Origin of the sequence: Microbacterium yannicii, assembly GCF_024055635.1 — a bacterium.
GTDB classification, from domain to species: domain Bacteria; phylum Actinomycetota; class Actinomycetes; order Actinomycetales; family Microbacteriaceae; genus Microbacterium; species Microbacterium yannicii.
Genome location: NZ_JAMXMB010000015.1, coordinates 1 through 41,691 on the forward strand (window position 1 = coordinate 1; position 41,691 = coordinate 41,691).

Genomic DNA, 41,691 nt, shown 5'->3' on the forward strand with positions numbered 1-41,691 from the left:
GGCTCAGCGACCGGTTCCTGGGTCCGCCGGACGACAGGCGAGCCGTGCAGGGCCTCGCGGACGGCGGTGACGCGGTCGAAGAACGTCGGCGACTCACGCAGCGCCTCGTCGCGCTGATCGCCGAGCCCCGTCTCGATCACGTCGGTGATGCGGCCGGGGCGCGGGCTCATCACCACGACGCGGTCGGACAGGAAGACCGCCTCCGGGATCGAGTGTGTGACGAACACCACGGCCGCCGAGGTCTCGGCGGCGATGCGGGTGAGCTCGGACTGCAGCCGTTCGCGCGTCATCTCGTCGAGTGCGCCGAACGGCTCGTCCATGAGCAGGAGCTTCGGCCGGGCAGCGAGCGCACGCGCGATGGCGACCCGTTGCTGCATGCCGCCGGACAGCTGGTCGGGATACCTGTCGACGAAGTCCGAGAGACCCACCAGTTCGGCGAGCTCGGCGACGCGCGCCGCGCGGGCGGCCTTGCCGGAGCCGTGCAGCTCGAGCGGCAGTGCGATGTTGGCCGCCACGGTGCGCCACGGCAGGAGCCCTGCCTGCTGGAAGGCGATGCCGTAGTCCTGGTCGATGCGGGCGCGCTTGGCGGGCTTGCCGAAGATCTCGAGCGTGCCGGAGGTCGCCTGGTCGAGGTCGGCGATCAGGCGCAGCAGCGTGGACTTGCCGCAGCCCGAGGGGCCGATGAGCGACACGAACTCGCCGGCGGCGACCTCGAGCTCGACCTCGGTGAGCGCGACGACCTCCCCGGTCTTGGTCGGGAACACCTTCCCCACTCCGGTGGCGTGCACGGCAAGGTCCGTCATGCGGTGGCCTCTCCTCTGCGGTAGTTGGCGAGTCCGAGGCCGATCAGCGCGACCGAGCCGGCGGCGATCAGGCCGAGGGCGATCGAGCCGAAGGTCGGCCCCCACGGTGCGGCGGGGTCGCTCGAGGCCTGGCCGGCGAGCTGGATGAGCATGCGGCCGATGCCCCCGCGCATGCCGATCGACACCTCGGCGACGACCGCGCCGAGCACGGCGTTCGCGGCGGCGAGCCGGAGCGCGGGCAGCAGGTGCGGCACGGCGGCGGGCAGACGCAGGCGCAGGAGCGTGGGCCAGTAGCCGGCGGCGTAACTGTTCATCAGATCGAGGTGGATCCGGTCGGGTGAGCCGAGGCCGCGGAGCACGCCGACGGCGACCGGGAAGAACGCGAGGTACGACGCGATGACGGCGACCGACAGCCACTGCGGCCACGAGCCGCCGCCGCGGTCGATCTGATTGCCGATCGCATTGACCACCGGGGCGAAGGCGATGAGCGGCACGATCTGGCTGACCACGATCCAGGGGAGCAGGCCCCACTCCAGCAGACGCCAGCGCTGCATGACGAGACCGAGGACGGCACCGACCGCGACGCCGATCAGCCAGCCGACGGCCGCGATGCCGAGTGTGACGAGAGCGGCGCCGGCGACCGAGACCCACAGCGGCGGGGTGTCGCCGCCGCTGGTGGGGGCGAAGAGCCGGCCGACCATGTCCCAGACGTGCGGCATGGCGCGGTCGTGCGTGCGGGGCAGGATCATGACGCCCGAGCCCGACTCGCCCGCCACCGCCCCGACCACGAACCCGTCGCTCGGGCCGAGGAACTTGTACCCCTCCCACAGCACGAGCACGGCGAGCACGCCGAGGGCTCCCCAGCCCGCCGCGATCCAGCCGCGGAGCTCGCCCTGCCTCCGGGCCGACCAGCCGATGGGTCTCATGCCGCTGTCCTCACTGCTTCGCGGCGACGTGGGTCTGGAGGGCGGGGATCACGGTCTCGCCGTACACGCGGAGGGTCTCCTCCTTGTTGTCGTGCTGCAGATAGCCGGCGAACTGCGTGACGCCGATCGCACGCAGCTGCTCGAGCTTGGCGATGTGCTCGTCGGCGGTACCGAGGATGCAGAAGCGCTCCACGATCTCGTCGGGCACGAAGTCGACGTGGTCGTTGTCGGCCTTGCCGTGGGTGTTGTAGTCGTAGCCCTGACGGCCCGCGATGTAGTCGGTCAGCGCCTTCGGCACCGCACCGATCCCTGAGCCTGTCGAAGGCTCGCCGTACTTGGCGACGATGTCGGCGACGTGGTTGCCCACCATCCCGCCGAACCACCGGCACTGGTCGCGCATGTGCTCGCGGTCGTCGCCGACGTACATGGGCGCCGCGACGCAGAAGGACAGCGACTCGGGGTCGCGGCCGGCGGCGGCCGCGGCATCCTTCACCGTCTTGATCATCCAGGCGGCGATGTCGACGTCCGCGAGCTGCAGGATGAAGCCGTCACCGACCTCGCCCGTCAGCTTCAGCGCGAGCGGTCCGTACGCGGCCACCCAGACGTCGAGCTGCGATCCGCGGCTCCACGGGAACTGCAGGGTCGCGCCCTTGTACTCGACCGGCCGCGAGTTCGCGAGCTCGCGGATCACGTGGATCGACTCGCGCAGCTCCGCCATCGTCACCGGCTTGCCGTTGGTGACGCGGACGGCCGAGTCGCCGCGGCCGATGCCGCAGATCGTGCGGTTGCCGTACATCTCGTTGAGGGTGGCGAAGACGGATGCCGTGACCGTCCAGTCCCGCGTCGCGGGGTTCGTGACGAACGGGCCGACGGTGACGCGCTTGGTCTCGGCGAGGATCGCGGAGTGGATGACGTAGGGCTCCTGCCACAGCAGGTGCGAGTCGAACGTCCACACGTGGCTGAATCCGTGCGCCTCGGCGAGACGCGCGAGCTGCACCGTGCGCGCGGCGGGCGGGTTGGTCTGCAGAACGACTCCGAAGTCCATGTGTGTTCCGTTCTCCGGTCACGGAGCCTGTGCTCGGTCCCTGAGCCTGTCGAAGGGTGCTCCGACGAGCTCAGCAACCGGCGCAGGCTCAGCGCCGGGTGCTGTCAGATGAGGTACTGCGAGAGGCCGCGCTTGAGGAAGCGGCCGTCGCCCTTGGAGCCGTGGTACGCGCCGCCGTCGACCACGACCTTGCCGCGCGAGATCACGGTGTCGACGTGCCCGTCGATCTCGAATCCCTCCCACGCCGAGTGGTCCATGTTCATGTGGTGGGATGCCGCGGAGATGGTGGTGTGACCGTTCGGGTCGTAGACCACGACGTCGCCGTCGGCGCCCGGCTGGATGACGCCCTTGCGGCCGTAGAGGCCGAACATGCGCGCGGGCGTGGTCGAGGTGAGCTCGACCCAGCGCTCGAGCGTGATCTCGCCGGTGACGACCCCCTGGTACATCAGGTCCATGCGGTGCTCGACCGAGCCGATGCCGTTGGGGATGGCGCGGAAGTCGTCCTTGCCCAGCTCCTTCTGGCCCTTCATGCAGAACGGGCAGTGGTCGGTCGAGACCATCTGGATGTCGTTGGTGCGCAGCGCCTGCCACATGTGGTGCTGGTGGCCGTCCTTGCTGCTGCGCAGCGGCGTCGAGCACACCCATTTGGCGCCCTCGAACTGCCCCCACTCCTCGCTGAACGCGCCGAGCTGCTCCTCGAGCGACAGGTAGAGGTACTGCGGGCACGTCTCGCCGAAGACGTTCCAGCCCTGGTCGCGCGCCCAGGCGATCTGGTCGACCGCCTGCTTGGCGCTCACGTGCACGGTGTAGAGGGGTGCCCCGGTGAGGTTCGCGAGCATGATCGCGCGGTGCGTGGCCTCCTCCTCCATCTGCCAGGCACGGGCGATGCCGTGGTAGTACGGCGCCTTCTTGCCGGCATCCGCCAGCTGCGCCGCCAGCACATCGATCGCCGGGCCGTTCTCGGCGTGCATCATCGTGAGCAGGCCGGTCTCGGCCGACACCTGCATCGCCTTCAGCACCTGGGCGTCGTCGGAGTAGAACACGCCCGGGTAGGCCATGAAGAGCTTGAAGCTCGAGATGCCCTCGTCGAGGAGCCCCCGCATCGCGGCGAGCGAGTCGTCGTCGACGCCGCCGACGATCTGGTGGAAGCCGTAGTCGATGGCGCAGTTGCCGGCGGCCTTCTCGTGCCAGGCGGCGAGGCCGTCCTGCACGCGCTCGCCGTAGCGCTGCACCGCGAAGTCGATGATCGAGGTGGTGCCGCCCCAGGCGGCAGCCCGGGTGCCGGTCTCGAACGTGTCGGACGCGTTCGTGCCGCCGAACGGCAGCTCCATGTGCGTGTGCGCGTCGATGCCGCCCGGGATCACGTACTTGCCGGCGGCGTCGATGACGGTGTCGACGGATGCCGCGACATCCGTCCCGAGAAGGTGCGAGCCCGGCGCCAGCACGGCGGCGATGGTCTCGCCGTCGATGAGCACGTCAGCTTCGCCGCGACCGGTCGCTGAGACGAGGGTTCCGCCCGTGATGAGTGTGGTGGTCATGATTCTCCGGTGATCGAGCCTGTCGGGGTCACGGCTGCGCGATCCGCGTGTACGAGTCGGGTCGCCGATCGCGGTAGAACTGCCAGTCGTCGCGCATCTCACGCACCATGTCGAGATCGAGATCGCGCACGAGCAGCTCCTCGTGCTCCCCCGAGCCGCGCTCGCCGACGAAGTTTCCCCGCGGGTCGATCACCTGGCTCGTGCCGTAGAAGTCGACCGCGAGGTCGCCGTACTCGTTGTCCTCGCGGCCGACCCGGTTGGGCTGCAGCACGAAGTAGCCGTTGGCGACGGCCGCGGCGGGTCCTTCGACCTCCCACAGCCGGTTCGAGAGCCCGGGCTTCGTGGCGTTGGGGTTGAAGACCATGTGCGCGTCGGCGAGGCCGAGCTCGCGCCATCCTTCGGGGAAGTGGCGGTCGTAGCAGATGTACATGCCGACGCGGCCGACCGCGGTCTCGAACACCGGGTAGCCGAGGTTGCCGGGACGGAAGTAGAACTTCTCCCAGAACCGGTCGAGGTGCGGCAGGTGGTGCTTGCGGTAGGTGCCGAGCGTCGTGCCGTCGGCGTCGACCAGCACCGCGGTGTTGTAGTACACCCCGGTCTCGGCCTCCTCGTAGATCGGCAGCACCATGACGATGCCGAGCTCCTTGGCGACCGCGGCGAAGCGCTGCACGATCGGGCCGTCGACCGGCTCGGCGAAACGGTAGTACTTCTTGTCCTGCGTGATCCCGAAGTAGGGGCCGTAGAACAGCTCCTGGAAGCACACCACCTGCGCGCCCTGGCTCGCGGCGTCCCGCGCGAACCCTTCGTGCTTGTCGAGCATCGACTGCTTGTCGCCCGTCCAGGTGGTCTGCGAAATCGCCGCGCGTACCGTCGTCATCGTCTCTCCGTTCGTGAACCGGCGGATGCCGTGTTCCTCGTCCCTCGGGTGGGACCGGCGGGGTCCGCTCCCGCGGTGGCCCGGCACCCCTGATCCTGTCGACCCGACGTTTCCCGTCGGTTTCGGCCTGTGACGCGACAGTAAAGCCTGGCTCGGTGCGGCGCAATGGTTGGTTCGGCAGACCTTTCGATGGATCGCGAGGCGGATGCCGCGGCATCCGCCGTACATCTCCGGACGGATGCCGCGCCACGACCCTTCCCGTAGCGTGAAACGGTGTTCCGCCGCCTGAAGACCTACCAGCTCGTCGCCGACCTGTCGGCCGCGCTGGTCTTCCTGCTGGTCGCGTGGCCCATCGAGGCCGTCCTGGCGCCCAGCGCGTTGGGCCCGGAGTTCCGGCCGGGAGACGGCGGGCCGACAGGGTTCGCCCTGCTCGTCGCCGGCATCTTCAGCGCGGCTCTCGCGGTTCGGCGGCTCTCCCCGGCGCTCGCGCTCGGGCTCGCGTGGCTGGGCGCTGTGGTCCAGATCGGGCTCGGCCGCCCGCCGAGCTTCTCGGATCTCGCGATCTTCGCCGTGCTGTACGCCACGGCGGCGTATGGCGTGCGGCTGGTGTACTGGGCCGGCTTCGCGTCGGCGATCGTCGGCGCCCTGGTGATCACGGTGTACCTGTTCGTCGGGCCGGTGTTCGCGGGCGGCGGGCTGTCGTGGGAGACACTGCCGCTGGCTCTCGTGGTGCTCGTCGCCGCCGCGTTCGCCCTGGGGCTCGCGTGGACGATCGGCGCGCTCGTGCGCACGGCGGTGCGCGCGCGGGAGAACAGCGAGGCGCAGCGGCGCGCCGAGGCCGAGACCGTCGCCGAGCAGGAGCGGGTGCGCATCGCCCGCGACATGCACGATGTCGTCGCGCATTCGCTCGCGGTCGTGATCGCGCAGGCCGACGGCGCGCGCTATGCCGCCGCCGCCGATCCGGCGGTGGCGACCGACGCGCTGGCGACCATCTCGAGCACGGCGCGTTCCGCGCTCGCCGACGTGCGCCTGCTGCTCGGACAGCTCAGGCACCAGCAGGGCGACGGGCCGCAGCCGACCATCGCCGACCTGGAGGAACTGTACGCGCAGGTGCGCGCCGCCGGCGTGGAGCTGCGCGTCGACGTCGACCCCGTTCCGCAGCGCACATCGGCCTCGGGCGAGCCGCCCGCGGCCGTCCAGCTCGCCGTCTATCGCATCCTGCAGGAGGCGCTGACCAACGCGCTGCGTCACGGTGCGCCCGGCGGGCCCGTCGACGTGCGTCTCGCCTGGCTGCCCGATCGGGTCGAGCTCGACGTGAGCAACCCCATGCTGCCGGGGACTCCGCCGGGCAGATTCGGCCACGGCCTCATCGGCATGCGCGAGCGCGCGCAGCTCGCCGGAGGCCGCCTCGACGCCGCCCACGAGTTCGGCGCGTTCACCGTGCGCGCGCACATCCCGATCGGAGACCACCCATGATCCGCGTCGCGCTCGTGGACGACCAGGCGCTGTTCCGCGCCGGCATCCGCATGCTCATCGACTCGCAGCCCGACCTCGAGGTCGTGGCCGAGGCCGCCGACGGGCAGGAGGCGCTCCGTGCGGTGCGCCAGTCCCGCCCCGACGTCGTGCTCATGGACATCCGCATGCCCGTCATGGACGGCCTCGCCGCGACGGCCGAGCTGCTCGCCGACACCGACCCGCCGCGCATCGTGATGCTCACGACGTTCGACCTCGACGAGGCGGCGGCCCGTGCCATCCGCCAGGGCGCGAGCGGCTTCCTGCTCAAGGACGCCGATCCCGAGTTCCTCCTCGCGGCGATCCGCACGGTGCATGCCGGGTCCGCCGTGATCGCGGCATCCGCCACCCGCGAGCTCTTCGAGCGCTTCACGGATGCCGCGCCCCGGCCCGTCCCGCCGGCATACGGCGACCTGACCGAACGTGAGCGGGAGATCTTCGCCCTCGCCGCGCGCGGGCTCTCCAACGCCGAGATCGCGGCGCGCGAGTTCCTCTCGGAGGCCACCGTGAAGACGCACATCAGCCGTATCCTCACGAAGCTCGGGCTCCGCGACCGCGTGCAGCTCGTCGTGTTCGCCTTCGAGCACGGCCTGGCGTAGTTCCTGCCCGAACGCGTGCGGCGTTGGGCAGAATCAGGCGCATGGAACTGCAGCTGAGCATGGTCGTCCTCGAGGTGGCGGATCTCGACGCATCGGTGCGCTTCTACCGCCGGCTCGGTCTCGACATCCCGGATCCCGACCCCGACCGGCCCGTCGTCGCACACCGCATGGGCAGCGGCGTGACGCTGCTGATCACGAGGGGCTTCGCCTCGCGCTACGACCCGACGTGGGCTCCGCCCGCCGGCGGCGGCTACTCGCAGCTGCTGGAGTTCTACGTGGGCGACGACGCGGTCGTCGACAGCACGTGGGCCGATCTGGTCGGGGCCGGATACCGCGGCCGCATGCCTCCGACCAAGACCGCCGGCCCCTACGCGGCCATCGTGGACGACCCCGACGGCAACGCGATCCTCCTCACCTCCGACGAGGCCGCCTCCCCCGACGCCTCCTGACCCCGCCCCTCGCTCCTCGTCGCCCCGGGCAAGTCATCCTTGCGGTGTGCGGGGTCAGCGGCCCTCGAGCGCGACGCGGTGCGCGGCGTACTTGCGTCGGCCGACCCAGCGCCAGGCGAGCCGGCCGGGCGCGGGCATGTGCTTGTGCAGCCACTCGTCGCCGCCGTCGGGCTGCGCGGCGAGGATCTCGCCCAGCTGCTGCCACATCTGGCCCTTGGGGATCGACTTGCGGCCGTGCTCGGAGAACCACTCGACCTCGGCCTCGGTGATGGTGTGCTCCATGACGGGCACGATGTTGGTCTCCTCGTCGGGGAGGTGCACCGCGATCGCCGCATTGACGCCGTCGAGGGCGGCCAGCACGGGCTCGGCATCCGCTGCGCTCGCCGAAGCGCGCCACGCCGGCAGTGCCCGGTCCATCGCGCTCAGGTGAACCAGCAGCTCGGCGTGCTGTGCCTTCATGCGCTCGACGTGCGCGGCGCAGGACGGCGCCCGTTCGTCGAGCGCCGGCCAGAGCCGTTCGTCCTCGCCCTCGTGGTGCGCGTGCAGTCCGAGCGACAGCGTCTCGAGCTGCGTCGCGACGACCGCTGCATGCAGGGTGTCGCCCGCGCGCACCCGTCTGACGAGATCGGGCGCCTCACCGAACCCGCGGCGGAAGAGGCGATGGATCTCCACCATCCCACTCGCGTCGCACGTCTTCGGGGCTTCGGGCAGCGCGCCGCTGGGCGGCAGGGGCGTAGCGGGCATGGCGGCTCCTCGAGACGCGGGGTCGGGCTGGACGTGACGATAGTCCTGCGAGGCGGCGCAGGGAAGATCATCCGAGAGATGTACGCGGATGCCTCGTCCGGGCGACGCGGGCGACCCCTGGCCGTCCATACCGTCGGAGGCATGGAACTTTCATCGACCGACCTGGGTCTCGCCGCCCGGGTGCAGCAGCTCAGCAAGACCTACGGCACCGGCGAGAGCACGGTGCACGCACTGGACGGGGTGAGCGTCGGCATCCGCCGCGGCGAGTTCACCGCCATCATGGGCCCGTCCGGCTCGGGCAAGTCCACGCTCATGCACATCATGGCGGGCCTGGACGCGCCCAGCTCGGGCCGTGCGTGGATCGGCGACACCGACATCACGGGCCTCTCGGACCTCGAGCTCACGATCCTGCGCCGCCGTCGTGTCGGGTTCGTGTTCCAGGCGTTCAACCTGGTGCCCACGCTCGATGCCCTGAGCAACATCCTGTTGCCGTTCGATCTCGACGGGCGCCGGCCCACGGCGCTCGAGCGGTCGCGCATCGATGGGCTCGTCGACCGGCTGGGGCTCACGAGCCGCCTCGGCCACCGTCCGCATCAGCTGTCGGGCGGCCAGCAGCAGCGCGTCGCGATCGCCCGCGCCCTCGCGACGGCACCGGATCTGGTGTTCGCCGACGAGCCGACGGGCAACCTCGACTCGCGCTCGGGGCGCGAGGTGCTCGCCCTGCTCGCTGCCGCCACGCGGGAGCACGGCCAGTCGATCGCGATGGTCACCCACGATCCGGTCGCCGCGTCGCACGCCGACCGCGTGCTGTTCCTCGGTGACGGCCGCATCGTCGCCGACAAGCCGCGCCAGAGCGCGGAGGAGATCTCGGCCTACATGCTCGCGTCCGAGCTGACGGCGGGGGCGCCGGTCGGCGCCTCGTCGGGCATCGGTCACCCGGTCGCGGAGGTGCGCTCATGAGCACCGTGACAGAAGCCCCACGGATGCCGCGGCCCGCGGCACCCGTCACCAGCTCGTCGAGCTCGAGTACGCCGCTCGCGTGGCTGCGCGAGCGCGGCATGGGCGCGAGCATCCTGGTGGCCGCCATCTCGAGCGCCTTCGGCGCGATCCTGCTGAGCGCGACCGGCTTCATCGCCGCGGTGCTCCGCGCCGACCCGTACCTCGGGCTGAGCAGCATGCTGGCCATCGTGCTCGGGATCATGAGCTTCCTGCTCATCGGCGTCGCCGTCTATGTCGCCGCGATCGTCACGGCGAACACGTTCGCCACGGTCATCGCCGGGCGCACGCGGCGCATCGCGCTGCTGCGCCTCATCGGCGCCTCGGCGCGCTCGCAGCGATCGGAGGTCGCGCGGCAGGGTCTGGTCGTCGGCGTCATCGGCGCCGTGCTGGGACTCGTCGGCGGGACGCTGCTGTCGTGGGCGGGCGTCGTGCTGGCCACGTGGGCGCTGGGCATCGAGGGCGTCGACTACACGGTCGCGCAGGCGGTGCACGTCATCCCCGCGGTGGTCGTGGCGCTGACCACCTGGGTCGCCGCGTGGGCGGGCTCGCGTCGCGTGCTGACGGTGACGCCGCTGCAGGCGCTCGGCGGCTCGGTCGAGGCATCCCACGACGCGCAGGTGCGCAAGGGCGGACGCAACGGCGTGGCGATCGCGCTGTTCGCGATCGGCGGCGCACTGCTCGCGGGCGGCATCGCGATCGGGCTGGTGTCGCCGCTCGGCGTGATCGTGGCGTTCTTCGGCGGCATCTTCTCGTTCACAGGACTGGCACTCGGCGCGACGCTCGTCATGCCGCCGATCCTGCGCCTGGTCGGCCGCCTGTTCGGCCGGTCGGCCACGGCGCGCCTGGCCGCCGAGAACGCGCTGCGGTACCCGGAGCGCTCGAGCCGCATGGCCATCGGCGTGGTCATGGGCGTCACGCTGGTCACCATGTTCGCCGTCGCCCTCGAGACGCAGAAGGCGGTGTTCGCGGCCTCCGCGGACGGACCGCTGCCCGCCGAGATGACGACGGCCATGGACACCTTCGCGGGCATCATGATGGGCCTGGTGGCGGTCTCGGCGGTCATCGCCGCGGTGGGCCTCGTGAACCTGCTGACCATCGGCGTCGTGCAGCGGCGGCGCGAGCTCGGACTGCTGCGCGCACTGGGTGTGTCGACGGGGCAGGTGCGCCGCCTGGTGCTTCTGGAGGCGGCCCACATCACCATCACGGCCACGGTGACGGGCCTCGTGCTCGGCACCGTCTACGGGTGGGCCGGGGCGCAGTCGCTCCTCGGCGCGGTGCCGATGCCGCCCTCGTTCTCGGCGCCGACGCTCGTCGCCCCTGCTGTGCCGTGGCTTCCTGTCGCGATCATCGTGGTCGCGACGGCGGTGCTCACCCTCGTCGCCGCGGTGGTGCCGACACGGCTGGCGACCCGGGTGGCTCCGGTCGAGGCGCTGGCGGACTGAGACCGCCGGATGCCCGAGTCTCTGCAGGGAACCGTCAGACCGACGGAGGGACGAGCCGGAACGGGCCCTTGCGCGCGTCCGCCACGACCTCGACGAAGTCTCCGCCCGTGGCGGTCTCGTCGGTCGAGTACACCTGGGCGACCCCGCGCAGCGCCGTGAGCAGCTGCTCCTGCGGAACGGCCGTTTCGCGCTCGCCGTGGACGTCCTGCCGGGTGGAGAGCAGCGCCGTCATCCGCGGTCGGGCGGCGGAGCGGGCCTTCCACAGGGCGTGCAGCGACCGCGGGGTGGCGTTGCGACTGCCGTGATGCCCCACCTTGTACAGGTCGACCCCCGCCAGCCGCGCGCGCAGCTTCGCGTCGCGGGGCAGCTGGTCGAGCGTGTGCTGCCAGTTCTCGATCTGCGCGTCGCCCGGGAAGAGCAGCGACAGACCGCCCACCTCGAGGAGCAGGATGACGCTCGTGTTGTTGAGCGCGTCGTCGAGGTCCCGCACCAGCCGGGCCGCGGAATGCGACCGCTGGTCGGCGAGCCGGTCGACCAGCCAGCGCACCGGGCCGGGCGGCAGGGTGACGGGCGCCGGCGCGTCGGCTCCGAGCCCCGAGCCCGCGACGCGGAGCGAGGCGTCCAGTGCGGTGAGCCAGTACTCGGCGTCGTTCTCGCGCTGCTGCGCGACGCGCGAGTCCTGGTCGACGGTGGGCGGGCCGAGCACCGTCGCCTCGAGCCCCGGGATCACGTCGGCGATCCCCGCATCCATCCCGGCGTAGAGGTAGCGCCCGCGACCGTCGCGCGAGAGCTCGTCCAGCAGTGCGACGGCATCCGCGTTCTTGAGCTGGTCCTCGACCGCGGCGCGGATGTCGTCGTCGAGGCCGACGAGCTCACTCAGGCGGGCGACATGCTCCTGTGCCTGCGCGATGAGAGCGGCGTACCTGACGGATGCCGCGCTGATCGGCCCGGTCCTGCCGTCCCGCGCCGGCCCATCGACCCCCTCGGCGCCACCGGCTCCGGTCAGTCCCGGCCGGTCATCCGGCCCGTCGGCGGTCGCCGACAGCTCCGGGTCCTCCGTCCATGACCGCAGCACGAGCTTCGGCGCGAGCCTCTTCATGATGGCGCCGGCGGCGGCGACTTCGAAGCCGCGCAGATGGTCGCGGTGCCGATGCGTCACCACGAGCACGTCCAGCTGCCCGCCGGTGTGCGTCTCGATGAGCGCGGCCACATCGGCCATCCGCCCGCGCGCCATCCCCTCGCGTGGCGAGTGGCTGGTCCCGAAGTCGATGAGCAGGTGCCGCTCGGCGCGGCCGTCGGCGAGGGGAGCGTCGTACTCGACCGAGACCAGGAAGCAGTCGCCGAAGCCCACCTGGTACATGCGGACGCGGACACGGATCGGAGTGCTCACCATGCCTCCCCCGAGCTCAGGTCGCTGCTGTGCAGCCGGGCGAACGCCTGTCCGCGAGCCGTCCCCTCGGAGAACCCCAGACGCTGCTGCGCATCACGGCGGCCCGTCTTCGCGAGGTAGTCGAGACGGCGCAGCTGGCGGTCCCAGTCGGTGAGCGGCTTGAAGATGTGCAGCTTCAGCCGTCCGAACTGGTCGAAGACGAGGGTGCCGCCACCGAACAGCTGCACCGACGTCCCGGGATCGACACCGGACGGCAGCTCCAGTCCCGACTCGTCGGTGAACTCGCGGGCGGTCATGTTCACCATCTGCAGGTACGTCGCCACCGACTCGGGAACCACGAGGCCGTCCGGTCCGATCCGCTGCGTCGGCAGTACCGACTCGATGACGGTGTAGTAGTTCGTGGGGATGTCGAGCCCCCGGGCGTTCAGCCACAGAAAACGGAACACCTCGTCACGGTCGCTGCGGAGCCCCGCGAAGTTGATTCCCAGGTAGTGCGGCGGGGGCTGGGCGGTGAGCACATCGGTGACCCGGTTCTGGGGGAGCCGAATCCCGGCGGCCTCGAACCGCTCGATGAGCAGGTCGCGATAGCCGAGGTCGTCATCGGGCACCACCTCGGCGTCGGCGAGGAGCACGGCGTTGAGCAGGTCACCGTAGTCGAACTCGACGGGCGGCAGGTAGTCGAGTCCGCGAATGAGCATGGTGAGCAGCTGGGATGCCGCCCTCGCCCCCTCCTCGGCGGCCCGGGCGCGGTCGACCGTGACGCCGCGGCCGTCACCGTCCGACGCGTTCGGTCGGGAGAGGAGCGGCTGCAGCCGCTTCCACCAGATCTCGACCAGCAGTTCGAACGTCACTGCCACAAGCACTTCGCCGCGCCGATGCGGCTCGTCGAACTCGGGCTTCTTGGCCCAGTCCGCGGGCGGCGGCTTCCTCGCCGACTCGCGCAACGCCCCGCGTCCCTGTGTGAGCACGCCGCCGATCTGCTCGGCGACCTTTGCGAGGACGTTCTGACGCAGCGCCGCGGGCTCGACGCGCGCGCGTTTGATGCGCCCGTTCTTGTCCGCCTGCCCGAGCGCCCGCTCGATGACCGGACGCATCGAGAACACCGACAGCAGTGCGACGATGTCGGCGAAGCCCTCGTGGAAGGCGGCCTGATCGGGAAGGGCCGGCTCGAGGTAGCGCCGCCGGAGTCCGTCCAGCACCGCGTGCGTCGTCTCGTGCACGACGACGTCGTGGCTCAGGCACGTGTAGACGGCCTCGCGGTCGGCATCGGCCGGCACGTAGCCGAACAGCAGGGCTCCGTCTTCGCGCGAGTAGTAGGCGTTCGCCTCGGCGAACGCATGGGGAACGAGGGCGAGCTGGTGGTTGGCGAAGCCCCAGGGCAGCCGGCGCCCGAGAGCCGTCTCGAACGCCGCGAGCGTTCGCGCGGCCGTGCCGTAGACCTGCTGCGCGTGGAACGCCCGTTCTCTCTTCAGCTGCGCGTCCGAGGCATCCGCGAACGGGTCCTCGCTGGGGATCGCGGGGTGCTTGTAGTAGCTGCCGGTCGCGGTGTCGTAGTCCACCACGTGCAGTCGGGCGCCTCGGGGACCCACCTCGGTGCGTGACCACGGCACCCTCACGTGTGCGGTCAGGATCTGCTGGTCCTCGCCGAGCACGCTGGGATCCTGTGCGATCAGCCGCAGCGTCATGTGGGTGCGCGGCTGACCGACGTCGTTGGCGAAATCGATGCCGTCGGACATGTCGGACCCCCAGCGTGGCTCGGGCGGGCGCCCGAGGCATCCGTCCCGTTGTTGATGAGGATGCTCCTGCCCAGGTGATACCGATAGGGGTCGGGCTCGCCACCTGCACCTGCTGCCGGCATCCGTCCGTCAATGGGGGTGCGTGCACCTCTGCGCCGGGTGCAGGCTGGCGTCATGCAGATCGACATCGTGGAGCACGAACCGCCTTACCGCGTCGGCGTCATCGTCGGCAGCCTGTCGCGCGAGTCCATCAACCGGCGCCTGGCCACGGCGCTGCAGCGGCTCGCCCCGCCCGAGCTCGAGTTCTTCGAGATCCGCTACGGCGACCTGCCGCTGTACAACCGCGACCTCGACGCGGACTATCCGCAGGTCGCGCTCGACTTCAAGGCGGCGGTGCGCTCGGCCGACGCGCTGCTGTTCGTGACGCCCGAGTACAACCGCTCCCTGCCGGGTCCCCTGAAGAACGCGATCGACTGGGGGAGCCGCCCGTGGGGCCAGAACGCGTGGTCCGACAAGCCGACCGCGGTCATCGGCGCCTCGGCGGGCCAGATCGGCACTGCGGTCGGCCAGCAGTCGCTGCGCAGCACGCTGAGCTTCCTCAACGCGCGGCAGATGACCACGCCCGAGGCGTACATCCACTTCACGCCCGGCCTCATCGAAGCGGACGGCGAGGTCACCGTCGCGGCGACCGAGGAGTTCCTGCGCACGTTCATGGTGAGGTTCCTCGAATACACCGCGCGGGTGCTCACCGTGATTCCGCAGGCCTGATCGCGAGCGATCGCGCGGACACCGCCGTTCAGGCGTCGGCGGGCTCGGGGTCGTGCGCCCAGCCGGGGGCGAGGGCCTTCACGCGGGCCGCACGCCACTGCCACACGCCCCACAGCACCGGCCACAGCAGCGGCGCGGTCGGACCGCCGATGACCAGACGGTCCCGCCACAGCGTCCTGCCGGGCTGTCCGGGTGCCGGCGAGACGGCCATCTGGTGATCCCACACGTCGAGGCTCGCGAGCGGTCCCGTCAGCGGGATGCCGCTGTCGCGGAAGACCCGCACGCGTCCGCCGGGCTCGGCGACGGATCGCTCGCTGACATGGATCAACTGCCGCCCCATGGGCACCGAGCCGAACGCCGACAGCTGCACCGGAACGTCGTCGCCGGGCGTCCACGCCGTCGGCAGCCCGCTGGGCACGAGCGGCGCCAGATCCATCACCGGACCGTAGAGCTCGGCCACGGCGCGCGGCGAGTGCAGGGCCCGCCAGGCCGCGTCGGGGTCGCAGTCGATCACGAACTTCAGCAGGATCCGCATGCTCCAGTGTCGCACCCGCCCCTCCGCGTGGGGCCGGGCTCGACGGCGTCGATTCCGGATGCCGCCGCCTACGCTGGACGGATGCCCGAGAGTCCTTTCGACCAGCGTCGCTACCAGGTCCGCCACGACTGGAGCGTCGAGGGCCTCCGCCGCCTCGCCCCTGCGGACGTCGTCGTGGTCGTCGATGTGCTGCGGTTCTCGACGACGGTGACGGATGCCGTCGCCCGCGGCGAACGCGTGCCGCTCGACGCCGCCGCGCACGCCGTGTCGCTCAACGGCGCCGCGGTCGCGAAGGCTGCGGGGGAGACCGAGGCAATCGTCTTGCTGGGGAGCCTGCGCAACGCGTCGGCGGTGGCGAGGACCGTGCTCGACATCCAGCGCCGGCGGGGCGAGCGGACGAGCATCGCCGTGATCGCCGCCGGCGAGCTGGCCGGCCGCGAGCCCGGCGCCCCCCTGCGGTTCGCCGTCGAGGATCAGCTCGGCGCCGGCGCGATCGTCGACGCCCTCGGCGCGCTCGGCATCGACCACACCTCGCCCGAGTCCGCCGCCGCGTGCGAGGCGTTCCGCGGCCTGCGGGGCGCTGTGCGCCACCTGCTCACCGCCAGCGGCTCGGGCCAGGAGCTGCTGGATCGCGACTCGCGCGACGAGGTGCTCGCCGCCGCCGCGGTGGACGCGGCATCCGTCGTCTCCGTGCTGCGCGACGGCTCGTTCGTCGCCTACTGACGCGCTTCGTCTCGATCGTTCCTCGCTCGCTCAGCGACCGGGGCAGAGTCCGGTCGTTCCTCGCTCGCCCCGTCGCCGAGCAGACGCCGGTCAGTCCCGCGGGGTCATCGCGGCGAGGCGCGTCGCGCGGGTGATCTCGCGCCGGGTCCACGTGAACGCGTGGCGCTCGTCGAACTGCGGTGCGCACTTGGCGCACGACGTCGGACGGGTCGCCTTGCGGTGCCGGTAGGCGACGTGCCCGGCGGGGCACACGCCGATCCACGGAGCCAGGTCGGTCGCGGTCTCGCCGTTGTGCGTCGCGCCGCCCACGTAGCCGAGCTCGCGGGCGACCGCCTTCCACCGCGCACCGTGTCCCGCCCGGGGACCCGCGAGCGCATGCGCCACCTCGTGCAGCAGCGTCTGGTGGTTGGTGTCGTCGTCGTAGCGCGCCGCCAGATACCGCGAGACGCTGATGCGCTTGTGCGTGTAGTCGCACAGCCCGGCGCGCCGCTTCGCGTTGTCGAACGCGAAGGTCCACGAGGGATCGAGGTGGGCGGCGATGAGGGCTTCGGCCCAGTGCCGTACGCGATGCAGTTCCGACATGGATGCGAGACTAGAACATATCTCCGACAGTCAGGGCGACGGCATCCGTCTCAGCTGGCGACGGATGCCGCGGCACGGCGCCGGTCGGCGGCGTCGATGGCGAGAAGGACGGACTCGAGCTGGTCCTCGCTGGCCCCGGACTCCTGACGGAGGAACAGCGCCCGCTTGAAGTCCTTGCGGGCGGCTTCGTAGTCTCCGGCGTCGAAGTGCACCTTCCCGCGGTGCTGGCACGCGAAGGCGCCGATGCCGGCCCAGCCCTGCCCCTCGGCCTCTTCGGCGCACGTCGTGAGCTCCTGCTCGGCGGCGGCGTACGCGCCGCGCGCCTGCAGCACGGTCGCGTGCAGGATGCGGGCCCGCAGGAGGTCTTTGCGGGTGCCCGCCATACGCGCGACGCGCACGGACTGCTCCGAGATCACCAGGGCGTCTTCCGGGCGATCGAGCACCTTGAGGAGCCACACCCGCTCGAGGAGCGCCGGCAGGCTGCGCTGCTCGCCGATCTCTTCGAGACGCTCCCGGCACTCGCTGGGATTCACCCGTTCGCGGAGAGTATCGGGATCGTACCCGCTGATATAGCTCACGTCTGACTCCCTTCGCCGCGCGGATGGCCCTACCAGTGTGCCTGCCGCCCGGATGGTCGCCGGCGTGCCACGCCGAGTCGTGATGGTCAGCGGCTGAAGACGGATGCCGAGGGCTTGGGCGACGGTGTCGCATCGGCGTCGGTGGCGACCCGGGCGCCCCGCGCGAAGTCCTCGAGCTCGCGCCCCTCCGCCACCTTGGCGGGGTGCGGACCGGCCGCCATGAGCCGGGGCAGCCACTCGGTCGGCAACGGCGCCGGGGACGCGGCGATCACGAGATTGCCGAAGCGCCGTCCCTTGAGCGTCTGCACCTCGGCGAGCACGATGACGTGCTCCAGCACCGCCTGTACCGTCGCGACCTCGCGGCGCGCGAACGCCAGACCCGCGCCGTCGGCGACGTTCACGAGCAGCACGCCGTCGGGGGAGAGGAAGCGGGCGGCCGCCGTGAAGAACTCGACGGTGGTGAGGTGCGCGGGCGTCTGCGCGCCCGAGTAGACGTCCGACACGATGAGGTCGGCGGCGCCGACCAGCCCGGCGGGAAGCCGCCCCAGGGCCTCACGGGCGTCTCCGATCCGCACGCGGATCGAGGCGCCCCGGGGCAGCGGAAGGTTCTCCCGCACGAGGTCCCACAGGGCCGGCTCGAGTTCGACGACCTGCTGCCGCGAGCCGGGGCGGGTCGCCTCGACGTACCGCGGAATCGTGAGGGCGCCGGCACCCAGGTGGATCGCCGTCAGCGGCTGCCCCGGCATCCGGAGACGGTCGATCACGGCACCCATGCGCGCCACGTACTCGAAGTGAAGGTGCGTCGGATCGTCGAGGTCGACGTGCGACTGCGGCGTGCCGTCGACGTCGAGCTCCCAGCCGCCGCCGAAGGCCGACGGCACGACGCGGGCGAGGGTGCCGTCCGACAGGCGCACGGAGGGGGCGGATGCTCCCACCTCCCGTGCGCGTGCCATGGTCCCACGTTAGCCCGGCCCTCGCCGCGTCGGGTCGCTCGATCGACGCTCCCGGGGGTGCGATGGACGCGGCTCGGAACGGCGCGGTTGATACTTCTGCGCTCGAAGAGCCGAACTCCACGCGCAGATCGCTCACTGCGAGGCATCCGAACACGCCGAAACAGAATCGAGACACAGGTGTAACCGACGGTGTGGCCGCGCCCGGGTAGCGTCGGACCCATCACACCCTGCTGAGGGCTGAGCGCACCCGAGCTTCACGATGACGTGCAGCGAGGCCCACACGATCTGGAAGGTGCACAGCACATGCTCCACACTGCGAGAAGGCGCTGGCTCACCGGCGTCGCCGCGGTCGCCGTCGGGGCGATCGTCCTCACCGCCTGCGCGAGCCAGCGCGACGACGGCGGCGACGGCGACGACGCATCCGGTGACGTCGACACGACTTTCGTGTTCGGCGCGTCGGGCGACCCGGCCAGCCTCGACCCGGCCTTCGCGAGCGACGGCGAGACGTTCCGCGTCGCCCGTCAGATCTTCGAGGGACTCGTCGGCACGGTCCCCGGCACCGCCGATCCGGCCCCGCTCCTGGCCAAGAGCTGGGAGCAGCCCGACGACACGACGTACGTCTTCACGCTCGAAGAGGGCGTCACGTTCCACGACGGCACGGATTTCAACGCCGAGGCCGTCTGCTTCAACTTCGACCGCCAGAACGCCTTCACCGGCGTCGCCGCCTCGCAGAGCATGGCGTACTACTGGGGCGTCATCATGCGCGGCTTCGGTGCCGACTCGATCTACGACAGCTGCACCGCCGACAGCGAGACCCAGGCGACGATCACGCTGAAGCAGCCGTTCGCCGGCTTCATCCCTGCGCTCTCGCTGCCCTCTTTCTCGATCCAGAGCCCGACCGCTCTCGAGAAGTACGGTGCCGACGACATCGGCGGCACCGAGGAGGCTCCCGTCCAGAGCGAGTACGGCCAGGGTCACCCCACCGGAACCGGCCCGTTCGTGTTCGACTCGATCTCACCCGGCGAGCAGACGGTGCTCAAGGCGAACCCCGACTACTGGGGCGAGCAGGGCGTGGTCGAAGAGGTCATCTTCCGGGTGATCGGCGACACGACGGCCCGCCGCCAGGCGCTCGAGGCCGGCAGCATCGACGGCTACGACCTCGTCGCTCCCGCCGACCTGAAGTCGCTCGAGGACGCGGGCTTCTCGCTCGTGAACCGCGACCCGTTCAACGTGCTGTATCTCGGCATGAACCAGGCCGCCCCCGGCCTCTCGGACCCGAAGGTGCGCCAGGCGATCGCGCTCGCGATCGACAAGGACGCGCTCATCACGCAGGTGCTCCCGGAGGGCACCGTGGCCGCGACGCAGTTCATGCCCGAGGCCGTGATCGGCTGGAACGAGGACGTCACGACGTACGACTACGACCCGGAGGCCGCCAAGGCCCTCCTGGCCGAGGCCGGCTACACGGACGCGAACCCGCTGACGATCACGTTCAACTATCCCGTGAACATCTCGCGGCCGTACATGCCCAACCCCGAGCAGATCTTCACCAACCTGCAGAGCCAGCTCGAGGCCGTCGGCATCGTCCTCAACCCCGTCACGAACGAGTGGGTCGAGTACCTCGACCTGATCCAGGGCGGCACGGACCACGGCATCCACCTGCTCGGCTGGACCGGCGACTACAACGACCCCGACAACTTCGTGGGCACGTTCTTCGGTCTGCCGACCAACGAGTGGGGCTTCGACAACGCCGAGCTGTTCGACGCGCTCACCGCGGCGCGCGGACTCGCGACCGAGGAGGAGCAGGAGACCGCCTACGCGGCGATCAACGAGCAGATCATGGAGTTCCTGCCGGGCGTGCCTCTCGCGCACCCGGTGCCCACCCTCGCGTTCGACGCGCGCGTCACGTCCTACCCGGCCAGCCCGGTGCAGGACGAGGTGTACAACATGGTGGAACTCAGCGAGTGACGCTGTGATCGGATGCCCCGTCCCGGCGAAGCCCGCCGGGACGGGGCATCCGGTTCCCTCCGTCCGCTCGCCCGCGACCGCCGGTCGCCGTCCCCGGAGATCCCCACGTGCTACGCACCATCGGCAGGCGTCTTCTCCTGCTCGTCCCGACCCTGTTCGGGCTGACCCTCCTCCTGTTCTTCTGGGTCCGCGCCCTCCCGGGCGGACCCGCCGTCGCCCTGCTGGGCGAACGCGCGACCCCGGAGCGGGTCGCCGAGATCAACGAGCTGTACGGCTTCAACGAGCCGCTGATCGCGCAGTACTTCACGTGGCTCGGCCAGCTGCTCCAGGGCAACTTCGGCGTGTCGATCCAGACCCAGCGGCCCGTGACCGAGGAGTTCCTGCGCCGCTTCCCCGCGACGCTCGAGCTGACCATGTTCGCGATCGTCCTCGCCGTGGGCGTGGGCATCACGATCGGCTACTGGGCCGCGCGCAGGCAGGGCAAGCCGGCCGATCACTTCGCCGTCTTCGCGAGCCTCATCGGCATCACGATCCCGGTCTTCTTCCTCGGCGTGATCCTCAAGTGGGTGTTCGCGGTGCAGCTCGGGTGGCTCCCGTCGGACGGCCGCCAGGACCCGCGGCTGGACGCCACCCACTACACGAACTTCTACGTCTTCGACGGCATCATCACAGGGGAGTGGGATGCCGCGTGGGACGCGTTCCTGCACCTCATCCTGCCCGGCATCGCGCTGGCGACGATCCCCCTCGCGATCATCACGCGCATCACCCGCGCCTCGGTGCTCGAGGTGCAGAACTCGGACTACGTCCGGACGGGCATGGCGAAGGGCATCTCGCGCGGCACCATCCGGGGCCGGTTCATCCTGCGCAACTCGCTCCTGCCGGTGGTCACCACGATCGGCCTGCAGTTCGGCCTGCTGCTGTCGGGCGCGATCCTCACCGAGTCGGTGTTCGCCTACCCCGGCATCGGATCGTTCCTGTCGCGCGCGATCTTCACGCGCGACTACCCGGTGCTGCAGGGGTTCATCCTCTTCATCGCCGTCATCTACGCGATCATCAACCTCGCGGTGGACGTCTCGTACAGCTTCATCGACCCGAGAGTGCGGGTGCAGTGATGACGCGCGCTCGGCTCATCGGACAACCCTTCGGAGGTGCGGCATGACGTCCGCGATGCTTCCCCCCGCCCCGAGCGGCGGACCCGTCGACGACACCGCGGTCGACGACAAGGAGCTGCTCGCCGCCAAGACCCGCGGCGGCGGATTCTGGCGCGACGTGTTCCGGCGGCTGCGCCGCAACCCGAGCGCCTGGGTCGGCGGCGTCATCATCGGGATCTTCGTGCTCGTCGCGATCTTCGCCCCGTGGCTGGCACCGTACGGGCCCGAGGAGCTCCCGGGCCAGCAGTACATCACCCCCGGCCACATCCCCGGTCCCGGCGAGGTCGCGGGCTTCCCCCTGGGGCTCGACCGCTTCGGCGGCGACATGCTCTCCAAGCTCATCTGGGGCGCGCGCGCCTCGCTCGTGATCGGCATCGTGTCGACGCTCGTGGGTCTGATCGGAGGCATGATCCTGGGGCTGATCGCCGCCACGTTCGGCGGCTGGGTCGACACGCTCATCATGCGCTTCGTCGACATCCTGCTGTCGGTGCCGTCCCTGCTGCTCGCGGTCTCGATCGCGGCGCTCATGGGGCAGACGCCCGTCGCGATCATGATCGCCATCGGTGCCGCCCAGGTGCCCATCTTCGCGCGCCTGCTGCGGGCGTCGATGCTGCAGCAGCGCTCGAGCGACTACGTGCTGTCGGCGGCGACGCTCGGCCTGGGTCGCGGACGCATCACGATGAGCCACGTGCTGCCGAACGCGGTGGGCCCGGTCATCGTGCAGGCGACGCTGTCGCTCGCGACGGCCGTCATCGAGGCGGCCGGGCTGTCGTACCTCGGCCTGGGCGGCGGCGTGCCGCAGACCGCCGAGTGGGGCCGCATGCTCACGTATGCGCAGCTCGAGCTGGCCGTCAACCCCTGGATCGCGATCCTTCCGGGCATCTGCATCACCGTCACCGCGCTGGGCTTCACGCTGCTGGGCGAGGCGCTCCGCGAGGCCATGGACCCCCGTACCCGCGCGCGCTGACCCTTCGACAGGCTCAGGGACCGGGTGAGCCCGGTCGCTGAACTTGTCGAAGCGCAGGGTCAGACGGCGATGTCGAGCTCGTTGCCGGGGATCGAGGCGAGGAGCCGCCGCGTGTAGGGGTCCCGCGGGTTGGTGAAGATCTCCTCGGAGGATGCCGCCTCCACGAGCTGCCCGTCCTTCATGACGCAGACGTAGTCGCTGATGAGGCGTACGACGGCGAGGTCGTGCGAGATGAAGAGGTAGCTGAGGCCGTACTCGCGCTGCAGGTCGCGCAGGAGCGTGAGCACCTGATCCTGCACCAGCACGTCGAGCGCCGACACCGGCTCGTCGCACACGATGAGGTCCGGCGAGAGTGCGAGGGCGCGCGCGATCGCCACGCGCTGCCGCTGCCCGCCCGACAGCTCCGACGGATACCGCCGCAGCATCGACTCGGGCAGCGCGACGTCGTCGAGCAGCTGCCGGACGCGCGCCGCGCGCTCCTTGGACGAGCCGCGCTTGTAGAAGTCGAGGGGCTCGGAGATGATGCGCTCGATCGAGAACATCGGGTTCAGCGACGAGTACGGGTCCTGGAAGATCGGCTGCACGCGCTGGCGGAACCGCTTGAGGGCGGCGCCCTTGAGGGACGCGACGTCCTGTCCGTCGAAGCGGATGGTGCCGGCGGTCGGCTCGACGACCTTCAGCATCATCCGCGCCGTCGTGGTCTTGCCCGAGCCGGATTCGCCCACGATCGCGACGGTCTCGCCGCGGGGGATCACGAACGACACGTCCTGCACCGCCGTGAAGTCCTCCTTGCTGCCCCGCACCTTGTAGACCTTGGTCAGCCCCTCGGCCTCCACGATGTAGTCGGGAGTGGGCTCTTCCTGCCCTGCGGGCTCCGCCCCGGCTGCCGGCCGTTCGATGACGCGCGCCGACGGGGCCGGTGCGATGTCGGGCTTCGGCGCCTCGGACGACGCGGTGCGGAACACCTCGGGCCGCAGGCGCACCGCCGCGACCGACGGCGCGGCCTTCACCAGTGCCTGGGTGTACGGATGCTGCGGATCCTCGAGGATCTGCCGCGCCGGGCCCTGCTCGACGATGCGTCCACGATTCATGACCACGACGCGCGACGCGCGTTCGGCGGCGAGGCCGAGGTCGTGCGTGATGAGCATCACGGCGGTGCCGCGTTCGCTCGTCATGCGCTCGAGCTGGTCGAGGATGGTCTTCTGCACCGTCACGTCGAGCGCGCTCGTCGGCTCGTCGGCGATGAGCAGCTTGGGGTCGCACGCGAGACCGATGGCGATGAGGGCGCGCTGGCGCATGCCGCCCGAGAACTCGTGCGGATACTGCCGGGCGCGGTCGGCGGCGTCGGGCAGGCCCGCCGCGGCGAGGGTCTCGACGACCTTGCGGTCGACGTCCCTCCGGGTGGCGAGGCCGTGGGCGAGGAGCGTCTCGGCGATCTGGCTGCCGATCCGGGCGACCGGGTTGAGGTTCGACATCGGGTCCTGCGGCACCAGCCCGATGGAGCGACCGCGGATCGTGCGCAGCACGCTCTCGGGCGCGCCCACGAGGTTCTCGCCCTCGAACAGGATGCTGCCCTGGGTCACCTTGCCGTTGCCGGGCAGGAGGCCGATGATCGCCATCGCGGTGGTGGACTTGCCCGAGCCCGACTCGCCGACAATGGCGAGCGTCTCACCGGCGGCGAGGTCGAGGTCGACGCCCTCGACGGCGTGCACCGGGCCGTCGATGGTCTGGAACTCGACGGCGATGTCGCGCACCTGGAGCAGCGGCGCCCCGGCCGCGAGACGTTCATGGGTTCGGGCCATGGGCTCCATCCTGCCCGGCGGCGCCGCGCGGCGCACCCGTTCCGCCCAGCCTTTACTCATCCGTAACGCGTGGGGCACAGTCAGGCGCAGGGCAGGCGCGGGCCGGGCCGGGCGTACCGTGGGATCCGTGACGGCGATCGACCTCAACGCGGACCTCGGTGAGACGGTGGACGGCGTGCCGACGGCCGACGACGAGGCGATGTTCGCGGTGATCTCGAGCGCGAGCATCGCGTGCGGCGGGCATGCGGGCGACGCCACTTCGATGCGCGCGTCAGTCGCGCGGGCGGAGCGGTTCGGTGTGGCAGTGGGCGCGCACCCCGCGTACCCCGATCCGGCGAACTTCGGCCGCGTGCCGGTCGCGATGGACGCGGGCGACCTCGCCGCAACGGTCCTCGAGCAGCTCGAACGCCTGCACCTCGCCGGCGCCGATCTCCGCTACGTCAAGCCGCACGGCGCGCTCTACCACGCCGTCATCGGCGACCGGGAACAGGCGGATGCCGTCGCCCGCGCTGTCGCCGGATTCTCGGAGCAGCTCGGCCGACCGATGCCCGTGCTGGGGCTGCCCGGCGAGATCGCGGCGGCTGCGGCATCCGTGGGTCTTCCCTTCGTGCGCGAGGCCTTCCTCGACCGCGGCTATCTTCCGGATGGCGGGCTGGTGCCGCGCGGGCAGCCGGGGGCGTTGCTCGACGACCCCGGGCAGGTCGCCGCGCGGGCGGTGCGGCTCGCACGCGAGGGCGTGGTCGAGGCGATCGACGGGACGCTGCTCGACGGTGCAGCCGCCTCGCTGTGCGTGCACGGCGACTCGCCGGCCGCCGTCGCCATGGCACGCGCCGTGCGGAGCGCGCTGGACGAGGCGGGCGTGGAGGTGCGGGCGCCGTGGTGACGCTTCGCCTCAGAAGGTCCACCGACGCCGGGGGGATCACCGAATCCGGGCGGATCGCGACCGGCCCGGCGGGGCGGCCGCCGTGCTGACTCCGCGGGTGCGGTCGATGGGGGAGCGGGCGTTCCTCCTCGAGGTCGAGGCGCTCGACGAGGTGCTGCCGCTGCACGCGGCGCTCGCCGCCACCTGGCCGGAGGGCGTCGTCGACCTTGTTCCCGCCGCGCGGACGGTGCTGGTCCGTGTCGATCCGAGGCGCCTGCCGCTGGCCGCTGCCCGCGCGTGGGCGCTCGCGGCGGCCGCAGACGCCGAGCCCGACGCCGACGCCGCAGGCCCGCTGGTCGAGCTCGACATCGTCTACGACGGGGCCGATCTCGCCGAGACCGCCGACCTGATCGGCACGAGCGTCGACGAGCTGGTGCGACATCACGTCACGGCCGAGTGGCGCGTCGCATTCACCGGCTTCGCGCCGGGCTTCGGCTACCTCGTCAGCGCGGGCTGGCCGTTCGACGTGCCGCGACTGGCGTCGCCCCGCACGCGAGTGCCGGCCAGGGCGGTAGGGCTCGCCGGCGCATTCTCCGGGGCGTACCCACGCGACACCCCAGGAGGTTGGCGGCTCATCGGCACGACGAACGCGGCACTGTTCGATCCGGATGCCGCGTCCCCCGCGCTCCTCGCACCGGGAACGCGGGTCCGGTTCCGACAGGTGACCGGTGCCCGTGCCGCCATCCCGCTCAGTGCGCCCGGAACAGGTGCGGCGGCGCAGCACGCACGTTCGGCGGCGGATCGAGCGGTCCCCGGCGGACGCAGCATCCGCATCCTCGAACCGGGCCTCCTCGCCACGCTGCAGGATCTCGGGCGCGAGGGCGCGGCATCCGTCGGGGTCGCCGTCTCGGGGGCGCTCGATCGCGCGGCCCTCCGCACCGCGAACCGCCTGCTCGGCAACCCCGAGGCAGCGGCCGCGATCGAGGTCACGATGGGCGGGCTGCGCGCCGTCGCCGAGGCCGATCTGTGGGTCGCCGTGACCGGCGCCTGGGGCGTCGTGCGCATCGGAGGGCGGGCGGTCGACCCCTACGAGGCGCATCGGTGGCCGGAGGGCTCCGAGCTGCACCTGGACTGGTTCTCGCACGGCGCGCGGGCGTACGTGGCGGTGCGCGGCGGGCTGGACGCGCATCCGGTGCTCGGCTCTCGGGCGACCGACCTGCTCGCGGGGCTCGGACCTGCGGCGCTCGGCGCCGGTGATGTGATCGACGTCCGCGACGACGCACGCGTACCCATCCCGGTGGCACCGCCCGCCGCCTGGGGTGCGCCGCATGACGACGAGCTCGAACTCGAACTGGCACCGGGCCCGCGCGCCGACTGGTTCGCCCCTGACGCGTTGACGACGCTGTACGACGCGGTCTGGACGGTCTCGAACCACGCCGACCGCGTCGGCGCGCGTCTCGACGGCCCCGAGCTCGCCCGCACGCGCCCCGGCGAGCTGCCGAGCGAGGGCATGGTGCCGGGGGCACTGCAGGTGCCGCCCAGCGGCCGGCCGACCATCCTCCTCGCCGACGGGCCGGTGACCGGCGGCTATCCTGTGATCGCGGTCGTGACGGATGCTGCGCTCGACCTCGTCGCGCAGGCTCGGCCGGGCACCCGCATCCGGTTCCGGCACGCCCGCGCGTCGGCGTGACGGAGCAGGAGCCCGGGGCTAATCACCGCCGGCCTCCAGCAGGTCGGCCGTCGCGCGCAGGATGGCCACGATCGCCGCGGTGCGCATCTCGGCGGGTGCGCGGTGTCCGTTCGTTTCGATGGTGGCGGATGCCGCGGCCGGAAGCCCGTCGCGCACCGAGGACAGCAGTCCTCGGGCGTTCAGGTCGCCTGCCGCTGACAGCAGCGGCCGCTGCTCGTAGGTGTCGTCGAGGATGTCGATGACCGTGCGGACGAACTCGCTGTTGCTCAGCGTGGGCGTCTGGGCGAACACCCGGAGGGCGGCCGACGTGAACACGCCGTGACCGTTGGTCTCCAGGGCGACCTGGTCGGGCTGGCACGCGCTGATCAGCACCTCCCGGCCGTCGGCCCGCTGCACGCGGGGCACCGCGGCGCGGTCGGTCTCGACGTCGACGACCCGCTTCCACGCAGCCGTACGGAAGGCGTCGGTGGGCGACGCGGCCCGCTCCTGGCGGAACGCCGCCTCCTCGTCGGCGTCGAGCACGGTCATGCGCGGGGTCGCGCCGGCGGGGATCTTCCGCGTCTCGAACTCGGCCGGCGTGATCTCTCGGTTCACCGAGCCGGAATGGCACGAGTCGAAGAAGAGCGTGACCGAGACGCCCTCGGGGATCGCGTCCCAGATGGCACCGAGGTCGTCATCGACGATGAGCTGCCCGTCCCGGAAGTCGACGGGGCAGAGGGCCTCGTCCTTCGGGCCGAACGCGTCGGTCTCGTCGCCGTCGAGGTCGGGAACGAACGTGCCGTGCCCCGAGAACTGGATCGCCACGATGTCGCCGTCTCGTGCCGACGACACTTTGTCGAGCATCGCCCGCAGGATCGCGTCGCGGGTGGCGTCCGCGTTGTGGATCGACTCCACCGTGAAGCCGGCGCCGCCCAGCGCCTCGGCCCAGGCCTCGGCGTCGGCCACGCAGCCGCTCAGCGGGTCCTTGGGGTACGCGTCGATGCCGATGCACAGCGCGAGCTTGCGCGGCGCCGCACCCCGGGCGCCGGTCGGCTCCGGGCGCGGTGCGGGCGTGAACTCGCTGACGTCGCGCGCACGGCTCGGGAAGACGGCGACGTGGTCGGCCTCGCCGCTGTCGGGAACTCCGACGACCCGGCGCGCGAGACTCATCATGGTCTCCTCGTCGTTGTCGAAGTCGCCGTGCGAGGTGGCCTGTGTGCTGCTGCGACGGCCGCGGGCGACCGGGCCGAGGACGAGACGCTCGGAGACGTCGCCGAGGTACGCCATTGTCCGCCCGGAGCGGCGCAGGTGCTCCTCGAGACCGAGGATCTCGGCATCCTTCTCCGCCTCGAACGACCGGGAGACCAGATACAGCAGCGACTTGCGATAGACCCCGGCCGTGTTGTCGCGCTTCTCCTGGTTCTCGTTCATCGTGAAGATCGACAGGTTCTCGATCTTGCCGGTCTCGGCGAGCGGCAGCAGCGTCGCCTCGAAGGTGTCGACGCGCACCGCCGGCGCGAGGAAGGTCACGCTCTTCACGCTGTCGACCTTGTCGTCGCCCTCGAACAGCCGCGGCACGAAGTGCGAATGGTAGATCGACCCCGCGCTGTGCCCCGCGATGTGCAGCTCGATGGCGCCGGCGTTGGCGGCCATGTACTCCCGGAGCGCCGCTGCGAGCACGTAGGCGCCGCCGGCCGTGCCGCCGTCGATGCTCGGCAGGCAGGCGCCGGCGGAGTCGACCTTCATGTCGTCCCAGAACTTCCGCCCGCCGAGCAGGCGGGCCGCCGCCTCCACCGCGAGATCGGTGAGGTCGGTGAACCCGCGCTTGCCCGCCTTGCCGCGGACGACGTCCTCGAGCGTCGTCTTGAACCCGCTCTCCCAGACGAGGTGGATGGGGTACACGCCGTTCTTCTTCCACCACCCGACCTGGCGCTCTGCCGTCTGCAGCCCCGCGGCCTTGTCGGTCAGCCCGCCGTGGGCCCAGATGAACACCGGCACGGGCGGCGGCGCCTCCCCGGCCGGCGTCTTCTTCGCCAGCTGGTCGACGAAGGCGGCGAGGTCGACGTCGACCATGCGCTTGACGTCGTCGGCGGTGGTCTTGAAGTCGTCGACGGTGCGCGGCCTGGCGCTCGCCGCCGTGGCGAGGCGTCCGTCCTCGGTGTGGACGACGTGCTTGCGCAGCGCCGTGAGCTGCGCCGCGCTGAGCGTCGCGCCACGGGCGGTCGCGGTGGTGTCGGGCATGATGTCACGTCCTGTCTGCTGGTGATGGATGGAGTCAGTGGTCGGCGCCGCCGGCGCGGACGGTGGGGACGAGCTTCGCGCGCGGATCGGCGAAGACCGTGAACGCGAGTGAGGTGAGGTCGCCGGATTCGCGGGCAGCTCGCCGTGCCGCGAGCACCGCCTCGCCGACGGTCGCGCGCTCACCCAGCGTCTGCGTATAGAAGGTGCGGACGAACAACGCGGTGACGTCGTCGCGCACCGCCCACGAGCACCCGATGAACACGCCGGCTCCGCCACGCAGGAACGCCTCGGCGAACCCGCCGAGTCCGGTGGCGCCCGAGCGGAGCCGGCCGACGTCGCATGCGCTGAGGAACACGAACGGAGCGGATGCCCCGGCCTGCGGCTCGTCGAGTTCGGGCAGGTCGCGCCGCGCGTCCGAGTCGGTGTACGACGCGGTGCCGTCGTCGTGGTCGGCCGAGAACGCGGCGAATGCGATCTCCTGGCCGCGCGGAGCGGCATCCCGCCAGCGGCCGTGCCCCGCGAAGTGCAGCAGGTCGAAGCCGTCCGCGATCGCCTGACGGAAAGCGGCAGGGTCGGCGGCGGAGCGCGGGGTGAGCGCCAGCAGGTCGCCGAGCGTCTGGATCTCTTCGCGGGCGCGCGGCAGGGCCAGGTTGTGATCGATGTACTCCGGAGCGACCGCCACGACCCGGCCGGTGTCGACGGGGAGGACGGTGGGATGCGTCGTCCCGTACATCCACCGCGTCAGCCCGAGGTCGCCGAGGAAGTAGCGCTCCGCATCGGGCCGCTGCCGGCGCGCGGGGACGAGGTGCACGATCTCCCAGGGGATGTCGAGCTCCCCCGACGTCTGCAGCACGAGCTGCGAGATCCTCCGGCGTCGACTCCACAGCAAGGAGTTGACGTCATCTCCCAGCAGGTCCTGTGCGATCCGGGCGCCGAGGGTGCGCACGTCGCGGCGGACCGTGTCAGCCGCTTCTTCGGCCTCGTCGGGATCATCCTCCACGGTCTGCCGATACGCCGATCTGATCGCGGCGAGGTCGGCGTAGATGCCCTCGACGTACGCGCTCTTGTCGTCGAGGTGCACCGAGTTGGTTACCACCTGTCGGCCGATCTTCGCCGTGATGAGCAGCTCGGAGCGGCCGCGCGAGATCGACTCGTCGATCACGAGCGTGGGGAGATCCGCGATGCTGCGCGGCGGCGCGGAGACGGATGCCGCCACCAGCCGTGTGTCTCCGGTGGCGTCACTGCCGTCGTCCGGGTCGATCGGCGCACTCAGCGCCAGGACGGCCAGCGGCGTGACCACGGGCCGCTGGGTGAAGGTCACCGTGATGTGGCCGCGCCCGGGGGAGTCGGGGATGAGCCGGAAGACGAGACGCCGGGGATCCTCGCCCCTCGCGGGCAGTGAGGTGGTGATGACCGGCGGGGTGCCGTCGGCGAAGGCGAGGCCGCGCAGCTGCATGGCGACGTCGATGTCGCGTGACGAGTCGAACCGCGCCCGGGCCTGCCTGCGCGCCGTACCGGCCGTCGGCGCGAGGTCCTCGAGCGAGAGCCTGACGACGGCATCGAAGGCGACGCCGGCGACGACGCGCGACGGCACCTCGGCGTCGACGACGGCGGGTACCGGCGTCGCGCCGTCCATGCCACCGGTGGGCGAGCTCGGAGCCGGCGCGGGCGGGGCCGTCGCCGGAGGTGCCGCAGGAACGGGACCGGGTGCGGCGGGAGCGGGTGCAGGCGGCGCCAGCCCGGGGGATCTGCTCCTGAACCCGCCGGTCCCGCCGATCGGTCCGTCGTCCACCGGCTCCGGAGCGAACGCCCCGTCGCCCTCGAAGTCCGGCGTCGCGGGCGGGGGAGCCGCGTCGGCGGTCGGCACCGCGGGTTCCTCGGCCACCTCGGTCGCACCGCCCATCCCCATCCCGCCGACGGCGGCCTGCGCTTCCAGCCAGGCGATGCCCGCCTCGGCCCCGCTGGCCATCACGGTCAGGTGAAGCGTCTCCCCGGACGCGAGCGCGATGCGCGCGCCGAAGCGGCGGTCCCCCTGATGCTCGAGGCGGATGAGCTCCGCGATCCCGTCGCGCACCGTGAGCGCGGCGTAGTGGAAGCCGTCGCCCGCCCGGACGAGCAGCGTCACCACGGTGTCCGCCCGAGCGTGGAGGACGACATCCGCCAGCAGTGTGACTCCATGCTCATCGGGCACGACGTCCGCCGGGGCCTGGTCGATGCGCACGTCGAGGGAGTCTCCGTCGCCTTCGACGTCGACTGTGCCGCGTGGCACGTCAGGAACCAGACCCATCTCGACCCCCCTCGCAGCGGTGCCCAGTCACCTTTGGATTCGAGGAGCGCAGTTCGGTGCACAGCATATGAGCACGCTCCTCACCGCACCAGAGCCCCTCGCGCGCGGTGCTGATACCTGAGAGCGGATGCCGGAGGCCGGCGCCTGCGGTCCGTGCGGCTACCAGGTGCGCAGGATGTCGGCGACGGTGTCCCACTCGTGTTCGGGCAGCGCGAGCTGCACCGCCTCGGCGACGGTGAGATCGGCGCCGGCGGTCTGGCCGGCATCGACGCTCTGCGGGTCGTGCCCGCGCAGGATCTCGAGGTACGGCGTGTGCACGGTGAACGCCTCGACGTCGAAGATGCCGATGCGCCGCCGGATCACGCCGGCGGCCACCGCCAGGGCTGCCGCACGCCAGGCCTCGCTGTGCGCGGCGGCGACCGCGCAGACCCCCTCCAGCCCGTACGCGACGCCCTCCTCGTAGTGCAGCCGGATCGACAGCAGCAGGGTGTGCACGAACTCGCGCTCGGCATCCTCGATGCGGCCCAGCTGGAAGTTGAGGCGTGCGCGCAGGTTGCCCGCGACAGAGGTGGTGAACAGGTCGCCGCGCGCCTCGGCGACCGAAGTGGCGCGATCGAAATGGGCGAGGGCGTCGTCGGTGGCGCCCCGCACCCACGCGAGCCGGCCGAGCGACACCTCGGTGATCGCCTCCGCCCACGTGTTGCCCCGCTCGCTCAGTGTCACGACGGCCTCGCGCAGCTCGGCCTCGGCTTTGTCGGTGTCGAGGTGGGAGAACTGCACGCGCGCCGTCGCGCGTGCGGCGAGCGCCATGGCTGCGGCATCCTCGTCGCCGCTCTCGGTGAACAGCCGGACGCACTCCCCGAGGCCGGCGATCACCTGCTCGCTGGGCCGTTGCCACATCTCGCCCCACAGGGCGAAGAACCAGGCGATCGCCCGGGTGCGCTGCGTGATCGGCTCATCGTGCTGCTTCTCGAGCAGCTCGAGCATCCAGACGCGCACCTCGGCGAAGAAGCCAGAGATCCACCAGTAGATGAGGAGGCTCCACGCGAAGTCGCCGGCGTCGTCGAGCCGGTTCGTGTAGATCAGGTGGCGGACCGCCGCGCGCAGATTCGGGAGCTCGAGCCCGAGGCGCACGACGGCCTCCGCCTGCCCGTCGCCACCCAGACCGGGGGCGAGCCGCTGCACGAGTGCGCGGTAGTAGTCGGCGTGGGCGCGGCGCACCTGCACGGCGTCGCCGCGGTCCTTCAGGCGCCCCAGTGCGTACTCGCGCACCATCGCGAGCAGCGAGAACACGCGCCGCCCGCCGACCTCGCCCTGCTTCACGAGAGAGCCGTCGATGAGCGCGGTGAGGGCGTCGATCGCGTCGTCGCCCCACGAGCGCCCCGCGCCGAGCGCCTCGACCGCATCGAGTGTGAACCGCGTCGCGAACACGCCGAGGTCCTCGAGCAGCTCGCGCTGCGTGTCGGGCAGCAGGCTCACGCTCCAGTCGATCGTCGCGCGCATCGTGCGGTGCCGCTCGGGAAGATCGCGGACGGCCGCCGTGAGCAGCGGCAGGCTGCGCTCGAGGCGCTCCGCGATACCCGCGGGGCTCAGGATGCGCACCTTCGCCGCGGCCAGTTCGATCGCGAGCGGCAGCCCCTCCAGCCTCCGGCAGATGTCGGCCAGGTCACCGGCGTTGTCGGCGGTGACGTCGAAGTCGGCGTCGATCGCGCGGGCCCGGTCGACGAACAGCGTCACCGCCGCGGACCGCGTCGCCCGATCCAGGCTCGCCGGTCCGTCGCCGGCCGGCATCGTCAGCGGTGAGACCTCGAAGACGCGCTCGCCGCGGATGCGCAGCACGATGCGGCTCGTCACCAGGAACGTGGCCGTCGGCGCCACGGTGTAGAGCCGCACCAGGACGGGTGCGGCATCCACGATCTGCTCGAAGTTGTCGAGCACGATCAGCACGCGCCGTTCGGCGAGCGCATGCGCGATGCGCTCCTCGAGGGCGGCTTCGCCGTTGTCGCGGATGCCGAGATAGTAGGCGATCGTCGGCAGCAGCAGTCCCGGCTCGAGCACGCCCTCGAGCAGCACGAAGTACACCCCGTCCGGGAACATGTCGCCGCAGGCCAGGGCGGTCTCGATGGCCAGGCGGCTCTTGCCGATGCCGCCGGGGCCGACGAGGCTCACCACGCGGTCGGTGCCGCGGGCGAGGAGCGTGCGCACGGCGTCGATGTCGGCCTCGCGGCCGATCGTCGGCGTGTAGGGGACGGGAACACGGCCGATCAGGGTCGGAGCCTCCGGCTCCAGCTCGGGCTCGGCGGTCGCTCGCGACTCGTCGAAGCGTTCGGCGAGGAGCATGGCCAGGTCGCCGGCGACCTGGTCTTCGAGGTCGGCGGCCGTGTGGAAGTGCAGGTAGGCGGCGGTGTCGTCGGCCTGGATGCGGGAGATGAGCCCGGTGAGACGTTCGTCGCGGGAGTCCGTGTCTTTGACGTAGATGAGCTTGGGCATCTCGCGGGGGGCGAGGTTGTACTCGTCTTCGAGTCCGGACACCTCCTCTTCGGGAGCGACCCACCCGTAGCTGGCGCCGTAGATGCCGACGAACACGTCGCTCTGGGCGAGGTAGGACCGGTAGAGGTCTCGAGGCGGGTGCGGGCGCGCGCCCAGCTCGAACATCACGGGCGCGAGTCGCAGGCGCTCGATGGCCGACCTCACTGCTTCACGTTCGTCGGAGAGCTCGCGCAGGGTCGAGCTCACGAACACCCGGATCCGCTGGTCGGGCGTGCGGATCACGGGGGATCGTCCCCCAGTCATGAGCACATCATGGACCCGGAGGGCCGGTCGCCGCCACGGGTTCAGAGCGTCGGTGTATCAGGAACGGCGCCCCGTCGGGCTTATACCGCAGCATCCAGAACTTTTCAAGAATCCGACTGGACACGGCGCGTCGTCCGACGTATAGTGGGTCTTTGCGCTCTTGGATTCCCCCTGCCCTCATATGGTGGTCGGCTGTGCCTGCGCCCCCCCGCGTTCACGCGAGGAGTGCCGCGCGGGTTTCGGGGAAGAGAGCACTCCACCTGACGACAAGGAAACGAGCCCTACGGGCCCACGGAGGTAATCCCCTTGGCTGCTGCGCGCAACGCATCCAACCCCACCACCCCCAAGAACGGCCGCGGAGCATCCCGCCTCTCGTTCGCCAAGATCTCCGACACGCTGACGGTCCCCGACCTTCTCGCGCTGCAGACCGAGTCGTTCGACTGGCTCGTCGGCAACGAGGCATGGAAGGCCCGCGTCGCCCAGGCGAAGGCCGACGGTCGCACCGACGTGCCCGAGATCAGCGGCCTCGAGGAGATCTTCGAGGAGATCAGCCCGATCGAGGACCTGAGCGAGACGATGCAGCTCTCGTTCACGAACCCGTACCTCGAGCCCGAGAAGTACTCCATCGAGGAGTGCAAGGAGCGCGGCAAGACGTACGCCGCCCCGCTCTACGTCGAGGCCGAGTTCATGAACCACCAGACCGGTGAGATCAAGACGCAGACGGTCTTCATGGGCGACTTCCCGCTCCAGACCGGCAAGGGCACCTTCATCATCAACGGCACCGAGCGCGTCGTCGTGTCGCAGCTCGTCCGTTCGCCCGGCGTGTACTTCGACAAGACGGCCGACAAGACGTCCGACAAGGACATCGTCTCGGCGCGCGTCATCCCCAGCCGCGGTGCGTGGCTCGAGTTCGAGATCGACAAGCGCGATCAGGTCGGCGTCCGCATCGACCGCAAGCGCAAGCAGTCGGTCACCGTCTTCCTCAAGGCGCTCGGCCTGACCAGCGAGGACATCCTCGCCGAGTTCGCCGGCTTCGACTCGATCGAGGAGACGCTGTCGAAGGACACCATCCTCACCAAGGAAGACGCCCTCCGCGACATCTACCGCAAGCTCCGTCCGGGCGAGCAGGTGGCCGCCGAGGCCGCGCGTGCGCTCCTGGACAACTTCTACTTCAACCCGAAGCGCTACGACCTCGCGAAGGTCGGCCGGTACAAGATCAACCACAAGCTCGGCCTCGACAAGCCGCTGTCGGACTCGGTGCTGACGGTCGACGACATCGTCGCCACGATCAAGTACCTCGTGCGCATCCACCGCGGCGACGCCACCTTCGACGGCGTGCGCGGCGGCAAGCCGGCCGAGATCCGTCTCGACATCGACGACATCGACAACTTCGGCAACCGTCGCATCCGCGCGGTCGGAGAGCTCATCCAGAACCAGGTCCGCACCGGTCTGTCGCGCATGGAGCGCGTCGTCCGCGAGCGCATGACCACGCAGGACATCGAGGCGATCACGCCGCAGACCCTGATCAACGTCCGCCCCGTGGTGGCCGCGATCAAGGAGTTCTTCGGAACGTCGCAGCTGTCGCAGTTCATGGACCAGAACAACCCGCTCGCGGGTCTGACGCACAAGCGCCGCCTCTCGGCCCTCGGCCCCGGCGGTCTGTCGCGTGAGCGCGCCGGCGTCGAGGTCCGCGACGTCCACCCGTCGCACTACGGCCGCATGTGCCCCATCGAGACGCCTGAAGGCCCGAACATCGGTCTGATCGGCTCGCTGGCCTCGTTCGCGCGCATCAACGCGTTCGGGTTCATCGAGACGCCGTACCGCCGCGTCGTCGACGGCAAGGTCACCGACCAGATCGACTACCTGACCGCCTCCGAGGAGAGCGACTACATCGTCGCCCAGGCCGGTGTCGAGCTCAAGGCCGACGGCCGCTTCGCCCAGGACCGCGTCCTGGCGCGCCGCGGCAACGGCGGCGAGGTCGACCTCTTCCACTCGGAGGAGATCGGCTACATGGACGTCTCGCCGCGCCAGATGGTGTCGGTCGCGACCTCGCTCATCCCGTTCCTCGAGCACGACGACGCGAACCGCGCCCTCATGGGTGCGAACATGCAGCGCCAGGCCGTGCCGCTGCTCCGCTCGGAGTCGCCGGTGGTCGGCACGGGCATGGAGGGCTTCGCCGCGATCGACGCCGGTGACGTCGTCACCGCCGACAAGGCCGGTGTCGTCGTCGAGGTCTCTGCGGACGTCGTGACGGTGCAGCTCGACGAGGGCGGCACGCAGGACTACTTCCTCCGCAAGTTCGACCGTTCGAACCAGGGCACGAGCTACAACCAGCGTGTCGTGGTCTCGGCCGGCGAGCGCGTCGAGGCCGGCGAGGTCATCGCCGACGGTCCCGCGACCGAGAACGGCGAGCTCGCGCTCGGCAAGAACCTCCTCGTCGCGTTCATGACGTGGGAGGGTCACAACTTCGAGGACGCGATCATCCTGAGCCAGGACCTGGTGAAGGACGACACCCTCTCTTCGATCCACATCGAGGAGTACGAGGTCGACGCCCGCGACACGAAGCTCGGCAAGGAGGAGATCACCCGTGATCTCCCCAACGTGAGCCCCGACCTGCTGAAGGACCTCGACGAGCGCGGCATCATCCGCATCGGCGCCGAGGTGCGTCCCGGCGACATCCTCGTCGGCAAGGTCACGCCGAAGGGCGAGACCGAGCTGTCGGCCGAGGAGCGTCTGCTGCGCGCCATCTTCAACGAGAAGAGCCGCGAAGTCCGCGACACGTCGCTGAAGGTGCCCCACGGTGAGCAGGGCACGATCATCGCGGTCAAGGAGTTCAACGCCGAGGACGGCGACGACGAGCTCGGCTCGGGCGTCAACCGCCGCGTCGTGGTCTACATCGCCCAGAAGCGCAAGATCACCGAGGGTGACAAGCTCGCCGGCCGTCACGGCAACAAGGGCGTCATCGCGAAGATCCTCCCCGTCGAAGACATGCCGTTCCTCGCGGACGGCACGCCGGTCCAGGTCATCCTGAACCCGCTCGGCATCCCGGGTCGAATGAACTTCGGCCAGGTCCTCGAGCTGCACCTCGGCTGGATCGCCCAGCAGGGCTGGAAGGTCGAGGGCACCCCGGAGTGGGCCACCTCGCTGCCCGAGCAGGCACTCGAGGCGCCGGCCGGCACCAAGGTCGCGACCCCGGTGTTCGACGGTGCCTTCGAGGCCGAGATCGCGGGTCTGCTCGACTCGACGACCCCGAACCGCGACGGCGAGCGCCTGATCGACTCGACGGGCAAGACGCAGCTGTTCGACGGCCGCTCCGGCGAGCCGTTCCCGGCTCCGATCTCGGTCGGCTACATGTACATCCTGAAGCTGCACCACCTCGTGGACGACAAGATCCACGCGCGCTCGACGGGCCCGTACTCGATGATCACCCAGCAGCCGCTCGGTGGTAAGGCGCAGTTCGGCGGTCAGCGCTTCGGTGAGATGGAGGTGTGGGCCCTCGAGGCCTACGGCGCCGCATACGCGCTGCAGGAGCTCCTCACGATCAAGTCCGACGACATCCTCGGCCGCGTCAAGGTGTACGAGGCCATCGTCAAGGGCGAGAACATCCAGGAGCCCGGCATCCCCGAGTCGTTCAAGGTGCTCATGAAGGAGATGCAGTCGCTCTGCCTGAACGTCGAGGTCCTCTCGGCCGACGGCACGGCGGTCAACCTCCGCGACACCGACGATGACGCCTTCCGCGCCGCCGAAGAGCTCGGCATCAACATCTCCAGCCGCTTCGAGTCGTCGTCGATCGACGAGATCTAAGCGCGCCAGGTAACGAACGAATTTCCGACACAGGAGAACCAGTGCTCGAATCAACCACTTTCGATCAGCTTCGCATCGGCCTGGCCACCGCTGACGACATCCGTCGTTGGTCCTACGGCGAGGTCAAGAAGCCCGAGACCATCAACTACCGCACCCTGAAGCCCGAGAAGGACGGTCTGTTCGGCGAGCAGATCTTCGGCCCCTCGCGCGACTGGGAGTGCGCGTGCGGCAAGTACAAGCGCGTCCGCTTCAAGGGCATCGTCTGCGAGCGCTGCGGCGTCGAGGTCACCAAGTCCTCGGTCCGTCGTGAGCGCATGGGCCACATCGAGCTCGCGGCGCCTGTCACGCACATCTGGTACTTCAAGGGCGTCCCGTCGCGCCTCGGGTACCTGCTCGACATGGCACCGAAGGACCTCGAGAAGGTCATCTACTTCGCCGCGTACATGGTGATCTCCGTCGACGAGGAGGCTCGCCACCGCGACCTCTCGACGCAGGAGAACAACATCCGCCTCGAGCTGAAGACGCTCGCCGACCGCCGCGACGCGCGTGTCGCCGCTCGCCTCCAGAAGCTGGAGGAGGAGCTCGCCGCGCTCGAGGAGGAAGGTGCCAAGGCCGACCAGAAGAAGAAGGTCAAGGACGCCGCCGAGAAGGAGATGGCCGGTATCCGCAAGGGCACCGACGACCAGATCACCCGTCTCGAGAAGGTGTGGGAGGACTTCCGCACGCTCGAGGTGGGCCAGCTCAAGGGTGAAGACGAGATCTTCCACGAGCTGCAGGACCGCTTCGGCCAGTACTTCGAGGCCCACATGGGCGCCGAGTCCATCAAGCGCCGCCTCGAGGCGTTCGACCTGGCCCAGGAGTCCGAGGACCTGCACCTGCAGATCTCCGAGGGCAAGGGCCAGCGCAAGATCCGCGCGATCAAGCGCCTGAAGGTCGTCAACTCGTTCCTGCAGACCGGCATGAGCCCGGCCTCGATGGTGCTCGACGTCGTCCCGGTGATCCCGCCGGAGCTGCGCCCGATGGTGCAGCTGGACGGTGGCCGCTTCGCGACCTCCGACCTGAACGACCTGTACCGTCGCGTGATCAACCGCAACAACCGCCTCCGTCGCCTGATCGACCTCGGTGCCCCCGAGATCATCGTCAACAACGAGAAGCGGATGCTGCAGGAGGCCGTCGACGCGCTGTTCGACAACGGCCGCCGTGGTCGCCCCGTCACGGGCACGGGCAACCGTGCGCTCAAGTCGCTGTCCGACATGCTCAAGGGCAAGCAGGGCCGGTTCCGTCAGAACCTGCTCGGCAAGCGCGTGGACTACTCGGGCCGTTCGGTCATCATCGTCGGCCCGCAGCTCAAGCTCCACCAGTGCGGTCTGCCCAAGCAGATGGCGCTCGAGCTGTTCAAGCCGTTCGTGATCAAGCGCCTGATCGACCTCGGTCACTCGCAGAACATCAAGGCGGCCAAGCGCGCCGTCGAGCGCACGCGTCCCGAGGTCTGGGACGTGCTCGAGGAGATCATCCGCGAGCGCCCCGTGCTGCTCAACCGCGCACCCACGCTGCACCGTCTCGGCATCCAGGCCTTCGAGCCTCAGCTCGTCGAGGGCAAGGCGATCCAGCTGCACCCGCTCGTCTGCGCCGCGTTCAACGCGGACTTCGACGGCGACCAGATGGCCGTCCACCTGCCGCTGTCGGTCGAGGCTCAGGCCGAGGCCCGCATCCTGATGCTCGCGTCGAACAACATCCTGAAGCCGTCGGACGGCCGTCCGGTCACCCTGCCCTCGCAGGACATGATCATCGGCCTGCACCACCTGACCACGGTCAAGGAGGGCGCCGCCGGTGAGGGTCGTGTGTTCGGCTCGGTCGGCGAGGCGATCCTGGCCAAGGACGAGGGCACCCTCGACCTGCAGGCCAAGGTCCGCATCCGCGTCCCCGGGCTCACGTTCCTCGAGGGCGAAGCGCCCGAGGGCTACGAGCGCCACGGTCTCGTGGACGCGTCGCTCGGCCAGGCGATCTTCAACGACACGCTCCCCAAGGGCTACCCGTTCGTCCGCGAGCAGGCCGACAAGGGCAAGCTGTCGCAGATCGTCAACAAGCTGGCCGAGGAGTACCCGAAGGTGGAGGTCGCGGCTTCGCTCGACCGCATCAAGGACGCCGGCTTCTACTGGGCCACCCGTTCGGGTGTCACGGTGGCGCTGAGCGACATCCTCACGCCCCCCAACAAGGGCGAGATCGTCGCGGGCTACGAGAAGCAGGCCGCGAAGGTCCAGGCGCAGTTCGAGAAGGGTCTCACCACCGACGCCGAGCGTCGTCAGGAGCTCATCAAGATCTGGACCGAGGCGACCGACGAGGTCCAGAAGGCGATGCGGGACAACTTCCCGGCCGACAACACCATCAACCGGATGGTCTCGTCGGGTGCTCGTGGTAACTGGCTGCAGATCCGCAACATCGCGGGTATGCGAGGCCTGGTGAACAACCCCAAGGGTGAGATCATCCCGCGTCCGATCATTTCCTCGTACCGCGAGGGTCTGTCGGTGGCGGAGTACTTCATCGCGACGCACGGTGCCCGTAAGGGTCTGGCCGACACGGCCCTCCGTACGGCCGACTCGGGATACCTGACCCGTCGTCTGGTGGACGTCTCGCAGGATGTCATCATCCGCGAGGAGGACTGCGGCACCACCAAGGGCCTCGAGTTCACCATCGCCGCCCCCGGCGCCGACGGTGCGCTCGTGCGCGACGCGAACGTCGAGAACTCGGTGTTCGCCCGCACGCTCGCGGCCGACGCCGTCGACCCGAAGGGCGAGGTCGTCGCCTCCGCCGGTGAGGACGTCGGCGACGTGCTCATCGACAAGCTCGTCGGCGCGGGTGTCGAGTCGATCAAGGTCCGCTCGGTTCTCACCTGCGACTCGGCGGTCGGCGTCTGCGCCAAGTGCTACGGCCGTTCGCTCGCGACCGGCAAGATCGTCGACATCGGCGAGGCCGTCGGCATCATCGCGGCCCAGTCGATCGGTGAGCCCGGCACGCAGCTGACGATGCGTACCTTCCACACCGGTGGTTCCGCGTCGGCCGACGACATCACGCAGGGTCTTCCCCGCGTGCAGGAGCTGTTCGAGGCCCGCACCCCGAAGGGCGCGTCGCCGATCGCCGAGGCCGATGGCCGCATCACGATCGACGAGACCGAGAAGTCGAAGAAGGTCATCCTCACGCCCGACAACGGCGACGAGCCGCACGTCTACCCGGTCCTGAAGCGCGCGACGCTCCTGGTCGAGGACGGGCAGCGCGTCACGGTCGGTCAGCCTCTCCAGGTCGGCACGCTCGACCCCAAGGAGGTCATGCGCGTGCAGGGTGCCCGCGAGGTGCAGAAGTACCTCGTCAACGGCGTCCAGGGCGTGTACCGCTCGCAGGGTGTGCCGATCCACGACAAGCACATCGAGGTCATCGTCCGTCAGATGCTGCGGAAGGTCACCGTGGTCGACCACGGCGACACGACGCTGCTGCCGGGTGAGCTGGTCGACTTCAAGAAGTACCAGAACATCAACCGCGAGACCGTGGCCGAGGGCAAGCGCCCCGCGTCGGGTCGCCCGGAGCTGATGGGTATCACGAAGGCGTCGCTCGCGACCGAGTCGTGGCTGTCGGCCGCGTCGTTCCAGGAGACCACCCGCGTCCTGACGCAGGCGGCCATGGAGGGCAAGAGCGACCCGCTCGTCGGCCTCAAGGAGAACGTCATCATCGGAAAGCTCATCCCCGCCGGAACCGGCCTCGCGAAGTACCGCGATGTCACGGTCGAGGCGACGGAGGAGGCGAAGAGCGAGCGGTACCCCAACCGCATCTTCGCCTCGGACGGCGCATACACCGATGCCGACCTGAGCTACGTCGACTTCGACAGCTTCTCCACCGACGGTTTCACGACCGACTACAACTGAGTCGACCGGGTCCCGACGGGACCCGCACGTCGCGGCG

Annotated in this window: 30 protein-coding genes; 14 read left to right on the plus strand and 16 right to left on the minus strand. The window is 70.6% G+C overall.

The window, feature by feature from the left end; genetic code table 11:
• The 5 genes from NCG93_RS07580 to NCG93_RS07600 form a co-directional block, all read right to left on the minus strand.
• On the minus strand, nucleotides 1-803 hold an 803-nt coding region (locus tag NCG93_RS07580), incomplete at its 3' end, for an ABC transporter ATP-binding protein (protein ID WP_252787481.1).
• Nucleotides 800-1,729 carry an ABC transporter permease gene (locus NCG93_RS07585; protein WP_194414560.1) on the minus strand — a complete coding sequence of 310 codons (930 nt, stop codon included), beginning with the start codon at nucleotides 1,727-1,729 and terminating at the stop codon, nucleotides 800-802. The genes NCG93_RS07580 and NCG93_RS07585, both read right to left, overlap by 4 nt.
• Nucleotides 1,730-1,739: 10 nt before the next feature.
• Nucleotides 1,740-2,774 (minus strand): TIGR03842 family LLM class F420-dependent oxidoreductase, encoded by a 1,035-nt coding sequence (locus tag NCG93_RS07590; RefSeq protein WP_194414559.1) that lies wholly within the window; start codon nucleotides 2,772-2,774, stop codon nucleotides 1,740-1,742.
• A gap of 104 nt (nucleotides 2,775-2,878) precedes the next feature.
• Entirely contained in the window at nucleotides 2,879-4,312 is a 1,434-nt protein-coding gene (gene hydA / locus NCG93_RS07595) for a dihydropyrimidinase (protein WP_194414558.1), read from the minus strand.
• 28 nt (nucleotides 4,313-4,340) lie between these two features.
• Entirely contained in the window at nucleotides 4,341-5,189 is an 849-nt protein-coding gene (locus tag NCG93_RS07600) for a nitrilase-related carbon-nitrogen hydrolase (RefSeq protein ID WP_194414557.1), read from the minus strand.
• Nucleotides 5,190-5,462: 273 nt separating this feature from the next.
• On the opposite strand from NCG93_RS07600, the gene NCG93_RS07605 reads away from it, so the two are divergent.
• From NCG93_RS07605 to NCG93_RS07615, 3 genes are read left to right on the plus strand one after another with little or no spacing between them, the layout of a single operon-like run.
• Nucleotides 5,463-6,665, plus strand: a complete 1,203-nt coding sequence (locus tag NCG93_RS07605) for a sensor histidine kinase (protein WP_194414556.1) — start codon at nucleotides 5,463-5,465, stop codon at nucleotides 6,663-6,665.
• On the plus strand, nucleotides 6,662-7,300 hold the full coding sequence (locus NCG93_RS07610) for a response regulator (protein ID WP_194414555.1): 639 nt from the start codon (nucleotides 6,662-6,664) through the stop codon (nucleotides 7,298-7,300). Before NCG93_RS07605 ends, NCG93_RS07610 begins: the two co-directional genes overlap by 4 nt.
• Before the next feature lie 41 nt (nucleotides 7,301-7,341).
• The gene (locus tag NCG93_RS07615; protein WP_194414554.1) at nucleotides 7,342-7,749 is read left to right on the plus strand and encodes a VOC family protein; all 408 of its coding nucleotides are present in this window, start codon (nucleotides 7,342-7,344) and stop codon (nucleotides 7,747-7,749) included.
• A gap of 54 nt (nucleotides 7,750-7,803) precedes the next feature.
• Here the strand turns inward: NCG93_RS07615 and NCG93_RS07620 are convergent, their stop codons facing one another.
• Nucleotides 7,804-8,493 carry a hemerythrin domain-containing protein gene (locus tag NCG93_RS07620; RefSeq protein ID WP_194414553.1) on the minus strand — a complete coding sequence of 230 codons (690 nt, stop codon included), beginning with the start codon at nucleotides 8,491-8,493 and terminating at the stop codon, nucleotides 7,804-7,806.
• A 141-nt stretch (nucleotides 8,494-8,634) separates the two neighbouring features.
• Here NCG93_RS07620 and NCG93_RS07625 point away from each other — a divergent pair, with 141 nt between their 5' ends.
• A complete protein-coding gene (locus tag NCG93_RS07625) occupies nucleotides 8,635-9,453 on the plus strand; it encodes an ABC transporter ATP-binding protein (protein WP_194414552.1) in 819 nt (272 codons plus the stop codon).
• On the plus strand, nucleotides 9,450-10,934 hold the full coding sequence (locus NCG93_RS07630) for an ABC transporter permease (RefSeq protein WP_372495965.1): 1,485 nt from the start codon (nucleotides 9,450-9,452) through the stop codon (nucleotides 10,932-10,934). The genes NCG93_RS07625 and NCG93_RS07630 overlap by 4 nt, the downstream gene beginning before the upstream one ends.
• A gap of 34 nt (nucleotides 10,935-10,968) precedes the next feature.
• On the opposite strand, the gene NCG93_RS07635 is transcribed toward NCG93_RS07630, so the two are convergent.
• The gene (locus NCG93_RS07635) at nucleotides 10,969-12,324 is read right to left on the minus strand and encodes a ComEC/Rec2 family competence protein (protein WP_194414551.1); all 1,356 of its coding nucleotides are present in this window, start codon (nucleotides 12,322-12,324) and stop codon (nucleotides 10,969-10,971) included.
• A complete protein-coding gene (locus NCG93_RS07640) occupies nucleotides 12,321-14,060 on the minus strand; it encodes a gluzincin family metallopeptidase (protein ID WP_194414550.1) in 1,740 nt (579 codons plus the stop codon). The genes NCG93_RS07635 and NCG93_RS07640 overlap by 4 nt, the downstream gene beginning before the upstream one ends.
• A gap of 174 nt (nucleotides 14,061-14,234) precedes the next feature.
• On the opposite strand from NCG93_RS07640, the gene NCG93_RS07645 reads away from it, so the two are divergent.
• On the plus strand, nucleotides 14,235-14,828 hold the full coding sequence (locus NCG93_RS07645; RefSeq protein WP_194414549.1) for an NADPH-dependent FMN reductase: 594 nt from the start codon (nucleotides 14,235-14,237) through the stop codon (nucleotides 14,826-14,828).
• A 28-nt stretch (nucleotides 14,829-14,856) separates the two neighbouring features.
• Here the strand turns inward: NCG93_RS07645 and NCG93_RS07650 are convergent, their stop codons facing one another.
• Nucleotides 14,857-15,363, minus strand: coding sequence for a hypothetical protein (locus NCG93_RS07650; RefSeq protein WP_194414548.1), 507 nt, complete (start codon nucleotides 15,361-15,363; stop codon nucleotides 14,857-14,859).
• 81 nt (nucleotides 15,364-15,444) lie between these two features.
• On the opposite strand from NCG93_RS07650, the gene NCG93_RS07655 reads away from it, so the two are divergent.
• A complete protein-coding gene (locus NCG93_RS07655) occupies nucleotides 15,445-16,086 on the plus strand; it encodes a 2-phosphosulfolactate phosphatase (RefSeq protein WP_194414547.1) in 642 nt (213 codons plus the stop codon).
• A 90-nt stretch (nucleotides 16,087-16,176) separates the two neighbouring features.
• Here the strand turns inward: NCG93_RS07655 and NCG93_RS07660 are convergent, their stop codons facing one another.
• The 3 genes from NCG93_RS07660 to NCG93_RS07670 form a co-directional block, all read right to left on the minus strand.
• Nucleotides 16,177-16,668 carry a SprT-like domain-containing protein gene (locus NCG93_RS07660; RefSeq protein ID WP_194414546.1) on the minus strand — a complete coding sequence of 164 codons (492 nt, stop codon included), beginning with the start codon at nucleotides 16,666-16,668 and terminating at the stop codon, nucleotides 16,177-16,179.
• A gap of 50 nt (nucleotides 16,669-16,718) precedes the next feature.
• Nucleotides 16,719-17,246 (minus strand): hypothetical protein, encoded by a 528-nt coding sequence (locus NCG93_RS07665; protein ID WP_194414545.1) that lies wholly within the window; start codon nucleotides 17,244-17,246, stop codon nucleotides 16,719-16,721.
• Between the two features lie 86 nt (nucleotides 17,247-17,332).
• A complete protein-coding gene (locus NCG93_RS07670) occupies nucleotides 17,333-18,199 on the minus strand; it encodes a spermidine synthase (RefSeq protein WP_194414544.1) in 867 nt (288 codons plus the stop codon).
• A 303-nt stretch (nucleotides 18,200-18,502) separates the two neighbouring features.
• Between NCG93_RS07670 and NCG93_RS07675 the strand changes: the two genes are divergently transcribed.
• From NCG93_RS07675 to NCG93_RS07685, 3 genes are all read left to right on the plus strand, one after another.
• Nucleotides 18,503-20,164 carry an ABC transporter substrate-binding protein gene (locus NCG93_RS07675; RefSeq protein WP_194414543.1) on the plus strand — a complete coding sequence of 554 codons (1,662 nt, stop codon included), beginning with the start codon at nucleotides 18,503-18,505 and terminating at the stop codon, nucleotides 20,162-20,164.
• Between the two features lie 107 nt (nucleotides 20,165-20,271).
• The gene (locus tag NCG93_RS07680) at nucleotides 20,272-21,276 is read left to right on the plus strand and encodes an ABC transporter permease (RefSeq protein WP_194414542.1); all 1,005 of its coding nucleotides are present in this window, start codon (nucleotides 20,272-20,274) and stop codon (nucleotides 21,274-21,276) included.
• 43 nt (nucleotides 21,277-21,319) lie between these two features.
• The gene (locus NCG93_RS07685) at nucleotides 21,320-22,282 is read left to right on the plus strand and encodes an ABC transporter permease (RefSeq protein WP_194414541.1); all 963 of its coding nucleotides are present in this window, start codon (nucleotides 21,320-21,322) and stop codon (nucleotides 22,280-22,282) included.
• A gap of 59 nt (nucleotides 22,283-22,341) precedes the next feature.
• Here NCG93_RS07685 and NCG93_RS07690 read toward each other — a convergent pair whose 3' ends face one another.
• The gene (locus tag NCG93_RS07690) at nucleotides 22,342-24,084 is read right to left on the minus strand and encodes an ABC transporter ATP-binding protein (protein WP_194414540.1); all 1,743 of its coding nucleotides are present in this window, start codon (nucleotides 24,082-24,084) and stop codon (nucleotides 22,342-22,344) included.
• Between the two features lie 127 nt (nucleotides 24,085-24,211).
• Here NCG93_RS07690 and NCG93_RS07695 point away from each other — a divergent pair, with 127 nt between their 5' ends.
• Together NCG93_RS07695 and NCG93_RS07700 are read left to right on the plus strand one after the other, a co-directional pair.
• Entirely contained in the window at nucleotides 24,212-24,967 is a 756-nt protein-coding gene (locus NCG93_RS07695; protein ID WP_194414539.1) for a LamB/YcsF family protein, read from the plus strand.
• A gap of 82 nt (nucleotides 24,968-25,049) precedes the next feature.
• Nucleotides 25,050-26,636, plus strand: coding sequence for a 5-oxoprolinase subunit B/C family protein (locus tag NCG93_RS07700; RefSeq protein WP_252787482.1), 1,587 nt, complete (start codon nucleotides 25,050-25,052; stop codon nucleotides 26,634-26,636).
• An 18-nt stretch (nucleotides 26,637-26,654) separates the two neighbouring features.
• On the opposite strand, the gene NCG93_RS07705 is transcribed toward NCG93_RS07700, so the two are convergent.
• The 3 genes from NCG93_RS07705 to NCG93_RS07715 form a co-directional block, all read right to left on the minus strand.
• Nucleotides 26,655-28,856: a caspase family protein gene (locus tag NCG93_RS07705; RefSeq protein ID WP_194414538.1), complete on the minus strand. Its 2,202-nt coding sequence runs from the start codon at nucleotides 28,854-28,856 to the stop codon at nucleotides 26,655-26,657.
• A gap of 34 nt (nucleotides 28,857-28,890) precedes the next feature.
• On the minus strand, nucleotides 28,891-31,143 hold the full coding sequence (locus NCG93_RS07710) for a DUF7363 domain-containing protein (RefSeq protein WP_194414537.1): 2,253 nt from the start codon (nucleotides 31,141-31,143) through the stop codon (nucleotides 28,891-28,893).
• Between the two features lie 159 nt (nucleotides 31,144-31,302).
• Nucleotides 31,303-33,936 (minus strand): ATP-binding protein, encoded by a 2,634-nt coding sequence (locus tag NCG93_RS07715; protein ID WP_194414536.1) that lies wholly within the window; start codon nucleotides 33,934-33,936, stop codon nucleotides 31,303-31,305.
• A gap of 306 nt (nucleotides 33,937-34,242) precedes the next feature.
• On the opposite strand from NCG93_RS07715, the gene rpoB reads away from it, so the two are divergent.
• On the plus strand, nucleotides 34,243-37,740 hold the full coding sequence (gene rpoB / locus NCG93_RS07720) for a DNA-directed RNA polymerase subunit beta (RefSeq protein ID WP_194414535.1): 3,498 nt from the start codon (nucleotides 34,243-34,245) through the stop codon (nucleotides 37,738-37,740).
• A gap of 41 nt (nucleotides 37,741-37,781) precedes the next feature.
• The gene (gene rpoC / locus NCG93_RS07725; RefSeq protein WP_194414534.1) at nucleotides 37,782-41,654 is read left to right on the plus strand and encodes a DNA-directed RNA polymerase subunit beta'; all 3,873 of its coding nucleotides are present in this window, start codon (nucleotides 37,782-37,784) and stop codon (nucleotides 41,652-41,654) included.
• Nucleotides 41,655-41,691 lie beyond the last annotated feature (37 nt).

What these genes read in the sequence shown, in the direction of transcription:
- NCG93_RS07585 (WP_194414560.1), bottom strand. Translation starts at nt 1,729, where the DNA reads ATGAGACCCATCGGCTGGTCGGCCCGGAGGCAGGGCGAGCTCCGCGGC.
- NCG93_RS07590 (WP_194414559.1), bottom strand. Translation starts at nt 2,774, where the DNA reads ATGGACTTCGGAGTCGTTCTGCAGACCAACCCGCCCGCCGCGCGCACG.
- hydA (WP_194414558.1), bottom strand. Translation starts at nt 4,312, where the DNA reads ATGACCACCACACTCATCACGGGCGGAACCCTCGTCTCAGCGACCGGT.
- NCG93_RS07600 (WP_194414557.1), bottom strand. Translation starts at nt 5,189, where the DNA reads ATGACGACGGTACGCGCGGCGATTTCGCAGACCACCTGGACGGGCGAC.
- NCG93_RS07610 (WP_194414555.1), top strand. Translation starts at nt 6,662, where the DNA reads ATGATCCGCGTCGCGCTCGTGGACGACCAGGCGCTGTTCCGCGCCGGC.
- NCG93_RS07615 (WP_194414554.1), top strand. Translation starts at nt 7,342, where the DNA reads ATGGAACTGCAGCTGAGCATGGTCGTCCTCGAGGTGGCGGATCTCGAC.
- NCG93_RS07620 (WP_194414553.1), bottom strand. Translation starts at nt 8,493, where the DNA reads ATGCCCGCTACGCCCCTGCCGCCCAGCGGCGCGCTGCCCGAAGCCCCG.
- NCG93_RS07625 (WP_194414552.1), top strand. Translation starts at nt 8,635, where the DNA reads ATGGAACTTTCATCGACCGACCTGGGTCTCGCCGCCCGGGTGCAGCAG.
- NCG93_RS07630 (WP_372495965.1), top strand. Translation starts at nt 9,450, where the DNA reads ATGAGCACCGTGACAGAAGCCCCACGGATGCCGCGGCCCGCGGCACCC.
- NCG93_RS07640 (WP_194414550.1), bottom strand. Translation starts at nt 14,060, where the DNA reads ATGTCCGACGGCATCGATTTCGCCAACGACGTCGGTCAGCCGCGCACC.
- NCG93_RS07645 (WP_194414549.1), top strand. Translation starts at nt 14,235, where the DNA reads ATGCAGATCGACATCGTGGAGCACGAACCGCCTTACCGCGTCGGCGTC.
- NCG93_RS07650 (WP_194414548.1), bottom strand. Translation starts at nt 15,363, where the DNA reads ATGCGGATCCTGCTGAAGTTCGTGATCGACTGCGACCCCGACGCGGCC.
- NCG93_RS07655 (WP_194414547.1), top strand. Translation starts at nt 15,445, where the DNA reads ATGCCCGAGAGTCCTTTCGACCAGCGTCGCTACCAGGTCCGCCACGAC.
- NCG93_RS07660 (WP_194414546.1), bottom strand. Translation starts at nt 16,668, where the DNA reads ATGTCGGAACTGCATCGCGTACGGCACTGGGCCGAAGCCCTCATCGCC.
- NCG93_RS07670 (WP_194414544.1), bottom strand. Translation starts at nt 18,199, where the DNA reads ATGGCACGCGCACGGGAGGTGGGAGCATCCGCCCCCTCCGTGCGCCTG.
- NCG93_RS07675 (WP_194414543.1), top strand. Translation starts at nt 18,503, where the DNA reads ATGCTCCACACTGCGAGAAGGCGCTGGCTCACCGGCGTCGCCGCGGTC.
- NCG93_RS07685 (WP_194414541.1), top strand. Translation starts at nt 21,320, where the DNA reads ATGACGTCCGCGATGCTTCCCCCCGCCCCGAGCGGCGGACCCGTCGAC.
- NCG93_RS07690 (WP_194414540.1), bottom strand. Translation starts at nt 24,084, where the DNA reads ATGGCCCGAACCCATGAACGTCTCGCGGCCGGGGCGCCGCTGCTCCAG.
- NCG93_RS07705 (WP_194414538.1), bottom strand. Translation starts at nt 28,856, where the DNA reads ATGCCCGACACCACCGCGACCGCCCGTGGCGCGACGCTCAGCGCGGCG.
- NCG93_RS07710 (WP_194414537.1), bottom strand. Translation starts at nt 31,143, where the DNA reads ATGGGTCTGGTTCCTGACGTGCCACGCGGCACAGTCGACGTCGAAGGC.
- NCG93_RS07715 (WP_194414536.1), bottom strand. Translation starts at nt 33,936, where the DNA reads ATGACTGGGGGACGATCCCCCGTGATCCGCACGCCCGACCAGCGGATC.